Origin of the sequence: Streptomyces niveiscabiei, assembly GCF_033794345.1 — a bacterium.
In the GTDB taxonomy this organism is placed as follows: Bacteria; Actinomycetota; Actinomycetes; order Streptomycetales; family Streptomycetaceae; genus Streptomyces; species Streptomyces niveiscabiei.
In genome coordinates, this window is sequence record NZ_JARAYJ010000042.1 from 1 (window position 1) to 55,611 (window position 55,611).

Sequence of the window (55,611 nt, forward strand, 5' to 3'; positions counted from 1 at the left end):
GACCAACAACCAGATCCTCCGCGTCATGCTGAACACCATCGGCGCCCCCGTCGACGGCGCCAAGTGGAACAACGCCATCGGCTACGGCATCGTCCGCCCTCGCATCGCCCTCCAGAACCCCGGCGACCCCGGCCCGGCGGACGTCTACCCCCTCCCCGACCTCGCGGCGGCCGAGAAGTCCGCGTCCCCCACCCCGACCCCGTCGGCGAAGGCGAGCGAACCGGCGAAAACCGTGGCCGCCGCGAAGAAGGACGACGACGGAACCCCCTGGCTGGGCATCGGCCTCGGCATCGCCGCCCTCGCGGCAGCCGGCGCGGCGGCAACCGTCGTTGCCCGCAAACGCCGCACCACCCCACCCACCCCTCAACACCCCCAGAACCAACCGCACCCGGCACCCCAACAAGGCTTCGGCCCACCCCCGCCCATGCCGGGCAACGTCCCCCCGAACCAAGGCCCCGGCCCTTCCTGAACGCGTGAAGGCCGCCGCGTCCTGTCGCGCCCACTGAGCACGGCACCTCAGCCGACGCCCACCAGGACACGACGGCCTCTTGCGAACCCGTCACCCTCCCCGAACCGATCCTTACCTTCTACGGTTCTTGCCGGTGGAGACCGGACACCTGAGCCCTTCCCGAACCCCACCCGGCACCTCCGCGTATCCGGAATCGGAAACACCTCCGCGAATACTTCACACCCGCAAGCCGATCAGCTCGAAACACCCATCCTGATTCTCTTACCGAGTTGCTAACTTGTACCGGAGCCCGGGGACGCGTGGCCACGGGAGTGGTGCCGTACGGAGGACAGCCGCGGCGGCGAGCCGCACACGGGGAAGGTGGCGGGCCGATGGCCTGGGACGAGTGGGAGCAGCTGAAGGCGGGTGCGCTGGAGCGACAGCAGGGCTCCGGCATGCAGCTGAACGGCGTGGACAACGGCACGGGCCGCCAGGGAGACGCGCCGGCGATGCCGGATTCGTACGGCGTTCTCAAGGTCTCCCAGAAAGACCTCGCCGCGATCGGCAAGTCGGCGCACACCCTCTTCGACGACCTCTGGAACAAGGCCCGCGTCCCGGTGCCGTCCAGCGACTCCGCGGCGACCGACCTCACCCAGCAGGGCTTCGCCCTCGGCGGCGCGCTCCAGCACGTGTCGAACCGCTGGGAGGCCCAGCTCAAGTCCCTGATGGACGCGTGTTCGCACATCTCGAACCACATGCACGTGACGAAGAAGCTGCACGCGGGGGACGACGACTACATCGCGCGGATGGCCAGCAGCATCAGCGTCCTGGACGCCGGCTTCGACGAACGGGTGGGCGCCCCGGGTGCCCCCAACCCCGTCTACGGCGAGCCGAAGAAGAAGGAGTGAGGAGCGGCGTACTCCCGGACGGCCCGGCCGTCCCGCTCCGCCGCCGACCGACCTTCTCACCCAGGAATGGCCCCTCGTGAAATTCGACGCCCTCTACCACGCCAACTTCGCTCTCCTCTCCGACGCCGTCACCGACTGGGGAACCCTCGTCCACAGCCTCGAACAGCTCCAGAAGGACGCGGAGGACGGCCTGCACAAGGCCGCCAACAAGGCCAACTGGGCCGGCGTGAACTCCCAGGTCAGCAGGGAGTTCATCGGCAAGACGGCCGGCGAGTTCGCCGACGCCCACACCCAGGCGAACAGCATCTACCGGATCCTGAACGACACCCTCGGCGAACTCAAGGGCTTCCACCAGCAGTTGACGACGGCCGTGCAGACCGCCCGCACCAAGGGCTTCACCGTCCTCCCTTCCGGCGACGGCTTCATGGTCACCCTGACGACCCGCCCCCAGGACCCCTCCGGCAAGGAACCCGACCGCACGGCGGAGATGACGGGCGTCCGCGACGACATCCAGAAGATCCTCAACCAGGCGTCCACGAGCGACAGTTCAGCCGCCACCGTCCTCAAGGCCCTCGTGGACCAGAGCGAGTTGGGCTTCTCGGGAGCCGACTACAAGGACCGGGACTCCGCGGCGGCGGCCGTCAAAGAGGCCGACGACCTCGCCAGGCTGGCGAAGAAGGACCCCCACGACCTCACGGTCAAGGAGTTCGACCAGCTCAACGCGGGCTTCAAGAAGTACGCCGACGACCCGCTGTTCGCCGAACGGTTCGCCACGGCCCTCGGCCCGCAGAAGACCCTGGAGTTCTGGTCCGGCCTCACCGACGGCCGCAACTACGACGTCGTCGGCGAACGCCGCGACCAACTCGACGACCTCCAGCGCGGCTTGAGCCTCACCCTGGCCGGTGCCTCGCAGAGCGACTCCACGGCGATGAACGCCTGGAAGAACGACATGACCGGCCTCGGAGCGAAGAGGATCGGCAGCGACAGCGGCCCCATGGGCTTCCAGGTCATGAGCAACCTGATGCGCGTGGGCGACTACGACGACAAGTTCCTCACCTCATACGGCAACCGCATGATGGCCACCGAGAAGGAACTCACCGGATACGGCCAACAGCCCAACCGCTTCTGGCAGTTCGGCGGCGCCGGCGGCACCGTCCAACGCCTCAACTTCCTCGGCGACGACACCGGCGCCGACCCGCTGACCGGCTACATGCGGGCTCTCTCCAACAGCCCCGACGCAGCCACCGCCTTCTTCAACGAGGACTACGTCACCAAGGACGACCCCGACAACCCCTTCGAGCGAGACTCGGACGACGAGAACGACTACAAGGGCAAGGTCGGCCTCTCCAACTTTCAGTACCTCTTCGAAGAACGGGACTGGCCCCAGGAAACCAGCCTCGAAGGCGACGACCTCCACACCGGCCAGAACTACATGGCGATGGCGCTGGAGGCGGCCACGACCGGGCATCCGGCGGGGGAGATGCCGACCGTCGACACACCGGCACACAACAGCGAACAGACACGGCTTTTCGAATCCATCGTCTCGTCGATCGCGGACAGTCCGGAAAGGCTCACGGACAACGGATATATGTCGGACAGTGTCGGACAGATCACTTCCGAATATCTCCCCGATATCAATCGCGCGATGACGGACGACGATGACGGAGACACGAACAGGCTGTTCCCGGTGGCCGGAGCATCCGCCACGCTCAATCATCGGGACGTGACGGCATTGCTGATCTCTGTCGGCCAGAATCCCGAGGGGTACGCGGCGGTCGAAGTGGGAAACAAGGCCTACATGGCGAACCTGATGGACTATCACATGAATCCGGATCTGTCTCCCGGAAGTCGGTATTCCCAGGACACGCAGTTCGCCATCGAGCAGATCGCTCACGGATCGGGTGAGGTTTCGGGGACCCTCGCCATCGGGCGGCAAGAAGCGATCGCCGGTCCGGCCGACGAGGACGACAAGGCTTACGAGCATTCCGTCGCCCAATGGAAGAACACCGCTTCGGGGGCGATCGGCACAGGCATCGGTGTCGGCGTCTCATTCATCGCGACTCCGGTGGGCGGCGCGGTCGCCGGTGGTGTCGCGGGATCCGTCAGCAGCCTGGTTCTCGAAGAACTGTTCCAGGATGCGGAGGGGCACGCGAAGGACGACGCCGGGGCTGCCATGGGGGAGCAGTGGGAGACGGGCGTGGACCAGAACTCGGCCTACACGGAGCGAGCGGCCGAAATCGCGGCCAAGGCCCACAACCGGACCGACTTGCAGGACGACAGTATCGACGAGAAGGCGCGTGCCGCCGCGCAGCAGGGCTTCAGGGCTGCGGGGGCCAATTCTCAGTTCATGACACCCCACCTCAAGACCGATATCTGACCCTGAGAGGGATTTCTCGTGCTCCGGCGACTCGCTCGACGTAAGTGGCGTACTCGTTTCCTTGCCCTCACTGCCGCGGCTTCGGCTGGAGTACTGGCTGTCTCGGCGTGTTCAAAGGGAAACGGAGAGGACAAGAAGAACTACACCGTTCCCAGCGCCCTGTGCGGAATCAAGACGGACCCCGAACTCGTGGACCCGTTCCTGCCCGGCGGCGACTCCATCGCGGTGAAGTCGGCGACTCTCAGTGGTGGGGCAAGTCGATGTGATGTGACCGTCGATGGCAAGGTCGCCGTTCGGGAGATTTTTACGTGGTGGGGGGATCGGGAAAGTGTCGTCACCGTTGCTGCGGCATATGCGAAGACCGACGGCGGGAAAGTGACCGATGACGAACGCTATCTCTATTCAGGCGTCGGAGCTGTCGGTAAGACCTCGGAATCCTGCAAGTCGACGGAACATCCTGATCAGGACCTGTACGGCGTGGTCCAGGTGTTCGCTGACGGGCGGTCGGATCCGGAGGCCATGAAGGCGCTGGTCGCGTCGTACGTCAAGGGCCTTGAGGCGTCCGCTGAATGTGGTTGACCAGTGTGTTCGGTCACTGCCTGCTGGAGACGGCGAAGCCGTCGATCGCCATGTAGATCATCAGGCCGGCCAGGAGGACGAACAGGATGCGGACCGTGATGAAGGCCGAGTCGGGGAGCTCCTCGCCCCGGGGGTTGAACCGGGCCCGCCAGGCGCGTACGCGGTCCGTCTTGACGCAGGCCATCAGCAGAAGCACCGCGGCCAGGACCAGTCCGATGACGCTGAGCTGGTCGAGTGCGTTCATGCCGTTCTCTCCTGAGGTCTGACGTCGTCGGGGGAACTCCGCTCAAGAGTCTGCCGTGGGGGAGGGATCGGGCGCCAGGGCCGGCGTCCTGGCCGGATCTGATGGATTTACTGGGGCTTGGTGGTTGTGGGGGACTGGAAGGGGCGGTGTGGTGTGTTTACGTGGTGACAGGTCGTTCCGGGAGTGTTGTCACGGAGGTGGGTGGCCATGGGTGGTGCCGCTGTGCGGCTGGTGGCGGCGTTGGAGTCGGTGATGGGGGAGGAGGTACCGGTCAGGATCCGGGCTTGGGACGGGTCCGTGGCCGGGAAGGAGGGGGCGCCCACGCTGGTGGTGCGGAATCGGCGGGCCCTGCGGAGGCTGCTGTTCAAGCCGGGGGAGCTGGGGCTGGCGCGGGCCTGGGTGGCGGGGGACATCGGGATCGAGGGGGATCTGTACCGGGCGCTCGAACTGCTGGCGGGCGTCATCTGGGAGCGGGGGGAGGAGGCGCCGGGGCTGGCGCAGCTCGTACGGCGGGCCGATTTCCGGCGGGGAGTCGCCGGGCTCGTCCGGCTCGGCGGGGTGCCTCTGCCGCCCGCGCCGCCGAAGGAGGAGGCCCGGCGCGTACGGCATCTGCACACGCGGAACACGGACCGGCGGGCCATCAGCCACCACTACGACGTCGGGAACGAGTTCTACGCCCTCGTCCTCGGGCCCTCCCTGGTCTACTCCTGCGCCTACTGGGACGAGGGCGCCTCCCTTGAGGACGCCCAGCGGGACAAGCTCGACCTCGTCTGCCGGAAGCTGGGCGTCCGGGAGGGGCAGCGGGTGCTCGACGTCGGCTGCGGGTGGGGGTCGTTCGCCATCCACGCCGCGCGGGAGTACGGGGCCCGGGTCGTCGGCGTGACGCTCTCGCAGGAGCAGGCCGCACTCGCGCGCAAGCGCGTCGCCGACGCCGGGCTGACCGAGCTCGTCGAGATCCGCGTGCAGGACTACCGGGACGTGGACGACGGTCCCTACGACGCGATCTCGTCCATCGGCATGGCCGAACACGTGGGCGCCGAGAAGTACCTGGAGTACGCCCGTCAGCTCCACCACCTCCTCGCGCCCGGCGGCAGGCTGCTCAACCACCAGATCGCGCGGCGGCCCCAGGGGGACGAAGCCTCGTACCACGTCGACTCGTTCATCGACGCGTACGTCTTTCCCGACGGCGAACTCGCGCCGATCGGCACCACCGTCACACAGCTGGAGCGCGCCGGGTTCGAGGTGCGGGACGTCGAGTCGCTCCGGGAGCACTACGCGCTGACCCTGCGGCGCTGGGTGCGGAACCTGGAGGCCGGGTGGGACCGGGCGGCGGAACTCGCCGGGCCGGGACGCGCGAGAGTCTGGCAGCTCTACATGGCCGCCTCCGCCCTCGCCTTCGAACGCAACCGCATAGGGGTCAACCAGGTGCTGGCGGTACGGACTTCGGACGACGGCGACTCGGGGCTGCCGCTACGGTCCCGGGTCTGGGCGGGCTAGCCGAGCCGAACCTCCGAGACACCGGCCCGCACAAGCCCGCCCCCTCACCCCCGGCCCTCATAAATAGGAAGCGGGGCGGTCTCCACCCCCGTCAGGGAGACCGCCCCGCTCCATCCCGCCCCGCTACTCCGACTTGATCGCCCCCAGCATGTTCAGCCGCGCAGCGCGCCGCGCCGGCCACAGGGCCGCGAGGACGCCCACGGCGCCGGCGAGCGCGAGGAAGACGGCGATCCGCGCCCAGGGGAGGACGAGTTCGTACGTCGGCAGGCTCGTCCCCATCAGTTCGCCCGCGGCCCAGCCGAAGAAGACCCCGAGGCCGATGCCGAGGACCCCGCCGAAGAGGGAGATGACGAGGGACTCCAGGCGGACCATCCGCTTGATGCCCCGCCGGTCGAGCCCGATCGCGCGGAGCATCCCGATCTCCTGGGATCGCTCGAAGACGGACATCGCGAGGGTGTTGACGACCCCGAGGACGGCGACGATGACGGCCATCGCGAGCAGCCCGTACAGCATGTTCAGCAGCAGCGTGAAGAACTGGGCGATCTGGTTGGAGATGTCCTTCTTGCTCTGGACCTGGATCCCGGGGTTGTCCCCGAGCGCCTTCACCAGGGCGGACTTCGCCTCGGCCGACGTGCCCCCGGCGGTCTTGACCATGACCTTCATGTCGGTGACGTCGGTCTGGTGCGGCGCGAGCGTCGCCGCGTCCAGGAGGATGCCGCGCAGGAATTCGTTGCTCTCGTAGATCCCGCCGACCGTGAGCCGCTGGCTCTTGCCGTCCTCGTAGTGGACGGTGAACGCCGAACCCGGCTTCCAGTCGTGCATGCCGGCCGTGTGCTTGTCGACGACGACCTTCGTGCCGCCGATCTCGAAGCGGCCCTCCTCGACCTTCGGGCTGATCAGCTCGCCGACCGTCGAGCTGTCCACCCCGGTCAGGTACTCCTGGTCGCCGTCGATCCGGGACGGCGAGTTGCGCATCGGGCTGGTCGCCCGGACGCCGGACGCGGTCTTGAGCTTCTTCTCCACGTCCGGTGTGAGGCTGTTGCCGTTGACCATGGAGACGACGTAGTCCGCGCGGATCGCGTCGGACGCCATCTTCTCGATCGCCTTCTGGAGGCTTCCGGCGATCACCGTCATGCCCGTGATCAGCGTCAGGCCGATCATCAGCGCGGACGCGGTGGCGGCCGTACGGCGCGGGTTGCGCACCGAGTTCTGGCGGGCCAGCTTCCCGGAGATCCCGAAGCCGCGCATCAGGGGCCCGGCGGCGGCGATCAGCGGGCGCGACAGCAGCGGGGTGAGGATGAAGACGCCGATGATCAGCAGGACCGCGCCGATCCCCATGGCGGTCTGCGCCTCGGTGCCGCTCATCGTCGTGGCCGCCAGGACCGTCCCTGCGCCCGCCGCCGAGACCAGCGAGCCGAGGGTGTTGCGGACGACGAGGGAGCGCGTCGTCGCCTGCGCGTGCAGGCTGCTCATCGCGGCGACCGGCGGGATCTTCGCGGCGCGGCGGCCCGGCAGCCAGGCGGCGAGCATCGTGATGACGACGCCGACGACCAGCGCGGAGACGATCGTGCCGGACGAGATGATCAGCGGGCCGTCCGGGATGATCGCGCCGGTCTGCTCCAGCAGTGCGCGCAGGCCCGCGCCGATGCCGATGCCCGCGACCAGGCCGGTGACCCCGGCGACCGTGCCGACCACGAACGCCTCGATCAGCACCGACCGCGTCACCTGACGCCGGGAGGCGCCGACCGCGCGCAGCAGGGCCAGCTCCTTCGTGCGCTGCGCGACCAGCATCGTGAAGGTGTTCGCGATGATGAACGTGCCGACGAACAGGGAGATCCCGGCGAAGACCAGCAGGCCCTGCTTGAGGCCGCTCATCGACGCGGAGATCATCTGCGCCTGGTCGGCGGCGAGCTGGTCGCTCGTCGTCGTCTCGATCTTGTCCGCCGGGAGCGCCTTGTCGAGGGCCGACTTGAGGGCCGTCTGCGAGACGCCGGGGGCGGCCTTGACGTCGATCTCGTCGTACGTGCCCGTCTTGCCGAAGAGCTTCTGGGCCGTCGCCGTGTCGAAGAGGGTGAGGCTGCCGCCCGCCGCGACGTTCCCGTCCTTCGTCGTGAAGATGCCGGAGATCACCGGCGTGAGGACGGGGCCGTCGACCGAGATGCGGACGGTGTCGCCGACCTGGTAGCCGGCGCGCCTGGCGGTGTCGGCGTCCATCGCGATCTCGTCGGCGCCCTCGGGGGCCTTCCCGCTGGTCAGCGGGTAGCGGGCGTCCGCGTCGCCCCAGTAGTTGGCGCCCTGGGAGGAGAAGCCGTCGCCGATCAGGTCGCCGTCCTTGCCGGCGATCGCGGTGAAGCCGGTCACCACGCCGGTCGCGGACGCGGCGCCCGGCACGGAGGCGGCCCGCTTCAGCAGGGCGTCCGTCAGCTCGGGGTCCTTGGCCACCTTGGTGTCGGTGGCCTTCTGGGCCCGGGGCTGTACGGCGACGTCGACCTGGTCGAAGCCCTTCGCGGAGCTGTTCTCCAGGGCGTTGGACAGGGTGTTGGTGAAGACCAGGGTCCCCGAGACGAAGGCGACGCCGAGCATGACCGCGAGGACGGTCATCAGGAGGCGGGCCTTGTGCGCGAGGACGTTGCGCAGGGCGGTGCGGAACATCAGCTCGTACGGCCCTTCGCGTCGAACTGCTTCATGAGGTCGAGGACCGAGTCGGCCGTCGGGCCGTACATCTCGTCGACCACCCGGCCGTCCGCCAGGAAGATCACGCGGTCCGCGTACGACGCGGCGACCGGGTCGTGGGTCACCATCACGACCGTCTGGCCCAGTTCCCGCACGGAGTTGCGCAGGAAGCCGAGGACCTCGGCGCCCGAGCGGGAGTCGAGGTTTCCGGTCGGCTCGTCGCCGAAGACGATGTCCGGGCGGGAGGCCAACGCCCTGGCCACGGCGACGCGCTGCTGCTGGCCGCCGGAGAGCTGGGACGGGCGGTGGCTGAGACGGCCCGACAGGCCGACCATCGAGATGACCGTTTCCAGCCACTGCTTGTCGGGCTTTCGGCCCGCGATGTCCATCGGCAGCGTGATGTTCTCCAGCGCCGTCAGCGTCGGCAGCAGGTTGAACGCCTGGAAGATGAAGCCGATCTTGTCCCGGCGGAGTTTCGTGAGCTGCTTGTCCTTCAGCGAGCCGAGCTCCGTGTCCCCGATGCGGACCGAGCCGGAGGAGAAGGTGTCGAGCCCGGCGACGCAGTGCATGAGCGTCGACTTGCCGGAGCCCGAGGGGCCCATGATCGCGGTGAACTGGGCCTGGTGGAAGTCGACGGAGACCCGATCCAGGGCGACCACCCGGGTTTCGCCCTGTCCGTAGATCTTCGAGAGATCCGTGGCTCGGGCGGCCACGGCGGCGGTCGGCCGCGCTGCGAGGGGAGTGGTGGTCACGGAAGTCGCTCCTGAGGACGGGGTCGGGACTCGTCCATCGTCGGCGGCGCGCACCGTGGTTGTAGTCACTCTTCGGTTCCGTATCTCGCACCCGACTCCGGAGTGACAAGGGGCGGTCTTGTCATACCTGGGTATGACCCCCGACCCTGACACCGGAGGTGACGGTGAGAACACGGTGTGCGGCGGGGAGTGTTTGTCGAGAACCGGTGGAGCGCCCTCGTTCAGACGGTGAAATTCCGTCATTCCGCGTACACGCGCGGTGATCGCCGGTCAGGCTACTGGCAAGTGCGTATGGCCTGTTCCATGGTCTGATGCTCCCTCAGACATCAATAAAATAAGACAACATCGGTTCCCCCGGCCGCTGTTGGGGAGGGGCGTCCCGATAGGCTCGGGGCGCGACGACGCGGAGCCCTTGGCCAGCCCAGATGGTGGAATGCAGACACGGCGAGCTTAAACCTCGCTGCCCCGAAGCGGGCGTGCCGGTTCAAGTCCGGCTCTGGGCACCTCCGCTCCCGCCGTCGGCCGCGCGGTCCCCCTTGGTTGACTGCGCCGTCCATCAAGGCGTTGGCCCCACCCTCGCGAACCGTTGACACTCCCTGAACGCGGGCGCAGACTCATGGGCGGAGATCAGTGAAGGAAACTTCACTGCGCGAACAGCCTTGAGGGAAGGGAACGTTCGATGCGCACCACCGTCGGCATCATCGGAGCCGGACCCGCCGGACTCCTCCTCGCCCGGCTGCTGCGCGTCGCCGGCATCGACTCCGTAGTACTGGAGAGCCACGACCGGGAGTACGTCGAGCACCGGCAGCGCGCCGGAATCCTGGAACAGGGAACCGTCGACGTCCTGCGCGCGGCCGGCGCGGCGGAGCGCCTCGACCGGGAAGGGCTGCGGCACGACGGCATCGAGCTGCGCTACGACCGCCGCCGGCACCGCGTCGACTTCCCCGCGCTCACCGGCGGGAAGTCCGTCACCGTCTACGCCCAGACCGAGGTCTGCAAGGACCTCATCGCCCTCCAGCTCGACGGCGGCGGACCGCTGCTGTTCGAGGCGGAGGCGATCACCGTGGAGGACCTGGAGGGAACGCGGCCCCGCGTCCGGTTCCGGCGCGCGGGCGCCGAGGAGACCCTGGAGTGCGAGTACGTCGTCGGCTGCGACGGGTTCTGGGGTATCACCCGGCGCCTCATACCCGAGAGCCACGCCCGGGTCTTCGAGCGGACGTACCCGTACGCCTGGCTCGGCATCCTCGCCGACGTACCCCCCTCGCACGACGAACTCGTCTACGCCCGCCACGAGCGCGGCTTCGCCCTCCTGTCCATGCGGTCGCCCTCCGTCTCCCGCCTCTACCTCCAGGTGCCCGCGGGCACGGACGCGGAGAGCTGGGCCGACGACGCGATCTGGGACGAACTCGACCGCCGCCTCGAAACGGACGACGACTGGACCCTGAGGCGTGGCCCCATCACCCAGAAGTCCGTCACCCCCATGCGGTCCTACGTCCACGAACCCCTGCGGTACGGCCGCCTCCTCCTGGCCGGCGACGCCGCCCACATCGTCCCCCCGACCGGCGCGAAGGGCCTCAACCTCGCCGTCGGCGACGTCGTCACCCTCGCCCGCGCGCTGGCCCACCAGCAGTCGACCGGCTCACCCGCACTCCTCGACACCTACTCCGCCGACTGCCTCCACCGCGTCTGGCAGGCCGAACGGTTCTCGTACGACATGACGACGATGCTCCACCGCGCGCCGGACACCGACCCCTTCGAGGAACGCCTCCAGCGGGCCCGCCTGGACCGGATCGCCGAGTCACGGGCGGCGAGTGCGGAGCTGGCGGAGGGGTACACGGGTTTCCTGTACTGACGAGATAAGCGGACGGTCTCCCCCCGGTTCCGGACGTGTCGCGACTTGGTCATGAATGAGGGCCGGGAGAGCCGGGAATCAAGGAACCGCGTAGCGTGTTGGCGCAACCACGGCGGAGAAAGATCCTCCTCAAGCACTAGGGTCAATCCTTTGCCGTTCCATTACTCTTGATGCCAAGGCCGCGCGAGGCGGCCATGGAGGAGTGAAATGAGGAGCAGAAACCCGGTCTTCTCGCGACGGGGCTTCAGCCGCGACAACGGCTACGCGGGCTTCAACGCCACGCCGCAGGCCGGGGGACCCGCTGTCGCCACGCAGGCGAACCCGTATGCCCAGCAGGCGGGTAACCCCTACGCGACGAACCCGTACGCCCAGCAGACCCAGCAAGGCGCCCCGCCGCAGACCGCGTCCGGCGCGATGACGATGGACGACGTCGTCTCCCGCACCGCGATGACGCTCGGCACGGTCATCGTGACCGCGGTCCTCGCCTGGCTCCTGCTGCCGGTCGACGAGGCCAACCTCAACAAGTCGTACGGCATCGCCATCGGCGCCGGTCTGATCGCGATGGTGCTGGCGCTCGTCCAGTCCTTCAAGCAGCGTCCGGCCCCCGCGCTGATCCTGGCGTACGCCGCCTTCGAGGGCGTCTTCCTCGGCGTCATCTCGGCGACCGTGTCGACGTACATCTCGGCGGGCGTCGTCACCCAGGCCGTGCTCGGCACGATGGCCGTCTCGGCCGGTGTGCTCGTCGCCTACAAGGCCGGCTGGATCCGCGTCAACCGGCGCTTCTACGGCTTCGTGATGGCCGCCGCGCTCGGCTTCGTCCTGCTGATGGCGATCAACATGCTGTTCGCCGTCTTCGGCGGCGGTGACGGCCTCGGCTTCCGCAGCGGCGGCCTCGGCATCGTCTTCGGCATCATCGGCATCCTGCTCGGCGCGTGCTTCCTCGCGCTGGACTTCAAGCAGGTCGAGGACGGGATCGCGTACGGCGCGCCCCGCGAGGAGGCGTGGCTCGCGGCGTTCGGGCTCACGATGACCCTCGTCTGGATCTACATGGAGTTCCTGCGGCTGCTCGCGATCCTTCAGGGCGGCGACGACTAGTCCTGAGGCAGTCGTAGTCCTGAGGTAGTCGGCAGGTAGTACCTGAGAGGGACCCCCCGGTTCGCGCCGCGGGGTCCCTTTCGTGTGCGGGCGCGTGTGCGCGGCTACCGGAGTTTGCGCGCGGCCCTCCTCAGGTCGTACTCATGGATGAGGGCTTTCGCGTGGCCGTACGCCAGGTTGTGTTCGTGGCGCAGCCAGCTGACCTTCTCCTCGAAGCGGAGAGCGGGGCCTTCGTCTACGGTGCGCAGCCAGTCGGCTACTTCACGACCGGTGCAGTGGGGGATGCGGGCGAGCAGGTTGCGATGGGTCTCCTCGGAGAAGACTTGGGACATCGGCGCCTCCGGGGCGTTCGGGTGTAAGCCGGTCCTTCACGTCACCGTGCCTGAGGGTTCGCCCGTTGGCAACAGTCCCGTCCCGGGCGGGTGGCCGGAGGTCGTGGCGTAGGCTCGCCGCGTGGTGGATACGACGCCGTTGTTGCGCGCGGTTGATTTGTTCGCGGATCGATTGAGGGCGGCGCCTCAGAGCCGCCTCCAGCGGGGCGCTGCCGCTGAGGCTCTGCGGTTGGCCCAGGAGCTGGCGGCGTGGGCGCAGGCCGTGGAGGAGCCGGGGGTCCAGGCTCGGGTGATGCCCGATGCGGGGATGTTCGCGGTCGCCGATCAGATCACGGTGGCCGCGCATGATCTGGCGGTGGTGCTGAGGAGTGCGGGGGAGGTCGAGGAGGCGGTGCGGGTGGTGGAGGAGGCGCGGAAGAGGGCGGGGGTCTGATTCGTACGCGGCGGAGCCGCATAGCGATACAGCCCCGCGCCCCTGAAAACCGACAGCGACCGTCGTCTTTCAGGGGCGCGGGGAACTGCGCGACCAGCCACAACGGACCCGCAGCTGCTCACAAGCTCGCTATCACCCTGTCCGCCAGGATGTACACCGTCTCCTCGCCGCACTCGAACGTCAGCGTGTACGCCCCCGAGATCCCCGAGCCGCCCAGCAGGACCGGTGCGTGCCCGGCGGTCAGGGCGGAGGCCAGGCGTTCCGCCGTCTCCCGGTGGCCCGGCGTCATGCAGAGGGTCGTGCCGTCGGCGAAGACGTAGACGTCGAGGGTGCCCAGCGGGCCGGGGCGGACGTCGGTCAGTTCCACTCGCGCCGCCGCCAGCTCCTCCAGTGTGCTCACCGTCCGCTCGTGGTCGCCCATGACGGGGGACTGGACGGGGACGAAGTCGGGGTGGGAGGGGTGCCGGCGGCGGGCCGCGGCGAGTTCGGGGGAGTCGCCCGCCGTCAACTCGTCCGCGTCGGAGGGGAGTTCACCGACCGGCTCCAGACCCACCGGCTCCAGCCCCACCGCCTCCAGGCCCACGAAGTCGCTCTGCCGGGGCAGGAAGAGCTCGCTGTCGGGGAGCCCGAGGAGAGAGGGCGCGTCGGTGACGTCACGCGCCTCCTGCGCGGCCCAGAACGCGCGCGCCTCGGCCAGCTCACGCTCCCGCTCCTCCGCGAGCGCCTCCGCGACGGCCGCGCGTATCCCGTCGGTGTCGGAGCTGCGCGCGGCGGGTACGAGACCGTGCGCGAGGGCGGCGTGGTCGTCCGCGAGCTGGAGGCTCAGCGCCTTGACCTGGCGGCGCAGCGCCAGCAGGGTGCGCAGGACGGCGACACCCACGGCGCCGGTAGCGGCCGTGGTGACCAGCAGGGCGATCGGCAAGGCGCTCACTGACGTACTCCCGGTTCAAAGTCGACCCCCGACTTCCTACCTCAGCTTGGCGGGCGGACTCTCCCACTGTCAGTGCGTAACGTCACGAAACGGACAGGACTTTGGGCCCGGGGAGGGTGGGTGGAACGGCCCTGAGCTGGGGAATTGTGGCGGCCAGGGAGATAGGTCACATCCTGGGTGAGATTGGATCACAAATCGGCCCGGAGTTCGGGGGAATCCCATACTCCGGGCCGACTACTACGTCAAGTGTCAATTCGACTACGTACGGCTGTCATTCGGACCGCCGAAGAGCCGCCGAAGCGCCGCCAGGCACTCGCCGGGCGCCCCGCCTAGCTGAGCCGCTCGATGACCATCGCCATGCCCTGCCCGCCGCCCACGCACATCGTCTCCAGGCCGAACTGCTTGTCGTGGAACTGGAGGGAGTTGATCAGCGTGCCGGTGATCCGCGCGCCGGTCATCCCGAAGGGGTGGCCCACGGCGATGGCGCCGCCGTTCACGTTCAGCCGGTCCAGGTCGATGCCGAGGTCGCGGTAGGAGGGGATCACCTGCGCCGCGAACGCCTCGTTGATCTCGACGAGGTCGATGTCGCCGATGCCGAGGCCCGCGCGCTTCAGCGCCTGCTTGCTCGCCTCGACCGGGCCGAGGCCCATGATCTCGGGGGAGAGGCCGGAGACGCCGGTGGAGACGATCCGGGCGAGCGGGGTGAGGCCCAGCTCGCGCGCCTTCGTGTCGGACATGATGACGACGGCCGCCGCGCCGTCGTTCAGGGGGCAGCAGTTACCGGCGGTCACCAGGCCGTCGGGGCGGAACACCGGCTTCAGGCCCTCCACGCCCTCCAGCGTCACGCCGGCGCGCGGGCCGTCGTCCTTCGACACGACCGTGCCGTCCGGCAGCGTCACCGGGGTGATCTCGCGCTCCCAGAAGCCGTTCTTGATGGCTTCCTCGGCGAGGTTCTGCGAGCGGACGCCGAACTCGTCCATGTCCCGGCGGGTCACGCCCTTCACCCGCGCCAGGTTCTCCGCGGTCTGGCCCATCGCGATGTACGGGTCCGGGACGAGGCCGTCCTCGCGCGGGTCGTGCCACGTCGAGCCCGTCGACTGCGCGACCTCGGCCGTACGCGCCTGCGCCTCGGCGAACAGGGGGTTCGTCGTGTCCGGGAGGCCGTCCGAGCTGCCCTTCGCGTACCGGGAGACCATCTCGACGCCGGCCGAGATGAAGACGTCGCCCTCGCCCGCCTTGATCGCGTGCAGCGCCATGCGGCTCGTCTGGAGCGACGACGAACAGTAACGGGTGATCGTGCAGCCCGGGAGGTGGTCCATGCCCATCTGTACGGCGACGATGCGGCCCAGGTTGTAGCCCTGCTCGCCGCCCGGCAGGCCGCAGCCCAGCATCAGGTCGTCGATGTCGCGCGGGTCCAGCTCGGGGATCTTCGCGAGCGCGGCCTGGATGATCGTCGCGGTGAGGTCGTCCGGGCGGAGGTCCTTGAGGGAGCCCTTGTTGGCGCGGCCGATGGGGGAGCGGGCGGTCGAGACGATCACGGCTTCGGGCATCACGGCTCCATTGACGTTCACGGATCAGCTGATGATGGGAAGTTACCCGTACGTATGGGGTTGGTCACGGGGGCGGTGGTGTGACCCTGGCCGCAATTGTCCAAGCGCTTGCTTGGACGGCCGGGGTGGAGGGGCGTACTGCTATGGTTACGCCACCGACAAGCCTCCCGGCGTGAACTCCCCGCCGCGGAGGCTTTTTTCATGCCCACACCCACACAGCTCCAGATCCGTACGGCCACGCCCGCCGACCGCCCCCTGATCGACCGCCTCTGGCTCATGTTCCGCCACGACCTCTCCGAGTTCCACGACGTCCTCCCCTTCCCCGACGGCACGTTCCGCGCCGAGCGCGTCGACTCCGCCCTCACGGACCCCGGCTGGGCCCCGTACCTCTTCCTCACCCCCGACGACCGCCCCCTCGGCCTCTCCTTCGTCCGCGCCCTCGACACCCCCACGGCCGTCATGAACACCTTCTTCGTCGTCCGCGCCGCCCGCCGCCGGGGCCTCGGCCTCACCGCCGCCCTCGACGTCGTCTCCCGCCACCCGGGCCCCTGGCAGATCCCCTTCCAGGACACGAACACCAACGCGGCCCGCTTCTGGCGCCGAGTCGCCACGACCGCCGCGGACACCTGGACGGAGGAACACCGCGCCAACCCCGACCGCCCCGACCTGCCGCCGGACACGTGGATCTCGTTCGACACGCAGGCCGCCAGGCGGGAGCCACAGGCCTGACGACAGGGCCGACGCCCACGGCGGTGCGGGCGGCCCCCCACGGACAGGGCACGAGCCGACGGCCCGCCCCCACCGCGCCCCGGGCCGGGAGCCGCACGCCGACGCCGGCCCCCCGAGGGAGGGCGCGCGGGGAAGCCGGCCCGAGGGGAGGACGTACGGGCCCGGAGCCGCGCGGCTTTCTGCCCGCGCCGGCTGCCCGCGTCGGACCTCTGCGCCGGACCCCGAGCCGACCGGCGGGACCTGTACGGCGACCCCGGCAGGCCGGTTCCCTGATCGTGTACGCGCCAGCCCGCCAGCCCGCCAGCCCGCCAGCCCGCCAGGCCGGCGGAGCCCCTCGCCGGACCCTCCGATCCCGTCGCGGCCCGCTCGGGCGACGCCGTGACGGCGGGTCCCGCACAACCGCGTTCGCCGCCGGACGCGGCAACCGGCCCCGCCGATGGCCTGTGCGGGGGCGAGCCGGAGACGCCCTGAGCACGGCACCGGGACCGTCTCCCCCTCCGGGGGCAGGGCTTGCGGTGTCACCCCGGACAGCCAGAACCCCCGCCGGCGCCCCCGACACCACCCCCCCACGCGGCGACCGTCCCCGGCGATGCCCCGGGAGGCCCGCGCCGCGGCATCGCCCTGGCCGGCCGACCCCTGGATGCCCCCCGGCACCGCCCGGCTTAGTCCTCCGGCTCCCACTCCTCCAGCTGTCCGAAGACCGTGAGGTCCCCGGTGGTCTTCAGGGAGGTCACGGGGGTGCGGCCGTGGAGGTAGAGGACGATTTCCTCGGCGGTGCCTTCGACGGAGGCGGTGGGTGGGGTGGATGGGGGTGGGGTGGTGGGGTGGGCGCCGGTGGGGGAGAGGGTCAGGCGCCAGGCGGGGGCGTCGGTGGTGCGGAAGTCCAGGGTCGCGGGGGTGTGCGGCCAGGGGGACGTCGTCGCGCAGCAGGTCGTGAGGAATTCGGCCACGCCGTCCTGGGCTATTTCCGCGGGCAGGGCGTGCGGGGCGCCCACCGTGAGCTGGGCGTCGTACGTGTGGACGAGGAGCTGCTGGAGCTGGTGCCGGGCCACCGCGCCCGTCGTCGCCGGGGACTGGGACGCGCCCCACCAGGTCCAGCAGCCCTGGTCCGGGCCCGCCTCCGCGAGGGCGTCGAGGAGCTGCCGGGTCGACTCCGCGAGCCACTCCGAGACGGCCTCCCGGTCCTCGGGGAGCTCGGCCGTGACCGGCGGCGGCGGAGCGTCCGCGGGCCCCGCCTGCACGATCGCCGCCCAGCGCCGCCGGCCCTCCCCGATGTGGTGGGCCAGGTCGGCCAGCGTCCACTCGGGGCACGTGGGGACCTGGACGTCGAGCCGGGGCGCGGCGGCGACGGCCGTACGGAACGCGGTGGAGCGGTCGTCGAGGAGGCGCAGCAGATCGGGGAAGGCGAGTGTCGTATGCACGCCGCTGTCTAGCACCGGGTACGCCGACGAGGACAGCGATTTATTCGGGTGAGCCTATGAACGCCTCCCGCATAGGGTCCCCGCGTGGACCCAGCTGACTTCTACACCGGCATCGTCGCGGACCTGTACGCCCCCCTGAAGGCGCACTCCCAGGACCCCGACCTCTACGACGCCTTCGTACGGCAGGCCGGCGTCCCGGCGCTGGAGCTGGGCTGCGGGGACGGCGACCCCCTCCTCGAACTGCGCCGGCGCGGCCTCGACGTGGACGGCGTGGACTCCTCCGCCGACATGCTGGCCCGGCTGCGGCACAGGGCGGACGTACAGAACACGGCCGTCACCACGTACCACCAGCGCATGGAAGCCCTCGACCTGCCCCGGCGCTACCGCTCGGTCTTCCTCGCGGGCCCGACCTTCAACCTGCTCCCCGACGACGCCACCGCCCTCGCGGCGCTGCGCGGCATCGGGCGGCACCTCGCCGAGGACGGCACCGCCCTGATCCCCCTGTTCACGCCGGCCCCCTCGGAGGAGATCGGCACGGTCCGCACGGTCACCGCCCCCGACGGCGCCGAACTCCGCGTCTCCGTCGTCTCCGAGCGGCGCGACGAGCGGGCGCGCACGCAGACGACCGTCCTGCGCTACGAGCGCCACCTCGGCGGGGACAGCGTCGTCGAGGACCGCCCCTGGGTACTGCACTGGTACCCCCGGGACCACTTCGAGCGGCTGGCCACGGCGGCGGGCCTGGCGGTGGCAACCGTCACCGAGCACTCCGGCCTGCTGCACTTCCGGCTGCGCGCCGCCTAGGCGGTCTGCGGCAGCCTCCTGCGCCGCCGCTTCAGCAGCGCCCACGGCCCACGGGGCCCGGTCGGCATGGCCGCCGTGACCTCGGTGCCCGGCTCCGCGGCGGCCTCCGCGGCGGCGCGTGCCACCGGCAGGAAACCCTCCCGCCGCGAGACGTCCGGCCGCTCCTCCTCCGCGGGCCACAGCCCGAGGGCCGCGCAGAGCGTCGGCAGGACGGCCATCGCGGCCGTCGCGTACCCCTCCGCCGACGGGTGGTAGTGGTCCGGGCCGAACAGTTCACGCGGATTCGCCTCGAACTCGGGCCCCAGGAGATCGCCCAGCGAGACCGTACGGCCGCCCTGCTCCACCGCCCCGATCGTCTGCGCCGCCGCCAGCTGGCGGGACGCCCTGCGGGCCAGCCATCTCAGCGGCTGGCCCACGGGCTCGATCGTGCCGAGGTCGGGACACGTGCCGACGACCACCTCCGCACCGGCCGTGCGCAGGCGCCGTACCGCCGAGGACAGGTGGCGTACGGAACGGGTCGGCGGCATCCGGTGGGTGACGTCGTTCGCGCCGACGATGATCACGCAGATGTCCGGCACCTGTTCGGCCGAGCCGACGACCAGCGCGACCTGCCGGTCCAGGTCGTCGGACTGGGCGCCCGGCAGGGACACGTTGCGCAGGAGCACGGGGCGCTCGGCGACCGCGGCGAGACCGGACGCCAGCAGCGCGCCCGGCGTCTGGGAGGCCCGGTGCACCCCCTGCCCGGCGGCCGTGGAATCGCCGAGGAGGACCAGGCGCAGGGGTTCCTCGCCGGTGCTCGCGTAGACACTGCCGTACAGGCCGTCCGCCTGCGGCACCCGCGCCGACGTGCCGTTCTCCACATGGCGGCGCGCCCACTGCGCCTCCGCGAGCAGCAGCCCCATCGCCGCGGCCCCGGCCAGCCCGATGCCCCCGCCGCCATAGGCCGCGCCCGCCGCGATCCGCCGGGCCACCCTGGCCCTCGACATGCTGGTCATACCTGCCCGCCACCTCCCTCGTCGCCGTACAACCTCTCCTTGCCCCGTACGACCCGTCGGTCAATCTCACCTGGGAGTGAACACGGAGGTCTGTCGCCTTAGGCTGGCGACCATCACGACCACGTTTTTTGCAAGCAACCGGAGACAACGGTGCAATTCCACGACTCGATGATCAGCCTCGTCGGCAACACCCCGCTGGTGAGGCTCAACAGCGTGACCAAGGGCATCCAGGCCACCGTTCTGGCGAAGGTCGAGTACTTCAACCCCGGCGGTTCGGTGAAGGACCGCATCGCCCTGCGGATGATCGAGGCGGCGGAGGAGAGCGGCGCGCTCAAGCCGGGCGGCACGATCGTCGAGCCGACCAGCGGGAACACCGGCGTGGGGCTCGCGATCGTGGCGCAGCAGAAGGGGTACCACTGCATCTTCGTGTGCCCCGACAAGGTGAGCACGGACAAGATCAACGTGCTGCGGGCGTACGGCGCCGAGGTCGTCGTCTGCCCCACCGCCGTCGACCCGGAGCACCCGGACTCGTACTACAACGTCTCCGACCGGCTGGTGCGCGAGACGCCCGGCGCGTGGAAGCCGGACCAGTACTCCAACCCGAACAACCCCCTCTCCCACTACCACTCCACCGGCCCGGAGCTGTGGGAGCAGACCGAGGGGCGGATCACGCACTTCGTCGCCGGCGTCGGCACGGGCGGCACGATCTCCGGCACCGGCCGGTACCTGAAGGAGGCGAGCGACGGCAAGGTCCAGGTCGTCGGCGCGGACCCCGAGGGCTCCGTGTACTCCGGCGGCTCCGGGCGGCCGTACCTCGTCGAGGGCGTCGGTGAGGACTTCTGGCCGACCGCGTACGACCGGACCGTCGTCGACGAGATCGTCGCCGTCTCCGACAAGGACTCCTTCCAGATGACCCGCCGCCTCGCGAAGGAGGAGGGGCTGCTGGTCGGCGGGTCCTGCGGGATGGCCGTCGTGGGCGCGCTGCGGGTGGCCGAGCGGCTCGGCCCCGACGACGTGGTCGTCGTCCTGCTGCCGGACAGCGGGCGCGGGTACCTGTCGAAGATCTTCAACGACGAGTGGATGGCCGACTACGGCTTCCTGGAGGACGAGGGCCCCAGCGCCCGCGTCAGCGACGTCCTCGACGACAAGGAGCACGGCGCGATCCCGTCCCTCGTGCACATGCACCCCGAGGAGACCGTCGGCCAGGCGATCGAGGTGCTGCGCGAGTACGGGGTCTCGCAGATGCCCGTCGTGAAGCCCGGCGCCGGGCACCCGGACGTCATGGCCGCCGAGGTCGTCGGGTCCGTCGTCGAGCGGGAGTTGCTCGACGCGCTGTTCAGCAACCGGGCGTCGCTCGTGGACCCGCTGGAGAAGCACATGTCCGCGCCGCTGCCGCAGGTCGGGTCCGGGGAGCCGGTCGCGGACCTGATGTCCGTGCTCGGGGAGGCGGACGCGGCGATCGTCCTCGTCGAGGGCAAGCCGAAGGGCGTCGTCAGCCGGCAGGACCTGCTGGCGTTCCTCGCCAAGGGCGGCAGGTAAGCCGTACGGCGCCGGGGGTGCACGGCGGGGAAACCTGCGGTGAACTCCCGGCTCCGCCGCGGAACTTCCCTCGGGCCGCCCCGGCGGTGGACTTCGCGGAAGTGGTACGAGCGCGTCACGTCCACGCAGCACTCGCTTAACACGAGTCCGGCAGATTAGTGGGTGTCGGCAGGCGGGAGCGGCTCCCCGCCGAACCGGCAACCAAAACGGCGTCACGGACCTCCGGAGCGGCTCCCGGACCTCCACAGACGCCAGGACGCAGGGCACAGCTCGCGTCCCCGCGGGGACCGCCGTCGTCCCGCCCCCCTTACCGGGGGTGCGGCGGTCCCCGCGCATATTTCCTTCACGCCGGTGACGGTGGCTGCGAGGATCGGTGGATGCCGCTTCCCCGGCCCAACGGCCTGACCTCGCTCGTCCTGCGTACGGACTTCACCGACGACTCCGCGTGGGAGGCGCTGTGTTCGGCGCTGGGGGCGGACGCCACGTGCGTGGACGATCCCCGGTACGACGGGGTCGAGGTCGGTGAGCTGCTCGGGGAGGAACCGCACCACGTCTTCCTCGCGGACGCCCTCGCCCAGCGCGAACACCTGCTGCTCGCCCTCGACCTGGAGGATCTGGTGGGAGCGGTGCTCCGGGTGCCGGTCGGGCTGTTCGCGCAGGTGTCGGCGCATCTGTCGTCCGGCGCCGCCGATCTGGAGGACTACCTGTGCGAGGCGGTCACTCCTCCCAGCGGTCCCCCTCGGGCTTCTTCCGGCGTCCCCTCAGTGCCGTCAGGAGTTCGGGGGTGGAGCGGAAGGCGTGGACCGCGTTGACGCCGACGATGCCGGTCCAGGTGATCAGGAGGCCCGGGAGGTCCGCGTTGACCGCGCCGATCGCCGAGAGGGGGATCGCGAGGACCAGGGAGACGATGCCGAAGCCGAAGCGCTCGCCCCAGGAGTCCGTGGCGTGCGGGGCGCGGGCGTCCCGTGCCGCCGACATCTGCTGTTCCGCGAACTGGCGGCGCACCCGGCGCTCCACCGCGCCGTCGATCCGCTGGTCCACCTTCTCCAGGAACGACTCGACCAGCGCAGAGTCGTACTCCTCGCCCAGCTCCCTGCGGGCGTGCAGGGTCGCGTCGAGTTCCTTCTTCAGTTCGGTGTCCCGGCCCGGTGTCATCGTCGTCTCCTCAATCCCCTGGAACCTCCTCCAGGCTAGGGAGCGGGCGCCTCGGCCGCACGGGGGATAGCCCCCCTCTTGGGAGTGGGGGCCGCCGGGAGGAGGCCCACGGACTCCAGCGCGCGGCGGTGCGCGGCGCCGATGCCACTGAGGTGGACGTCGACGCCCCTGCCGCGCAGCTCACCCACCGCGTCCTTCAGGGCCAGCGCGCCGGTCGCGTCCACCGCCGTCAGCCCCGACAGCCTCAGCTCCACCTCGTGCACGCCGTGTACGTCCGTGAGGGCCCGGCGGAGGCTGTGGGCGCCGGCGAAGAGGAGGGGGCCGTCGTAGCGCAGGCTGATGGATCCGGTGCCGGGGAGTTCGTCGGTGGCGGCGGGGGTCAGGCGGGTGGTGGTCGCGGCGGCCCTGAGGGCGAGGACCGTGGAGACGGCGAGGCCGATGAGGACGGCTCGGACGAGGTCCAGGGCGAGGGTGGAGGCCGCGGTGAGGGCGAGGACCAGGGCGTCGCCCTTCGTCGCCCTCGCCATTGCCCGTACGGGGCCGGTCTCCACCATGCGGACGGCTGTCGCCAGCAGGACTCCGGCGAGGGCGGCCAGCGGGATGCGGGCGACCAGCTGCGCGGCTGACGCGACGACTCCGGCGAGGATCACCGCGTGGGTGAGGGCCGCCAGGCGGGAGGTGGCACCGGTTCGTACGTTCACCGCCGTGCGGGCGATCGCGCCCGTTGCCGGGACTCCGCCGAAGAGGGGGGCCGCGAGGTTGGCGATGCCCTGGCCGAAGAGTTCTTTCGAGGGGTTGTGGGCGGGCGCGGCGCCGTTGTGGCTGTTCGCGCCCCTGGGTGCGCCGACTGGACGGCGCTTCGAAGACATCGCGTCCGCTACCGATGCCGACATCAGTGACTCCAGTGCCGCCAGCGCGGCTACGGCCAGGGCCGGGGTCAGGAGGGCCGGGACGCGTGAGAGGTCCAGGAAGCCGAGGGACGGTGCGGGGAGGGAGGCCGGGAGGGTGCTGATGCGGGGCACGTTCAGGTGCAGGGTTTCCGCCACGACCGTCGCCGCCCCCACCGCCGCCAACGAGAACGGCACCGTCGGCCGCCACCTCGCCCCCGCCAGCACCAGCGCCGCCGAGCCCGCCGACAGCAGCAGCGCGGGCCAGTGCGGAGCCGCCCCGAACTCCTCCAGCGCCCTCGCCGCCACCACCGCGACCTGTTCGCCGTGCGGCAGCGGGACGCCCAGGGCGTTCGGGATCTGCTGGAGGGCGATCACCGCCGCGATCCCCACCGTGAAACCGGCGATCACCGGCGCGGGGACGTACGCCATCGCCGCGCCCGCTCCCGCGAACGACAGGGCGATGAGGATGAGGCCCGCGAGGAGACCGACCGTGAGGACGCCGTCGGGGCCGTAGCGGTGGACGATCGGGACGAGGACGACGGTCATGGCGCCCGTCGGGCCGGAGACCTGGCGGGCGCTGCCGCCGAAGAGGGCGGCGAGGGCGCCGGCGACGATCGCGGTGACCAGGCCGGACGCGGCGCCGAGCCCGGAGCTGACGCCGAAGCCTAGGGCGAGGGGGAGGGCGACGACGGCGACGGTGAGGCCGCAGAGGAGGTTGCGGCGGGGGTCGTGGGTGAGGGTGCGGAGGTCGGTGCGGGTGGGGAGGGGGAGGTTCATGGGGGTGCTTCTTCGCGGGTGCGGAGCGGTGGGTGGGGCGTACGGGTGGCCGGTGGACGGCGGTTCGCGTGGCGGACCGCCGTACGCCGTACCGTCGTTCTGCCGGTCACGGCAGGAGCGACACCAGCCCCGTGTCCAGGTCGAAGCGGGCCGCCGTCACCTGGGCCGCCGCGAACGCGGGGTCCGCGCGGATCGCGTCGCGGACCCAGGTCGTGTGGGCGGTCATGGTGTGTTCGGCCCAGTCGCCGGGGATCGCGCGGGTGCGGTGGGCGGCCGGGGTGATCTCCTCGACGAGGAGTTCGAGGTGGCCGGGGACCTCGTCGCCGGTGCGGAGGTGGTCGAGGGTGGCGGCGATCGCGCCGCAGCGTTCGTGGCCGAGGACCAGGACGAGCCGGATGCCGAGTTCCGCCACGCCGTACTGGATCGAGCCCAGCACCGCCTCGTCCAGGACCTGGCCCGCCGTCCTTATGCACAGGACGTCGCCGAGGCCCTGGTCGAAGATCAGCTCCGGCGGGACGCGGGAGTCGACGCAGCCCAGGACGATGGCGTACGGGTGCTGGGCGCCCGCGAGGGTGCGGCGCAGGCGGCGGTCCTCGTGGGGGTGGCTGGAGCGGCCCGCGGCGTACCGCTTGTTGCCGGCGAGGAGTTCGTCCAGGGCGGCGGGTGCGGTCGTCGGGGGGCCGGTGCGGAGGGGGCGGCGCGGGGTGCGGGTCGCTGCCGCCGCGGGGGCGGTGGCCAGGGCGCCGACGGCGGTGGCCGTCAGGAAGGCCCGGCGGTTGGAGGGCATGACGCATCCTCAGGGTCGTACCAAGGGCCCTCGGCGGAGGGCCTGTTCACGGTACGCACCTGATCCGTCACAATGTGTGCCTGTTTAACGACACTTGGTGTTTTCGTGTTCAGATCATCGCCGGTCCGATACGGGGCCTTGACGGGGTCGGCGCCCTCCGCCCCGGGTGTATAACAACATGCAGGAACCATGCAGCCTGAATAGGCAGGGGGAGCACAAGAATGAGCGTGTCCGAGGGCCCCGCCGCCCGGCTCCAGACGCTCTTCGAGGGGCACCGGCTCACGCCGACACAGCGCAGGATCGCGCACAGCATGGTCCGGCGGGCCGCTGACGTGCCGTTCCTGTCGAGCGTCGAGCTGGCGGAGCTGGCGGGGGTGAGCCAGCCGTCGGTGACGCGGTTCGCCGTGGCCCTCGGGTTCGACGGGTACCCCGCCCTGCGGCGCCACCTCCGCGAGGTCGCGCCGGGCGACCGGGCCGCCTCCTCGCGGGAGTACAACGCCTACCAGCAGGCCGTCGAGGCCGAGATCGAGAACCTCCGGCACCTCGCGGAGCTCCTCGCCGACCCCGCGCCCGTCCAGCGCGCCGGGCAACTCCTCGCGGCCTCCCGCCCCTTGCCGGTCCTCGGCCTGCGCGCGGCGGCCTCCCAGGCGTACGGGTTCTCCTACTTCGCCGCCAAGGTCCACCCCGACGTCCGGCTCCTCGACGAGGGCGGCTCCATGCTCCAGGACCGCATCGACGCGGCGGTCCGCGCGGGGGCGAGCGCGCTGCTGTGCTTCGCGCTGCCGCGTCACCCGAAGGAGGTCCTCGACACCCTGACGTACGCGAAGAGCGCGGGCCTCACGGTCGTCACCGTCGCCGACTCCGCGTTCGCGCCGGTCGCCAAGGCGTCGGACCTCCTGCTTCCGGCGGCCGTGGGCACCGGGCTGGCCTTCGACACGGCCTGCGCGCCGATGCTGCTGGGGCGGGTGCTGCTGGAGGCGATGTGCGACGACCTGCCGGACGCGCAGGCGAGGCTGGAGGAGTTCGACGCGGGGGCGGTGGCGCGGGGGTTGTTCGTGGAGTGAGGCGGGGCGGGTGCACCCGTCTCCCGGGGCGGCGGGCGTAACCCCGCCCGCTCTCAGACTCGTCTCACGTTCGCTCGGTAGCTTCCGCCGGGCAAGGGCGTCGGTGACGAGGAGGCGAGTGGCATGGTGCGTGGGGGACAAGGGCTGGCGCGGGTCGCCGTCGTCGTGCGGGCGGGGGCCGGGCCGTGGTGGTGGTGCGGGGTGTTCGCCGCGGGGGTCGGAGTGCTGGTGCCCGGGATCACCGGGCGGCGGATCGGGGTGCTCGCCGGCGCCGCGCTGTTCATCGTCGCCGCCGCCGTCACGGCGTACGCCCGGCGCAAGCGGTACGTCACCCTCGCCCGGGGCGCCGCGCGCGCGGGCAGGCACGACGTGCTCCAGGACCGCGCGGTCACCGTACGCAACTGGCGCCACGGCAACCGCTGGTGGCTCCTCCTCGCCCTCGCCCTCGCGATCACCGCTTCCTTCGCCGTACCGGCGGCCCCCGGCCTGCTCGTCGCCGGCTACGGCACCGGCCTGCGCCTCAAGTCCGCCTGGCTGGGCCGCCGGGAACGGACCGAGGGGGAGCTCCTGTGGGTACGGGTCGACTGGCTCGGCCGATACGGCGGCGCCCCGGCCGGCAAGGCCGTGAAGGCGTACCGCACGACAGGCGTCGCGGCGGGCGACGCGGCCCCCGGAGGAGCGCGCCGCCGCACCACGGCCGGAGCCTGAGGCGTACGCCTCTCAGACCTCCAGCTCCTCCTCGATCCGCTTCAACTGGTGCCGCGCCATCGCCAGGTTGGACCGCTTCGAGTCCAGCACGAGGTACAGGAACAGCCCGTTGCCGCCGCGCCCGCTGAGGAGGCGCAGGAGGTGGTACTGGTCGGAGAGGGTGATGAGGATGTCCTCGATCTGCCCCTTCAGGCCGAGGTGCTCCATCGTCCGCATCTTCGCGCGGACGACGTCCGTGTTGCCGGCGGCGGCGACGTTGAGGTCGAAGCTCTTGCTGCCGCCGAGCGTGCCGAGGGCCATGCCGCTCGTGTAGTCGACGAGGGCGACGGCGGTGGCCCCCTCGATGGACGCGAGGGCTTCCTTGAGGGCGGTCTCGGTGTTGGCCATGGTCGTTGGGTTCCTTTCAACTCTCGGTGGTGGCACGCGTGTCGTCGGTGGGGGTGCGCGCCGGTCGGGCGGGCAGTGGGGGGAGTGGGGGGAGCTCGGGGAGGGGCGTGCTCTCGGCCGCCCCTGGCGTACTGGTCCTCTTCGCGCTGGTCTTCTTCGCGGCCCGCGTCCTCGCCGCCGCGTTCTCCTTGGCCGCCGCGTCCGTCAACTCCCCGATCCGGGCGCCGGTCCGCCGTCCTTCGAGGTGCAGCCGGCCCACGTTCACCCGGTCCTGGGCCAGCAGCGTCAGCACGGCGGACTCGCCGGCGGCGTACGTGGCGACGTACCCGTACACCCCGCGCACGAGCAGCTCGCGCAGCTCCCCCTGCCCGGTCTCGTCGGTGAGGCGTACGGCGACGCCGAGCGCGGCGGCGGTGAGCGCGGCGACCCCCTCCGGCTCGACCCCGGGCGTGTCCGCGGCGAGCACCAGCCCGTCGACGCTGGCCGCGAGCGCGCCGGTGAGCTGGGGCACGGAGGCCCTCAGCCGCCTCAACTCGTCGAGTATCCCGGCCTCGTGAGCATCCATCAGGTCCGTCCTCTCGGGCTGCGGTCGCTGCCGCTCAAAGGGCCTCCAGCGCATCTCTCAGCCTTTTCAGCAGGGCGAGTTGGGGGTCGTCGTCCGGAACCGCCGTGCCGGGTACGGGAGTTGGCGGGGCGAGCGGTGCCGCCGTCACCAGCCCCGCCGCCGCGAGCCGCCGTACGTCCAGCAGCGTGGGAAACGCCCGCCGTCCGAGCCGGTGCGCGATCCCGGTGGCCGTGCGTTCCCCGTCGACCTCGGCGAGGACGGCACGCCTGCGCGCGGGGAGCCGGCGTGGCGGGGGGTGGGGGTCGACGAGGCGCAGGGGCGCGTCGTCCGTACGGCCGTCCGGCCAGAGCCGGTCCAGCAGGGCCCGGCGCCGGCGTGTCTCGCGGTCCAGGAGCCCGGCGTCGACGGGCTGTACGGGGCCGGGGTCGTACCCGGTGTGGTCGTACCGGAAGCGGGCGGGGGCGTCGCCCGGGGTGAGGGTGAAGTACGCGGCGTCGAAGAGCGCCCCCAGCAGGGAGAGTTCCGCGGCGCCGCGCGGCAACCGCCCGTCCCGGACGAGGAGTTGGAGGTTCTCGCGGGTGCCGAGGAGGGCTTCGGGGCCCGGCGCCGCCGAGCTCTCGGCGTACACCACCCGCCCCCGGACCAGGTGCAGCGCGCCGCTGTCCCGGGTCAGCACCCCGCTCGCCTCCTCGGCCGCGAGCCGGGCGAGGAGCGGGGCCACCGCGCCGGTCACGTGCTCGCGGACGGGGAGCGGCGCCACGACGGCCATCACCCCAGCACCAGCTTCCCGGCCATCTCTTCGAGCCGGATGCGCGCGAGCGCGAGGTTGCCGTCGCGGCGGCCGAGCCACACGTGCAGGAAGACGCTGCTGTCGAAGTCGGTGCGGACGAAGCGCAGGAGGTGGTAGCTGTCGCGGTTGCTGATGATGAGGTCCTCGACCGAGGGGTCGTCGTCGCCCTCGCCGGACTCCGGCGCGAACACCCGCTGCTCGGCGGCGAGTCGGGCCAGCTCCGCGGCCTCCGTGGCCGCCGCCTCCGCGTCCCCGCCGGGGAACTCCCCGACACAGCCCAGCGCGAGACCGCTGGTCCAGTCGACCAGGGCGGCGCCCCGGGCTCCGGGCAGGCGCATGGCCTCCAGCAGACACTCGTCGATTCCGGGCACCGCGGACCCCTCCCGCCTCGGTTACGGCTGAGTGAGGGAGACGCTACAGACCGTGTGTGCGACGGGTGAGGTGTTTGGAATTTTCCCGGTGAAAATGCCAACGGCAAGCTAGGGTGGGTGAGTTTGCCTGCTTTTCGGGTTTATCGAACGCCCAGGGTGGTGAGCGCGTCGCCGTACGCCCCGCCGGCCTCGGCGAGGATCTCCGCCGTCGTCTGGGCGGCGCGGACGAGCGCGAACCCGGTACGGCCGTCCGCGCCGGGCGCGTACCCGTAGATCGCGGGCCGGGGAAGGGAGTTGTACGCGTAGTGGTGGGCGAAGTAGTACGCGCCCGTGTCCAGCGCCGCCGCGTAGTCGCCCTGTTCGAGCAGCGGCAGCGAACGCCCGCGCGCCAGCAGGTCGCCCGAGAAGCAGGCGGGCCCCGCGACGTCCTGCACGGTCTCGGGGCCGCCCTTGGCGCGGCCCTTCGCGTCGTACGCGGCGATCCTGAGCGGCCACGAGCCCGGCATGTACACGGTCCGGGTCGCGACCTGGACGCCCGCGTGCGTCACCGCGATGCGCCGGCCGCCCGCGCTCTTCGCGTACTCCACGCGCGCCACCACCGTGCCCTGCTTGGCCAGCAGCGAGCGGCCGAACTCGGTGACCAGCCCGTACCGGCCGGCGAACAGGCCCGGCACGGCCTCCTTCAGCAGGCGGGCGTACTGCGCGTACGTCGGCGCGGTCTCCTCCGAGCCGTAGTTCACCGGCAGGCCGCCGCCGATGTCCACGGTGTCGATCTGGCGGCGGCCGACGCGCCGGTTGATCTCCTCGACCAGCGCGTACGCCTCCGCCACGCCGCGCGCCATCAGGGTCAGCGGTACGCCCTGCGAGCCGGTGTGCGCGTGCAGGCGGGTCAGCCACGGGCGCTCCGCGTACGCGCCGATCACCCACTCGCGCGCGCCCTCGTCCCGCAGGGCGACACCGAACTTCGAGGTGGGGGTGGCCGTCGAGGTCGACTCGATCGTGCCGCCGCCGACCTGCGGGTTCACGCGCAGGCCGATCGGGGAGGCGCCCGGCGTCTCGCGCCGCAGTGCGTCGATACGGGCCAGCTCCTGCGGGTTGTCCGCGTTCACCGCGACGCCCAGGGCGAGAGCCTCGCGCAGTTCCGCCGGGGTCTTCGCGGGGGAGTCCAGTACGGTCGTCTCCGGGGTGAACCCCGCCGCGCGCGCGAGGGCGAGTTCGCCGGGGCTCGCGACCTCGGCGCCGAGGCCGGCCTCGCGCAGCAGGCGCAGGACCGGCACCAGAGGGGTGGCCTTGACGGCGAAAGCGTGCAGGACCGGGGTGCCGGGGGCCACGACGGCGTCGAACGCGGCCGTCAGCTCCGCCGCCGACTCCCTGATGCCGGTGACGTCCAGGAGGCCCACGAGCGGGGCGTCCGGGCCCAGCAGGCCCTGCTCCACCGCCGCGCGGACCGCGTCGTCCCGGCGCGCCGCCCGTGCGTCGTCCACCGCTTGCCTGTCTGCCGCCTGCCGCACATCAGCCCCCGTCGAGGTGGTCCGGTACCGGTGTCTTCGTCGGCCGGAGCATGCCCCGGCTCGCGCCCGGGTGTGCCCCTCCTTCCAGCCAAACACCCGTACGGCGTGCGTGTCGGTTCCCCGCCCTATTGACTAGTTCTATTCAGCTAGCCAGGATGTGAATAGAACCGGAATATCGATGACGTGTCCCAGGAGGCAGCCCATGTCAGGACCCCGGCCCGTTCGAGCCCCCCGCGGAACCGGACTGAACACCCTGGGCTGGCAGCAGGAAGCCGCCCTGCGGATGCTCCAGAACAACCTGGACCCCGAGGTCGCCGAACACCCCGACAAGCTCGTCGTCTACGGCGGCACCGGCAAGGCCGCGCGCGACTGGCGCTCCTTCGACGCGATGGTCCGCACGCTCACGACCCTCAAGCAGGACGAGACCATGCTCGTCCAGTCCGGGCGGCCCGTCGGCGTCATGCAGACCCACGAATGGGCGCCGCGCGTCCTCATCGCCAACTCCAACCTCGTCGGCGACTGGGCGAACTGGGAGGAGTTCCGCCGCCTGGAGGCCCTCGGGCTGACCATGTACGGCCAGATGACCGCCGGGTCCTGGATCTACATCGGCACGCAGGGCATCCTCCAGGGGACGTACGAGACGTTCGCCGCCGTCGCCGCGAAGAAGTTCGGCGGCACCCTCGCCGGGACGATCACCCTCACCGCCGGGCTCGGCGGGATGGGCGGCGCCCAGCCGCTCGCCGTCACCATGAACGACGGCGTCGCGATCTGCATCGACTGCGACCCGCGTGCCATCGAGCGCCGGATCGAGCACCGGTACCTGGACGTGAAGGCGGACAACCTCGCCCACGCGCTCCGGCTCGCCACCGAGGCCCGCGACCAGCGCAAGCCGCTGTCCATCGGCCTCCTCGGCAACGCCGCCGAGCTGCTCCCGCAGATGCTCGCCGAGGGCGCCCCCATCGACATCGTCACCGACCAGACCTCCGCCCACGACCCGCTCGCCTACCTCCCGGTCGGCGTCGACTTCGACGACATGGCCTCCTACGCCGCGAAGGACCCGGCCGGGTTCACCACCCGCTCCCGCGAGTCCATGGCCCGGCACGTCGAGGCCATGGTCGGCTTCATGGACGCCGGCGCCGAGGTCTTCGACTACGGCAACTCCATCCGCGGCGAGGCCAGGCTCGCCGGGTACGACCGCGCGTTCGCGTTCCCCGGGTTCGTCCCCGCGTACATCCGGCCCCTCTTCTGCGAGGGCAAGGGCCCCTTCCGCTGGGCCGCGCTCTCCGGCGAGGCGTCCGACATCGCGAAGACCGACAAGGCGATCCTCGACCTCTTCCCCGAGAACGAGTCCCTGGCCCGCTGGATCAAGATGGCCGGCGAACGCGTCCACTTCCAGGGACTCCCCGCCCGCATCTGCTGGCTCGGCTACGGCGAGCGCGACAAGGCCGGCGAGCGCTTCAACGACATGGTCGCGAGCGGCGAGCTGGCAGCGCCCCTCGCCATCGGCCGCGACCACCTGGACACCGGCTCGGTGGCCTCCCCCTACCGCGAGACCGAGGCCATGCTCGACGGCTCCGACGCCATCGCCGACTGGCCGATCCTCAACGCCATGGTCAACGTCGCCTCCGGCGCCTCCTGGGTCTCCCTCCACCACGGCGGCGGCGTCGGCATGGGCCGCTCGATCCACGCGGGCCAGGTCACGGTCGCCGACGGCACGAAACTGGGAGGCGAGAAGATCCGCCGCGTCCTCACGAACGACCCCGGCATGGGCGTCATCCGCCACGTCGACGCGGGCTACGACATCGCGGAGTCGGTGGCGGACGAGCGGGGCGTACGCATCCCGATGCGCGAAGGCGGGGACGCGTGAGGGACGGAGGTTCGTCCGTGTTGCCGAGGTCCGCGACGCCCCCCTCCTTCCAGGAGATGTGGCGCCAGCTCCACCCCATCGGGCGCCACCCCGACTCCCACGGCTACCGGCGTTTCGCCTGGACCCCCGCCGACGCCGACTGCCGGGTCTGGTTCAGGGAGCAGGCGGAACTGCGGGGGCTGGTGTACGAGGTTGATCGGAACGGGAATCAGTGGGCCTGGCTCGGAGATCCGGCCATCGGGGACGCTGTCGTCACCGGGTCGCATCTTGACTCCGTTCCCGATGGAGGGGCCTTCGATGGGCCGCTCGGGGTCGTGTCCTCCTTCGCCGCGCTCGATGAACTGCGGGCGCGGGGTGTCGAGTTGGGCAAGCCCCTCGGCATCGTCAACTTCGGGGACGAGGAGGGCGCCCGGTTCGGGCTGGCCTGTGTCGGGTCCCGGCTCACCTCGGGGAAGCTGACCCTCGCGCAGGCCCATCAGCTGGTCGACGGCGACGGGATCAGCCTCCCGAAGGCGATGGAAGCCGCCGGGTACGACCCCGACGGCATCGGTGCCGACAGCGAGCGCCTCGACCGCATCGGCGCCTTCGTCGAACTGCACGTCGAGCAGGGCAGGGCACTGGACCTCTCCGGGGACCAGGTCGGCATCGCGAGCGCCATCTGGCCGCACGGGCGCTGGCGGTTCGACTTCCGGGGCGAGGCCAACCACGCGGGCACGACCCGCCTCGTGGACCGGCGCGACCCGATGCTGCCGTACGCGGAGACCGTGCTCGCCGCACGCCGGGAAGCGCGGCTCGCCGGCGCTGTCGCCACGTTCGGAAAGATCTCCGTCGAGCCGAACGGCGTCAACGCGATCCCGTCGCTCGTACGCGGCTGGCTGGACTCCCGCGCGGCCGGACAGGAGACCCTCGACACGGTGGTCACCGGCATCGAGAGGGCCGCGCAGGCGTACGCGCGGGAACACGGCGTCGAACTGGACGTCGTCCGCGAGTCGTTCACGCCGGTCGTGGAGTTCGACCACGCCCTGCGCGACGAGCTGGCCCGCATCCTCGGCAAGGACACCGGCCTCACCGTCCCCGTCCTCGGCACCGGCGCGGGACACGACGCCGGGATCCTGTCGGGACGCGTCCCGACCGCCATGCTGTTCGTGCGCAACCCCACCGGCGTCTCGCACTCCCCGGCGGAGTCCGCGACGGAGGACGACTGCGTGGCCGGGGTGCAGGCGCTCGCCGACGTACTGGAAGGGCTGGCCCGCGCATGACGACGTACTGGCTGGAGCACGCCTGGCTGGACCCGGCGGTGGAACCGGGCGTGGCCCTGGAGGTCGCCGACGGCAGGATCACGGCCGTGCACAAGGGCGTCGAGGCGCCGCCCCCGGGCGCCGAGGTGCTGCGGGGCCTGACCCTCCCCGGCCTGGCGAACGCGCACAGCCACGCCTTCCACCGGGCCCTGCGCGGCACGGTCCAGGTCGGGTCCGGGACGTTCTGGACCTGGCGCGAGGTGATGTACGGCGTCGCGGACCGGCTCACCCCGGAGAAGTACCACGCGCTGGCGCGGGCGGTGTACGCGGAGATGGCGCTCGCCGGGATCACGACGGTCGGCGAGTTCCACTACGTGCACCACACCCCGGACGGCACCCCGTACGCCGACCGCAACGCGATGGGCGAGGCCCTGATCCAGGCGGCGGCGGACGCCGGGATCAGGATCACGCTGCTGGACGCCTGCTACCTGTCGGCGGGCTTCGGCGAGCCCCCGAACCGGCACCAGCGCCGCTTCTCCGACGGCGACGCGGAGAGCTGGGCGGCACGCTGTGCAGAACTCAAGGAACAGGATCACGCCCGGATCGGCGCGGCGATCCACTCGGTCCGGGCGGTCCCGGCGGACCAGCTCGCGACCGTCGCGGCCTGGGCCCAGGATCGCCGGGCCCCCCTCCACGTCCACCTCTCCGAGCAGACCGCCGAGAACGACGCCTGCGAGGCCGCCCACGGCCGCACGCCCACGCAGCTCCTCGCCGACCACGACGTCCTCGGCGCCCGCACCACCGGCGTCCACAACACCCACCTCACGGCGGACGACATCGCCCTGATCGGCGGCTCGGGCACCGGCACCTGCATGTGCCCGACGACGGAACGCGACCTGGCCGACGGCATCGGACCCGCCGCAGCCCTCCAGCGAGCCGGTTCCCCGCTCTCGCTCGGCTCCGACAGCCACGCCGTCATCGACCTCTTCGAGGAGGCGCGGGCGATGGAGCTGGACGAGCGCCTGCGCACCCGCACCCGGGGCCACTGGACGGCCGCCGCCCTCCTGCGGGCGGCCTCGGCCGACGGCCACGCCGCGCTCGGCTGGGACACCTGCGGCACCCTCGCCCCCGGCTCCCTCGCGGACTTCACGACGATCGCCCTCGACTCCGTCAGAACCGCGGGCCCGCTGCCGCGGCTGGGCGCGGAGACGGCCGTATTCGCCGCGTCGGCGGCAGATGTCCGCCATACGGTCGTGGGCGGCCGGCACGTCGTACGGGACGGGGCCCACCAGGCCGTACCGGACGTCCCGCGAGCTCTCGCGGCGGCCGTCGCCGACCTGCGCTCCTGACCTTCGCAACCCACGAGGACGCCATGAACGCCCCCACCACGCCGAGCAGCCCCATCGGGCCGAACCAGGCGAACAGCACGACCGGTACGACGACCGTCATCACGAACATCGGCACTCTTGTCACCAACGACCCCTCCCTGGGCGACCACTCCCCACTCGGACTGATCCAGGACGCGGCCGTCGTCATTGACGGCGACCGCATCGTGTGGACCGGTGAGACCAGCAAAGCACCCGCCACTGACAATCGGGTCGACGCGGGCGGCCGGGCCGTCCTCCCCGGCTTCGTCGACTCCCACTCGCACCTCGTCTTCGCGGGCGACCGCACCGCCGAGTTCAACGCGCGCATGTCAGGACGGCCGTACACCGCCGGGGGCATCCGCACGACGGTCGCCGCGACCCGCGCGGCCACCGACGAGGCGCTGGAGGCCAACCTCACGCGCTACCTCGCCGAGGCCCTGCGCCAGGGCACGACCACGATGGAGACCAAGTCCGGCTACGGCCTGACCGTCGAGGACGAGTCCCGCGCCCTGCGCCTCGCCGCGCGCCACACCGACGAGGTCACCTACCTGGGCGCGCACATCGTCTCCCCGGACCACGCCGACGACCCCGCCGCGTACGTGGCTCTGGTTACCGGCGAGATGCTCGACGCCTGCGTCCCGTACGCCCGTTGGGTGGACGTCTTCTGCGAGAAGGGCGCCTTCGACGGCGACCAGGCGCGGGCGATCCTCACGGCGGGCAAGGAAAAGGGCCTCCACCCCCGCGTCCACGCGAACCAGCTCACGTACGGGCCGGGCGTCCAGCTCGCCGTGGAGCTCGACGCGGCGAGCGCGGACCACTGCACGCACCTCACGGACGAGGACGTCGACGCGCTGGCCAACAGCGACACGGTGGCCACCCTGCTGCCGGGCGCGGAGTTCTCGACGCGGGCCGAATGGCCGGACGCGCGGCGCCTGTTGGGCGCGGGGGCGACGGTCGCGCTCTCCACGGACTGCAACCCGGGGTCGTCCTTCACGTCCTCGGTCCCGTTCTGCATCGCGCTGGCCGTACGGGACATGGGGATGACGCCGGACGAGGCGGTGTGGTCGGCGACGGCGGGCGGGGCGGCGGCGCTGCGGCGTACGGACGTGGGCCGGGTGACCCCGGGCGCCCAGGCGGACCTGATCCTCCTGGACGCCCCGAGCCACGTGCACTTGGCGTACCGGCCGGGGGTGCCGTTGGTGAAGGGGGTGTGGCGGAAAGGGACACAAGAGGTATGACCGGAGTCACTCCTCTACGGTCAGTCCCTTCCTGAGCCGCACCAGCGTCCGTGCCAGCAGCCGCGACACATGCATCTGCGAGATCCCCAGCTCCTCCCCGATCTCCGACTGCGTGAGCCCGGCGACGAAGCGCAGCGACAGGATCCGCCGTTCCCTGGGCGGGAGTTCGGCGATCAGGGGCTTCAGCGACTCGATGTACTCGATGCCTTCGAGCCCGTGGTCCTCGTACCCGATCCGGTCCGCGAGCGCGCCCTCGGTCTCCTCCTCGTCGGGCTGGGCGTCGAGGGAGGAGGCGGTGTACGCGTTGGACGCGGCCATTCCCTCGACGACCTCGTCGGCGGAGATGCCGAGCCGCTCGGCCAGCTCCGCGACGGTGGGGGAGCGGTCGAGCCGCTGGGAGAGTTCGTCGCCCGCCTTGGCGAGTTCGAGCCGCAGTTCCTGGAGCCGGCGCGGCACGCGCACGGACCAGGAGGTGTCCCGGAAGAACCGCTTGATCTCGCCGACGATCGTCGGCATGGCGAAGGTGGGGAACTCGACGCCCCTGCTCAGCTCGAACCGGTCGATGGCCTTGATCAGCCCGATCGTGCCGACCTGGACGATGTCCTCCATCGGCTCGCTGCGGGAGCGGAAGCGCGAGGCGGCGAACTTGACGAGCGCGAGGTTCAGCTCGACGAGGGTGTTGCGGACGTACGCGTACTCGTGGGTGCCCTCTTCGAGGGCTTCGAGGCGGGTGAAGAGCGTCTTGGACAGCGCGCGGGCGTCGACCGCGCCGATCTCGTCGTACGGGGGGATGTCGGGCAGATCCGCGAGGGGATCGAGGTCGTGGGGATCAAGCTGTTCCGGTGGGGGTGTCGACGCCGCCGTCGGGGGCCGGGATGCGTCGAGCCGGGGTGACATGTCGTCCTCCATCGTTCTCGGCAGGTGTGGCGAATGGCTGCCGGAGCCAGTACATGTGGACTGCGGTGTGCGGCGCCTCCGAGGCCGTCCGGATCGTTTCCCCGGGAAACGGGGCTTCCTACTAGCCCTACCTGCTTCCCCGACCCCACCGCAACTATCATATGTCCTTTTTGTCAAGCTTGGTGCGGTTGTTCGGGTGTCCGGGGCCGGTGTACAAGGCGTAGTGTTCGAGAGCATCGGTACGCGGCGACGACCTCGGGAGAGATGACGGCATGGACCACGGGACGGTCGGCAGCGCACAGTCGGGCCGGCTGCTGGTGGAGGTGCGGGAAGAGGGCTCCAGCGCGGTCGTCACCCCCTCGGGTGAGCTCGATCACCACACCGCGGAGCTGCTGCGCGAACCTCTGGACGCGTGTCTGGCGAAGGGTTTCAGCCGTCTCGTCATCGACTGCTCACGGCTGGAGTTCTGCGACTCCACCGGGCTGAACGTGCTGCTCGGCGCCCGCCTCAAGGCGGAGGCCACCGGCGGTGGCGTCCACCTCGCCGGGATGCAGCCGGTCGTCGCCCGGGTCTTCGAGATCACCGGCGCCGAGGCCGTCTTCACCGTTCACGCCACGGTCGCCGACGCGCTGCCCGGCCCCGCCGCCGACGGCTGAGACTGCCCGCCCGCCGGAGTGTGTTCCGTACGCCGCGCCGGGCAGGAGACTTCGTGAACATGTCGGCGGCACGTGTGTACGAACCCGCGCGGGAGCGGGTGCCGTCGGCCCTGAGAACGACCTGGTGCCTCTGGAACCGGTCAAACTGGTGAGGTGAAGCGCTGATGAGCACCACCCGGCCCCCTGTGCCTGTGCCGTCCGGCGACGAGCCGTCCGGCGAGGGTGTCCGGCGGTTGCGTCTCGACGGCGCGAGCGGCGTCGTACCGCTCGCCCGGGACTTCGCCCGGCAGGCGCTGTACGCGTGGGGCTGGCTCCCGGCGTCCGGCGCGGACCGCCGCGCGGCGGCCGAGGACGTGCTCCTCGTCGTCTCCGAGCTGGTCACCAACGCGTGCCTGCACGCCGGGGGCCCCGATGAGATCCGCCTCTCCTGCGACAACAAGGTCATCCGGGTCGAGGTCGCGGACCGGGGCACCGGCCAGCCCGCCCCCCGCACCCCGCACCGCGCGGGGCGGCCCGGAGGACACGGCATGTTCATCGTGCAGCGCCTGTGCCTCGACTGGGGGGTCGTACGGGCGCAGGGGGTTTCCGGCAAGACGGTGTGGGCCGAGGTGGGGGCACCCGCGTAACGCGAAGCACGCCCGGCCCACCGGGGGACCGGGCGCGCTCCGACTCGCCTACGACCGCTTGGCACCGCCCGTGAAGGCGGCCCACTGGCCGGCCGTGAAGACCAGGGCGGGACCCTGACCGTCGTGCTTGGTGTCGCGCGCGGCGACTTGTCCGTTGCCGAGGAAGGCGACCTCGACGCAGTTCGCATTGCCGTTGCTACGGGTGCTCTTGCGCCAGACCGCGCCTGTCAGGTCGGCACTGTTCACTTTCCTTGCTCCTTCGCTGCCCTCTTGAAGAGGCTCGTGCTGCCCGCTTGGTCCAGCGCCGAGCCCCAGATGTCCTTGAACGCCGTGTCGTAGCGCTCGATCTCATGGGGTTTGTCGAGGTACAGGGACCCCGTGAACCCCTCCACGTAGATTGTGGGCGGTTCGGTGTCCCGGCCATCACTGGTGGTCGGGAAGCGCATGAGGACGAACGGGCCGGACGTCATCCCCTTGTGCAGGCCCACGGAGTGGGGCACGACGCGGATGCTCACGTTGTCCAGGTCGTTCAGGTCCGCCAGCCTGTTCAACTGGTCGGCCATGATCTTCGGGCTGCCCACAGGACAGTGCAGCACGCCTTCGTTGAGCACGACATCGACCTTGGGCGCATCCGTCACCCGGGTCAGCAGTACCTGCCTGGTGATGGACACCTGCGTTCGCCGTTCGACCTCCTCCTCGTCCCGCTCGGGGTCGTAGGCCCGGATCAACGTGCGAGCGTAGTCCGGTGTCTGGAGCAGCCCGGGGACGAGTTGCGACTCGTACCACTGGAGGGAGGAAGCCGCCTCCTCCAACCCCACGTAGAGGTCGAAGAACTCCGGGATCACATCCCCGTACGAGTGCCACCACCCCTTGCTCTTCGTCTCTTTCGCGAGGCCCATCAGCGCCTGCGTCAACTCGGCGGGCGCCCCGTACACCTTGCACATGGCCTCCACGTCGAGGCTGCGCAGGGACGTCTGGCCGGTCTCGATGCGCCACAGCTTCGGCTCCGACCACTCCAGCTTGGTCGAGGCGGCCCGAGCCGTCAGGCGTGCGCGATTGCGCAGCTCACGCAGGTGACGGCCGAGCTGCCTGCGCGGAACCGTCGAGCCGGTAACCCCTGTCACGTGTCCCCACCTTCCAACAGTCCGAATACCCCGTGCACTTGATATGTAAGCGCGGGCAGTTTCATTACGCAATGGCGTACAAGAATTCGAGAATCGAGAAGCGATTCTTTCTAAATGAAACATTGCATCCAGAGTTATCACGGTGCTTCACTCGTCACGAAAGGGGACGGAACAAGCACCGTCCGTGAGCGTGACGGCAAGGAGGCAGGGCCATGAAGCCGCTGATCTTCGGCTACATGCGGGTTCCCGACGACATGAGCGACGAGGAGGTGAAGCGGAAGCAGGACGTCATGACGGTCTACGCGGAGGCCAACGGCTTCGCCCTGGCGACCGTCTACTTCGAGTTCGCCGACGGCCGCGTGGACGCCTTCGCCGAGACGGTCGAGGCCATCCTGCGCGCCGAGTCCCACCACCTGCTCGTGCCGTCCTACCGCGACCTGGCCTTCAGCCGGGCGCTCCAGGACGCGATGATCCTGACCGCCGAGCACGCCCGCGTGGAGGTCGTGAGTCTGGAAGAGCGCGCGTGATCCAGGGCCAGGGCGACACCGTCCCCTTCTACTTCTCCCAGCGGCCCCGCTTCGCCGACCGCCTCTCCCTCCCCGCCGCCCCCTCCTCGGTGGGCCTGGCCCGCGACTTCACCCGCCTCGCCCTCGCCAAGTGGCCCGCCCGGCCCGTCGAGGACGACGCCCTTCTCGTCGTCTCCGAACTCGTCACCAACGCCGTCCTGGCCACCCCGGACGACCTCGCCCTCGTGACGGTGCGTCTGCTCGGCCTGCGCACCGGCCTGGTCGTCGAGGTGGGGGACGGCTCGCCGAAGAAGCCCGTGCCGGCCGTGCCGGACGCGGATTCCGAGGGCGGGCGGGGGCTGCTGCTGGTCCGGGGGGTGGCGGCCCGCTGGGGGTCCTGCGCGCTGCCGGACGGCAAAGTCGTCTGGGCGGAGATCGCCGTCACACTCCGCACCGCCGTTTCCCTTCCCTCCTCAAGCCGCCCGGCGTACCTTGACGCACCGAATCTGATGAGGCGTCAGGGGTGAGGGATCGTGGCCGAGCGGAAACGGAGTGGCGTGCTCGCGGCGGGCGCGGTTCTCGCCGGGGTGGGGGTGATGGTGCTCGCGCCGGGCGCCTCCGCCGCCGTCGTCGACGTCAACTACGCCTGTCGGACGCCGATCGGACCGAAGAGTGCCGTCTCTCCGATCGACATCAAGGGCGTGAAGAGCGGGAGCGGTTACCGCATCACCATGTCGTGGCAGAAGGGCGTCTCGTCCAGCCCGGTGGAGTTGGGCGCGGGGGCCATGAAGCCGAAGGCCACCGTCAAGCTGGGCGGCGCGGACAACGGCACCCTCACCGTCACCGGGGAGGCCAATCAGGCGGCGATTCCGGCCGACACCCCGATAAAGATCAGCGACTTGAGCGGGACGTACACGCCGAAGGCGTCCGGGAAGGTCACGTTCACCCCCGGTGTGCTGACCATCGTCGCGCTCGGTACGACGACGACGTGTACGCCGACCAACTCACCCGGCGCGTCCCTGACGCTGGACGTGACGGCGGGCTCGGGCCCCGCGCCGGACACCCCCGCGCCCCAGCTCCCGCAGACCGGCCCCGAGGACTCCTTCGTCGCGCTCGGCACGCTCGGCGGGACGATCCTGCTGACCGGCGCCGCCGGCGCCCTGTGGCTGACGCGCCGTGCTCGTTAGGGCCGTGCCCGTCAGAAGGGCCGCCGCGCTGCTCGCCGCCCTCGCGCTGTGCCTGACGGTGCCGGGGACGGCGCGGGCGGCGTCGGGGCCGACGGTCCAGCTCGGCAAGCCGGAGGCGGGCAAGGGGAGTCCGGTCACCGTCAGCGGGGCGGGCTGGCCGGCGAACACGCTGCTGACGCTGCTGCTGTGCGGGCAGTCGAGCCCGGCGAGGGGGGTGCTCGGCGGCACCAACTCCTGTGCCAACGCGGACGGCCGGGCCGTGACGACGGACGCGCGGGGCAGGTTCAGCCGCGAACTCCCGGTCGTGGGACCGCCGGTGCCCTGCCCGTGCGTCGTCCACGTCGCGACGGCCACCGGCCGCAAGGCGCAGGCCGACGCCGCCCTGAAGGTCGCCGGGCACGAGGAGAAGCCGCTGCCCCAGGAGTCGCCGACCGGCACGCTGAAAGTCCTGACGGACCCTCAGCTCAAGGGCTCCAGCGGCCTGTTGACCTGGTTCGGCGCACCCCCCGCCCGCAAGCTCGTCGTCACGGTCGGCAACGCCGGGACGACGCCCGTCCACAACCCCGTCTTCCAAGTCGGCACCGCACACGGCGTGTTCGCGCCCCAGTGGGACGACCACCAGTGGGACGGCACCCTCGCGCCCGGCGGACGCGCCCGCCTGGAGCTGCCGTTCGAGCTGGCCAGTGGGGCGCACGGCGACTACACGGTCTCCCTGCGGTACGGCGGCAAGGTCCTCGCCGACCGGCCCTGGGACGTGGGCCGGCCCTGGGGCGTCGTCCTCTTCTGGGCGCTCGCCGCGATCGTCGTCCCCTCGGCGCTGTTCCGCATCGGGATGGCGATCGTCGACAAGGTCCGCCCGCGCCCGCACCGCAGGCGGAGCGCCGTACGGCGCCTGCGCCGGCGTATCCGCAGGCCGGAGCCGCCGCCGAGCGCCACCGCCACGAGCCCGACCCTGCCGTGGTTCTCCCCCGACACCCAGGGCCGCCTCTCCGCACCGCACGACGACCGAACGACCCCGAGCAGGAAGGGCATGATGTGAGAGCCACCAGGAGAGCGGCCGTCGCAGTGGTCGCGGTCGGGACGGGCGCGCTGTTCGGGCTCGCGGCCGTGCCCGCCATGGCCGCCGAGGTGTCGTACACCACCCACTGCGTCCCCCCGGCCGGGATACCGCCCGTCGACGGGACCACCAAGGTGCAGATCACCGCGCCGGCCACCGCACAGGCCGGGGACACCGTGGACGTCGTCTGGAAGTTCACGCAGGCCGCGTCCAAGAACCCGGACATCATCGACCTGCCCGCCAACTCCGTACAGCCGTCGGGGACGTTGAAGGTGTCCGGCGCGCAGAGCGGGGACGTGGCGATGACCGGGCCGCGCGAGAACCCGGCGATCCCCAAGGGCGGGGCGATGGTCCTCGCCGACATGAAGGGGACGCTGAAGCTGACGGCACCGGGGGAGGTGAAGCTGACGCCGGACGCGTACGTCGTCAACGCGATGGGGACGAACACGAACTGCGCGCCGACCCAGGCGGTGTCGCCGGCCGCGACGATCACGGTGACCGGGGGCGGCAGCAACTCCCCCAGCCCCAGCGGCAGTTCGAGCAACTCGCCGAGCCCCAGCGGCAGTTCGAGCAACTCGCCGAGCCCCAGCGGCAGTTCGAGCAACTCGCCGAGCCCCACCGGGACTTCGTCGACCTCGCCGTCCCCTTCGCCCTCCGTCTCCGCCCCCTCCTCGGACGAGCCGACCGACTTCACCGGCAAGGTCGTCGACGTCCCCTACACCTGCCAGTCACCGCTCGGCGAGAAGAAGGCGACCTCGCCCGTCCAGATCAACGCCAAGAAGAACGGCGGGAGTTACGACCTCACCGTCCAGTTCAAGAAGTCGGTCATGAACTCGCCCGCCGACATCCCGGCCGGCTCGGTGAAGCCGTCCATGGAGGTGAAGCTCGGCGGCGCCGACTCGGGGACGGTCCACGTCGAAGGGCCCCTGAACTCCGCCCCGATCAAGACCGGCGCCCCCATCGAGATCCCCGACCTGAAGGGCACCTACAAACCCGGCGCGACCGGTGAATCGACGCTCGCACCAGGGGAGTTGCTCATCGAGGCGCTCGGCACGAAGACGACCTGCGAGCCGGACCAGAGCCTGGTCTCCCTCACCCTGACGACCGAGAAGCAGGAGGGCGGCGCCGCCGGCGGCTCCTCCACGAGCGGCGGCTCCACCACGGGCGGTTCCACCACCGGCGGCCTCGCGAACACCGGCTCCGGGGACCACGGCGCCCTGAAGGCGCTGGGCCTGGTCGCCGGGACGGCGGTTCTGCTGGGCGGGGCGGTGTTCACGTTCCTGCCGAAGCGGAAGACGCGGTAGACACGGAGAGGGCCGCCCCCCTCAGGGGACGGCCCTCCCGCGACGTACGGCAGCCTCAGCGGACGTCGCCCATGAGGGAGTTGACGCGCTTGCGGTACATCCACACCGAGCCACCCGCGATCACCGCGAGGACGGCTTCGAGGGCGACGAAGCCCATCTTGTCGAGGTTGACCCCACCGGCTCCGGGATAGGTCAGCAGGCCCGTGACGGAGTCGCCCGCCGAGACGGCGAGGAACCAGATGCCCATCATCTGGGAGGCGTACTTCTCGGAAGCCATCTTGGTTGTGACGGAGAGACCCACGGGGGAGAGAGTCAGCTCGCCGACTGTCTGGACGAAGTAGATCCCTGCGATCCACAGGGCCGCCGCCTTGTGCCCGTCCTCGGCGATCGACAGCGGCGCGAGGAAGAGGAAGAACGAGGCACCGATCAGGAAGAGCCCCGCGGAGAACTTCACGATCGTGCTCGGCTCCTGGCCGCGCCGGTTGAGCCACAGCCACAGCCACGCGAAGACCGGCGCCAGCGCCATGACCATCACCGGGTTGACCGACTGGTACCAGGAGACCGGGAAGCCCCAGCCGAAGACGGAGTTGTCGACCTTGCTCTTGGCGAACAGCGAGAGGGTCGAACCCCCCTGGTCGTAGATCATCCAGAAGACGGCGGCGGCGACGAAGAACCAGATGTACGCGGACATCTTCGACTGCTCGACCGCCGACAGGTCCTTGTCCCGCTTGATCCGGCCGATGACGATGACCGGCACGATCAGACCGAGGGCCATGAGCGGGTTCATCGCCCAGCTCTCGGTGAAGTGCCCGGAGAAGCCGACGGCGCCGTAGAAGACGGCGGCGACCGCCAGCCAGATCAGAGCCTTGCGCAGGATGGCCGACTTCTCGGCGGCGGACAGCGGGGTCGGCACGACGTTGCTGCGCTCATCGAGGTGACGGGTGCCGAGCAGGAACTGGGCCAGGCCGAACGCCATGCCGGCCGCCGCCAGCGCGAAGCCGAAGTGCCAGTCGACCTTCTCGCCGACGGTGCCGATGGTCAGTGGCGCGGCGAACGCGCCGATGTTGATGCCGATGTAGAAGAGCGTGAAGCCGCCGTCGCGGCGCGGGTCGTCCGGGCCGTCGTACAGGTGGCCGACCATGGTCGAGATGTTGGCCTTCAGCAGACCCGAGCCGATGGCCACGAGACCGAGACCGCCGTAGAAGCTCGCGGCTGCCGGAAGGGCCAGGCACAGATGGCCCAGCATGATGATCACGCCGGCCAGGGCGACGGTCCTGCGCGGGCCGAGGACACGGTCCGCGAACCAGCCGCCGGGGAGCGTCAGCAGGTACACCAGCGAGAGGTAGACGGAGTAGATCGCCGTCGCCGTCGCCGCGCTCAGGTGCATACCGCCCGGCGCCACCAGGTAGAGCGGCAGCAGTGCCCTCATGCCGTAGTAGGAGAACCTCTCCCACATCTCCGTCAGGAAGAGCGTGGCCAGACCGCGCGGGTGGCCGAAGAAGGTGCGCTCGGCGCCGGGGGTCACCGGCCGTGCCGAGTCCTTCGTCAGGCTGGACGCCATGGTGGATCCTTGCTGCTGTTTACAGGTCGCTTGCACCGGTACGCACGAAAAAGGACCCCCGGCTTCTTCACCGAAGGTCCCCGCAGTGCAACAGGCGTTTGGCCACCTTACGGCAGAGTAGGGGGCGAAATGGAAGCGTTTGAGGCGCGGATCACAAGGTACGGACCAATCCTGTGAGCCCCCCGGGGCGCCCGGGATGCCCCTGCTTGCCCCTTGGTAAGAAACAGTCAGGCTGATCACACCCCTGGCCACGCCCCGCGCGGTCTACCATCAGCTTCATGACCCGTGTACTGCTAGCCGAGGACGACGCGTCCATCTCGGAACCGCTGGCCCGAGCCCTGCGCCGGGAAGGGTACGAGGTCGAGGTGCGCGAGGACGGACCCACCGCGCTCGACGCCGGGATGCAGGGCGGCATCGACCTGGTCGTGCTCGACCTCGGACTGCCCGGCATGGACGGCCTCGAAGTCGCCCGCCGGCTGCGCTCCGAGGGCCACGCCGTGCCGATCCTCATCCTCACCGCCCGCGCGGACGAGGTCGACACGGTCGTGGGGCTCGACGCGGGTGCCGATGACTACGTCACCAAGCCGTTCCGCCTCGCCGAGCTGCTGGCCCGGGTCCGGGCGCTGCTGCGGCGCGGCGCCGCCGAGCCCGCGCAGCCGCCGGCCACGCACGGCGTGCGCATCGACGTCGAGTCGCACCGGGCGTGGATGGGGGACGAGGAACTCCAGCTCACCGCGAAGGAGTTCGACCTGCTGCGGGTCCTCGTGCGGGACGCCGGGCGCGTGGTGACCCGCGACCAGCTGATGCGCGAGGTGTGGGACACGACGTGGTGGTCGTCCACGAAGACGCTGGACATGCACATCTCGTGGCTGCGCAAGAAGCTCGGTGACGACGCCGCCAACCCCCGGTACATCGCCACCGTGCGCGGGGTCGGCTTCCGGTTCGAGAAGAGCTGAGCGCTACGCGCGTAACGCCGTAGTCGTACGGAGAGATCTTGTGCGTCGTCGTCTGATCCAGTCCACCCTCGCTGTCGTCCTCGTCGTCATCGCCGTCTTCGGGGTCTCCCTCGTCATCGTCGAGAGCCGGACCATCAGCAACAGCGCCCAGGAACGCGTCGACTCCGAGGCCGTGCGGCTCGTGGGGATCGTGGACAGCCGGCTGCTCGAATCGGAGGACGTGACCTCCGAGATACTGCGGGACCAGGTCACACAGGACCGGTACGCCGTGATCCGGATCCCGGGGCGGGCGCCGATCGAGATCGGGGAGAAGCCCGAGGGCGAGGTCATCCACGCCGAGGAGCGCGGGGAGGGCCGGGAGACCGTACGGGTCGAGGAGCCCAAGTCGGCGGTGACCCGCGAGGTCGGCCGTACGCTGCTGATCATCGGCCTCGTCGCGCTGCTGGCGGTCATCGCCGCCGTCCTGCTCGCCGTACGCCAGGCCAACAAGCTGGCCTCCCCCCTGACCGACCTCGCGGAGACCGCCGAACGCCTGGGCTCCGGCGACCCCCGCCCCCGGCACAAGCGGTACGGCGTCCCCGAGCTGGACCGGGTCGCGGACGTCCTGGACTCCTCCGCCGAACGCATCGGCCGCATGCTCACCGCCGAACGCCGGCTCGCCGCCGACGCCTCCCACCAGCTCCGTACACCGCTCACGGCCCTGTCGATGCGGCTGGAGGAGATCACCCTCACCGACGATCTGGAGACCGTGAAGGAGGAGGCGAACGTGGCGTTGGCGCAGGTGGAGCGGTTGACGGACGTCGTGGAACGCCTCCTGACGAACTCCCGCGACCCCCGCACGGGCAACGCGGTCTCCTTCGACCTCGACGAGGTCATCCAGCAGCAGCTGGCGGAGTGGCGCCCGGCGTACCGCTCGGTCGGACGGGCGATCGTCAGCTCCGGCAAGCGCCACCTCCAGGCGGTGGGGACGCCGGGAGCCGTGGCCCAGGTGCTGGCCGCGCTGATCGAGAACTCCCTGATGCACGGCGGCGGCACCGTGGCCCTCCGCACCCGGGTGACCGGCAACCAGTCGGTGATCGAGGTGACGGACGAGGGCCCGGGCGTCCCCGCGGACCTGGGGGCCCGGATCTTCGAGCGGGCCATCAGCGGCCGCAACTCGACGGGCATCGGCCTGGCCGTGGCCCGCGATCTCGCGGAGGCGGACGGCGGCCGGCTGGAGATGCTCCAGGCCCAGCCCCCCGTCTTCGGCCTGTTCCTCTCCCGCACGGCCCCGCTGAAGAAGGAGTCGGAGGCGGAGGAGCCGACGGTGCGGTAGGGAGCGACGGCGCGCTGAGAGGCGAGGTGCGCTGGGAGGCGAGGTGCGCTGGGAGGCGACCCCCTCTACGCCCGCTCGCTCACCCGTGCCGCCGTCGCGGAGCGCTGCTCCAGGAACGCCTCCGCGCCGGCCACGGCCTCCTTCGCGGGGAGTGCCTTGAACACCCACGTGCGGTAGGACCAGAAGCGGAACAGCGTGGCGATCCCGATGCCGACGAACTTGAAGATGTTGCTCTGCAACGGGCTGTCCCAGTGGAACGAGTACGTGGCGACGTAGAGCACCCCGTTCTCGATGACCATCCCGATGACCGAGAAGAGGAGGAAGAGGGTCAGCTCCTTCGTACGCCCGCCCTTGTCGCGGTCGCGGTAGGTGAAGTACCGGAACCCGACGTAGTTGAAGACGATGGAGACGACCGTGGCGATGACGCTGGCCCGGACGACCTGGAGGTCGGTGACATGCCGTACCAGGTTGAAGACGGCGAGGTTGACCAGCAGCCCGGCCCCTCCCACCGCACCGAACTTCGCGACTTCGCGGCCGATGCGGCGCAAACCGGAAGCATGCCCCGTGGAACCGTGTTCCATGCTCGTACAAGCCCCCGTCCGGGTTGGGTTTCGTCAACCCAGCCATGCTAACCACCCCCGATGGAGGTTTCCTGTGGTCGACCTCACGGGTTGGGAACAGCTCGGGAAGCAGTGGGGAAACACGGGGTATGAGCCAGGAAAACCGGCAGTAAGAGGTGCGAACGACCGCCCGCCCGGCCCGGCCGATACCCTAGGGGCGTGACGTTCCCGGTAGTCGGCATGATCGGCGGCGGCCAGCTCGCGCGTATGACGCACGAGGCGGGCATCCCGCTGGGCATCAGGTTCAAGCTCCTCAGTGACACCCCCCAGGACTCGGCGGCGCAGGTCGTGAGCGAAGTCGTCATCGGCGACTACCGCGACCTGGAGACGCTGCGCGCCTTCGCGCGGGGCTGCGACGTGATCACCTTCGACCACGAGCATGTCCCCACGGACCACCTGCGCGCCCTGGAGGCGGACGGCATCCCGGTCCGCCCCGGCCCGGACGCGCTGGTGCACGCCCAGGACAAGGGCGTGATGCGCGCGAAGCTGACCGAGATCGGCGTGCCCTGCCCGAGGCACCGCATCGTGACGGACCCGGCGGACGTCGCGGCGTTCGCGGCGGAGGGCGACGGCTTCCCGGTCGTCCTCAAGACCGTGCGCGGCGGCTACGACGGCAAGGGCGTCTGGGTCGTGGACGGCCCCGAGGACGCGGCGGACCCCTTCCGCGCGGGCGTCCCGGTCCTCGCCGAGGAGAAGGTCGACTACGTCCGCGAGCTCGCCGCCAACGTCGTCCGCTCCCCGCACGGCCAGGCCGTCGCCTACCCGGTGGTCGAGTCGCAGCAGGTGAACGGCGTCTGCGACACGGTGATCGCCCCCGCACCCGACCTCGACGAGAGCCTCGCCCTCAAGGCCGAGGAGATGGCCCTGACGATCGCGAAGGAACTCGGCGTCGTCGGCCACCTCGCCGTGGAACTCTTCCAGACCCGCGAGGACGACGGGTCTTCGAGGATTCTCGTCAACGAACTCGCGATGCGCCCCCACAACTCCGGCCACTGGACCCAGGACGGCGCGATCACCTCCCAGTTCGCCAACCACGTCCGCGCGGTCCTCGACCTCCCCCTCGGCGACCCCCGCCCCCGCGCCCGGTGGACGGCGATGGTCAACGTCCTCGGCGGCGACTACCCCGACATGTACTCCGCGTACCTGCACTGCATGGCCCGCGACCCTCAGCTCAAGATCCACATGTACGGCAAGGACGTGAAGCCCGGCCGCAAGGTCGGCCACGTCAACACCTACGGCGACGACCTGGACGACGTGCTGGAGCGCGCCCGTCACGCAGCCGGATACCTGAGAGGCACGATCACCGAATGAGCCCCGTCGCAGGCCCCGTCGTAGGCATCGTCATGGGGTCGGACTCCGACTGGCCCGTCATGGAGGCCGCAGCCCAGGCGCTCGACGAGTTCGAGGTCGCCTACGAGGTGGACGTCGTCTCCGCGCACCGCATGCCGCACGAGATGATCGCGTACGGCGAGCGGGCGGCCGAGCGCGGGCTGAAGGTGATCATCGCGGGGGCCGGGGGAGCGGCGCACCTGCCGGGCATGCTGGCGTCGGTGACACCGCTGCCGGTCGTGGGGGTACCCGTCCCTCTCAAGTATCTGGACGGCATGGACTCGCTGCTGTCGATCGTGCAGATGCCGGCCGGCGTGCCGGTGGCGACCGTGTCCGTGGGCGGCGCCCGCAACGCCGGTCTGCTCGCCGCGCGCATCCTCGCCGCGCACGACGAGGAACTCCTCGGCCGGATGCGGGAGTTCCAGCAGGAGCTGAACGACCAGGCGACGGAGAAGGGCAAGCGGCTGCGGGCCAAGGTCGAGGGGGCCAAGGGGTCCTTCGGGTTCGGCAAGTGAGCGGGGAGGGGAGCGGCGCGGTGAGCGGTTCCGAGGCTCAAGTCCGGGAACTCCTCGCCGAGTTCCCCATCGTCGACGGGCACAACGACCTCCCCTGGGCGCTGCGCGAACAGGTCCACTACGACCTCGCCGCGCGTGACATCGCCGTACGGCAGGACGCCCACCTGCACACCGACCTGCCGCGGCTGCGCGAGGGCGGGGTGGGGGCGCAGTACTGGTCCGTGTACGTGCGGTCCGACCTGCCGGACGCGGTGCCCTCGACGCTCGAACAGATCGACTGCGTACGGCAGTTGATCGACCGTCACCCGGACGTCCTGCGCGCCGCGTTCACCGCCGCGGACATGGAGGCGGCGCGCGGGGAGGGCCGTATCGCGTCGCTGATGGGCGCGGAGGGCGGGCACTCCATCGCCAACTCCCTCGGCACGCTGCGGGGGTTGTACGCGCTGGGCGTCCGCTACATGACGCTCACCCACAACGACAACATCGCGTGGGCGGACTCCGCGACGGACGTACCGAACGTCGGCGGGCTCACGGCGTTCGGCCGCGAGGTCGTGCGCGAGATGAACCGGCTCGGCATGCTCGTCGACCTGTCGCACGTCGCGGCGACGACGATGCGCGCGGCGCTGGACACGACCTCGGCGCCGGTGATCTTCTCGCACTCCTCCTCCCGCGCGGTCTGCGACCACCCCCGCAACATCCCCGACGACGTCCTCGAACGCCTCCCCGCGAACGGCGGCATGGCGATGGTGACGTTCGTCCCCAAGTTCGTCCTCCAGGCGGCGGTCGACTGGACGGCCGCCGCCGACGAGAACATGCGCGCGCACGGCTTCCACCACCTCGCCACCACGCCCGAGGCGATGGCCGTCCACCGCGCCTTCGAGGAGGCGCACCCGCGCCCCGTCGCGACGGTCTCCACGGTCGCCGACCACCTCGACCACATGCGCGAGGTCGCCGGCGTCGACCACCTCGGCATCGGCGGCGACTACGACGGCACGGCCTTCACCCCCGAGGGCCTGCGCGACGTCTCCGGCTACCCCAACCTCCTCACGGAACTCCTCGACCGGGGCTGGTCCCGCACCGACCTCGCGAAGCTGACCTGGCAGAACGCGGTACGGGTACTGGGGGCGGCGGAGGACGTGGCACGGGGTACCCAGGGGGTACGGGGTCCGTCGTACGCGCGGATCGAGGACCTGGACGGGGGCGCGTAGTACCGGGGAGGTAGCGGGGGACGACCCCGGGGGTACGACCCGGGGTTACGACCCCGGGGACCCGAAAACAGGTCGCGTACCCCCGAACGCCCCATCCACCGGGTGACCTCCCCCACCCCGTGCGACGGTGGGCCGTACTGCTGATCACGACGCCGATCCAGACGTACGGAGCCCCCTCATGGCAGACCTCCAGGACGAACTGCACCCCACCACCGAGGTCGGCGGACTGCCGCTGGAGGAACCCTTCGACGAGGGCCCGGCGCAGGAGGTCCCCTACACCCGCGACCCCCTCGCACGCGCCCGCGAGATCCTCGCCGAACACCCCGTCGCCGACGGGTACGGCACCCTGCCCCGGGCCCTGCGCGACCTGCCCTGGTACGACCTCGAACTCGGCGAGAGCGCCGTCGACACGGACATCCCCCGGCTCCGGGAAGGCCGGGTCGGCGCGGTCCTGTGGGCCCTGCACCTCCCCGAGGACGCCAGGAGCGCGGTGACCGCCACGCTGGAACAGCTCGACCTCGTCCGTACGGTCGTCGCCGCCCACCCCGAGGGACTGCGCGCCGCGCGCACCGCCGGGCAGGTCATCGACGCGCGCAACTGCGGACGCGTCGCCGTCCTCCTCGGCCCCGCCGGCGCCCCCGCCCTCGACGACTCCCTCGCCGTGCTGCGCGTCCTGCACACCCTCGGACTGCGCGTCCTCACCCTCGCCGGGACCGGCTGGGCCAGCGAGGCAGGGCTCAGCCGGTTCGGGGAGGAGGTCGTGCGCGAGATGAACCGGCTCGGTGTCATCGCCGACCTCTCCGGCGCCTCCGACGCGACGATCGCCCGCACGCTCGCGCTGTCCAAGGCGCCGGTCCTGTGCACCCGCTCCGCCGCCCGCGCGCTGCGCCCCCACCCCGACAACCTCTCCGACGAGCTGCTCGCGGCGCTGGGCCGCGCGAAGGGCGTCTGCATGGTTCCCCTCACGGCGGACCAGACCGGCCCCGCCCTCACCGACGTGGCCGACCACCTCGACCACATCCGCGCCATCGCCGGCCCCGCCTCGGTCGCCCTCTCCGGCGCCTACGACTCCCCCTCCGCCCACCCCGATTCCCTCCCCGACCCCTCCGCCTACCCCCACCTCATCACCGAACTCCTCCACCGAGGCTGGCCCGACCCCGACATCGCCCTCCTCACCTGGGACAACTTCCAACGCGTCCTGCGCAGCGCCGACTTCCTCTCCCGAACAGCCCAACACCGCCGCGAACAGCCTCCGGCGAGGACGACGGAGCTGGACGGGTAAGGCGACCGGGACTGGAGGGGCGGAACTGCCGGAGCGGGACGGGCGGGAGCACCGGAGCTGGACGGGTAGGCCAGGCCGGACCGGAGGGGGTGGAGCTGCCGGAACCGGATGGGCGGGGCGCCGGACTGAACAGCCCGAGGGCCGCGGAGCTGGACGGGGAAGGAGGCCGGGACGGGACGACCGAGGGCGCCGGAACCGAACGGGCGGGGGCTGCGGGGGCGGCGGAACTGAATGGTCTGAGGGCTGCGGAACTGGACGGGCAGGGAGGCCGGGACCGGAGGGGGTGGAGCTGCCGGAACCGGATGGGCGAGGGCTACGGGACTGGGACTGTGGGGGTGGGACTGCGGGGGTGGCGGAACTGATCAGCCCGAGGGCCGCGGAGCCGGACGGTTGAAGGCGAGGCAGCGGGACAGCCGAGGGCTGGACTGCGGGGACGCCGGAGATGGGCAGCCGAGGACGCCGGAGATGGGCAGCCGAGGGCGCCGGAGCTGGGCGGCTGAGGGCGTCGGCGCCCGACAGCCACCGCACCCCCCGCCGTAGCCCCACCACCACCCCCGCCCTCACCCTTTGGACCGGCGTTTCCCCACACCGGCCCCCCGCCGCCCCGCAGTTGGCTAGCGTGTCCCCATGACCGAGATGGACCATGACGCCCTCGTAGAGGACCTGCGCGCACGCACGAAGGAAGCGCTCATCCGCATCGCCAGCCTCGTCAGCCAGACCGGCATCCCCTACACCTTCGGCGAGGTCGTCTCCCTGGTGGAGGAGGGCCTGCCCCCCGACTACCCCCACCCCACCCGAGGCATCCTCAACCGCGAGAACATGATCACGGACATGGCCTACACGATGTTCAAGGGCCACGAACCGAAGCAGTACTGACCAACGCCCCCCGGCCCCTGAACCCCCGTACCCCTCAAGCCGTAGGCCGCCCCATAGCCCGGTAGACCCACCCCGCCTTGCGCCACACCTCCGGGTCCAGCGCGTTGCGGCCGTCGAGGATCAGCCGTTCCCGGGCGACCTCGCCCAGCGCGGTGGGGTCCAGGTCCCGGAACTCGCGCCACTCCGTGAGGTGGAGGACGACGTCGGCGCCCCGGACGGCGTCGAGCGCGGACTCCGCGTACCCCAGCGTCGGGAAGAGCCGGCGGGCGTTGGCCATCGCCTTGGGGTCGTAGACGGTGACCTGACCGCCCTGGAGGTGGATCTGCCCGGCGACGTTCAGGGCGGGGGAGTCGCGGACGTCGTCGGAGTCGGGCTTGAAGGCCGCGCCGAGGACGGCGACCCGCTTGCCGAGGAAAGCGCCGCCGCCCAGGGCCTCGCGGGCCATCTCCACCATCTGCCCCCGCCGCCGCATGTTGATGGAGTCGATCTCGCGGAGGAAGGTCAGCGCCTGGTCGGCCCCCAGCTCCCCGGCACGGGCCATGAACGCGCGGATGTCCTTGGGCAGGCACCCCCCGCCGAACCCGATCCCGGCGCGCAGGAACTTGTGCCCGATCCGGTCGTCGTACCCGATGGCCTCGGCGAGCTTCGCGACGTCCCCGCCCGCGGCCTCGCACACCTCGGCCATGGCGTTGATGAAGGAGATCTTGGTGGCCAGGAAGGAGTTCGCGGAGGTCTTGACCAACTCGGCGGTGGGGAAGTCGGTGACGACGAACGGCGTCCCGGCGGCGACCGGCGCCGCGTACACCTCGCGCAGCAGCCGCTCGGCCCGCTCACTGCGCACCCCGACGACGAGCCGGTCGGGCCGCAGCGTGTCCTGGACGGCGAACCCCTCCCGGAGGAACTCGGGGTTCCAGGCGAGCTCGGCGCCGGCCCCGGCGGGCGCGTGCTCGGCGAGGTACGCGGCGAGCCGCTCCGCGGACCCGACGGGCACCGTCGACTTCCCGACGACCAGCGTCGGCCGGTCGAGGTGCGGCGCGAGAGAGGCGATGGCGGACTCGACGTACGACATGTCCGCGGCGTACTCGCCGTGCCGCTGAGGCGTGTTGACGCAGACGAAGTGGACGTCCCCGAACGCCGCGGCCTCCGCGAAGTCGAGCGTGAACCGCAGCCGCCCGGAGGACCCCTCGATCCCGGCGACGTGCGCCCGCAGCAGCTCTTCGAGGCCGGGCTCGTACATCGGGACCTCACCCCGCTGGAGCATCTCGACCTTCTCGGGGACCACGTCGAGCCCGAGGACCTCGAACCCCAGCTCGGCCATGGCCGCCGCGTGCGTCGCGCCGAGGTAGCCGGTGCCGATCACCGTGATCTTGAGGCTCATGAGGGCTCCACAGGGTTACGTCCGGACATGCGCTGCCTGAGCATAGTCGGGGCGTATTCAGCGCCCTCACCGGGCACATTCCCCCCTGTCGCGTAGCTCACGTATCCGTCCCGGGGGCAGCCCCCTAAACTTTGAGTTACTTAACGGTAATTAGCGTCGTCTGGAGTGAATGACCTTGGCCGGATCGGCTGATTTCGACCTGTACCGCCCGTTCGAGGAGCACGACATGCTCCGCGACGCGGTCCGCGCGCTCTCCGAGGCCAAGATCGCGCCGTACGCCGCCGCGGTCGACGAGGAGGCCCGCTTCCCCCAGGAGGCGCTGGACGCCCTCGTCGCGAACGACCTGCACGCCGTGCACGTCCCGGAGGAGTACGGCGGTGCCGGCGCCGACGCCCTGGCCACCGTCATCGTCATCGAGGAGGTCGCCCGCGCCTGCGTCTCCTCCTCCCTGATCCCGGCCGTCAACAAGCTCGGCTCGCTCCCGGTCGTCCTCTCCGGCTCCGAGGACCTCAAGAAGAAGTACCTCGCCCCCCTGGCCAAGGGCGACGCGATGTTCTCGTACTGCCTCTCCGAGCCCGAGGCCGGCTCCGACGCGGCCGGCATGAAGACCCGCGCGGTCCGCGACGGCGACCACTGGATCCTCAACGGCGTCAAGCGCTGGATCACCAACGCGGGCGTCTCCGACTACTACACGGTCATGGCGGTCACCGACCCCACGCAGCGCTCCAAGGGCATCTCCGCCTTCGTCGTCGAGAAGTCCGACGAGGGCGTCTCCTTCGGCGCCCCCGAGAAGAAGCTCGGCATCAAGGGCTCCCCGACCCGCGAGGTCTACTTCGACAACGTCCGCATCCCCGCCGACCGCATGATCGGCGAGGAGGGCACCGGTTTCGCCACGGCGATGAAGACCCTCGACCACACCCGCATCACCATCGCCGCCCAGGCCCTCGGCGTCGCCCAGGGGGCCTTCGACTACGCCAAGAACTACGTCAAGGAACGCAAGCAGTTCGGCAAGGCCATCGCCGACTTCCAGGGCATCCAGTTCATGCTCGCGGACATGTCCATGAAGATCTCCGCCGCCCGCGCCCTCACCTACCAGGCCGCAGCCGCCTCGGAACGCCTCGACGCCGACCTCACCTACCTCGGCGCCGCCGCCAAGTGCTTCGCCTCGGACATCGCGATGGAGGTCACCACCGACGCCGTCCAGCTCCTCGGGGGGTACGGCTACACCCGGGACTACCCGGTCGAGCGGATGATGCGGGACGCGAAGATCACGCAGATTTATGAGGGCACGAACCAGGTCCAGCGGATCGTCATGGCCCGCAACCTGCCGTAACCCGTAATCC

General features: G+C 71.1%; 55 protein-coding genes and 1 tRNA gene. 34 read left to right on the plus strand and 22 right to left on the minus strand.

Annotation, left to right across the window (positions count from 1 at the left end; genetic code table 11):
* The 4 genes from PV682_RS37145 to PV682_RS37160 form a co-directional block, all read left to right on the plus strand.
* Positions 1-469 (plus strand): peptidase S8 and S53 subtilisin kexin sedolisin (locus PV682_RS37145; RefSeq protein ID WP_319736151.1); only part of this gene is annotated, 469 nt, incomplete at its 5' end.
* 371 nt (positions 470-840) lie between these two features.
* A complete protein-coding gene (locus PV682_RS37150) occupies positions 841-1,356 on the plus strand; it encodes a hypothetical protein (protein ID WP_319736152.1) in 516 nt (171 codons plus the stop codon).
* 76 nt (positions 1,357-1,432) lie between these two features.
* Positions 1,433-3,733 carry a hypothetical protein gene (locus PV682_RS37155; protein WP_319736153.1) on the plus strand — a complete coding sequence of 767 codons (2,301 nt, stop codon included), beginning with the start codon at positions 1,433-1,435 and terminating at the stop codon, positions 3,731-3,733.
* Between the two features lie 18 nt (positions 3,734-3,751).
* The gene (locus PV682_RS37160) at positions 3,752-4,312 is read left to right on the plus strand and encodes a hypothetical protein (RefSeq protein ID WP_319736154.1); all 561 of its coding nucleotides are present in this window, start codon (positions 3,752-3,754) and stop codon (positions 4,310-4,312) included.
* A gap of 13 nt (positions 4,313-4,325) precedes the next feature.
* On the opposite strand, the gene PV682_RS37165 is transcribed toward PV682_RS37160, so the two are convergent.
* Positions 4,326-4,556, minus strand: a complete 231-nt coding sequence (locus tag PV682_RS37165) for a hypothetical protein (protein ID WP_319736155.1) — start codon at positions 4,554-4,556, stop codon at positions 4,326-4,328.
* 207 nt (positions 4,557-4,763) lie between these two features.
* Between PV682_RS37165 and PV682_RS37170 the strand changes: the two genes are divergently transcribed.
* Positions 4,764-6,053, plus strand: coding sequence for a cyclopropane-fatty-acyl-phospholipid synthase family protein (locus PV682_RS37170; protein ID WP_319736156.1), 1,290 nt, complete (start codon positions 4,764-4,766; stop codon positions 6,051-6,053).
* A gap of 123 nt (positions 6,054-6,176) precedes the next feature.
* Here the strand turns inward: PV682_RS37170 and PV682_RS37175 are convergent, their stop codons facing one another.
* Entirely contained in the window at positions 6,177-8,705 is a 2,529-nt protein-coding gene (locus PV682_RS37175) for an ABC transporter permease (RefSeq protein ID WP_319736157.1), read from the minus strand.
* Positions 8,705-9,478, minus strand: coding sequence for an ABC transporter ATP-binding protein (locus PV682_RS37180; protein WP_055722702.1), 774 nt, complete (start codon positions 9,476-9,478; stop codon positions 8,705-8,707). Before PV682_RS37180 ends, PV682_RS37175 begins: the two co-directional genes overlap by 1 nt.
* Positions 9,479-9,897: 419 nt before the next feature.
* On the opposite strand from PV682_RS37180, the gene PV682_RS37185 reads away from it, so the two are divergent.
* The 3 genes from PV682_RS37185 to PV682_RS37195 all read left to right on the plus strand — a co-directional run bounded on the left by PV682_RS37185 (position 9,898) and on the right by PV682_RS37195 (position 12,425).
* A tRNA-Leu gene (locus tag PV682_RS37185) sits at positions 9,898-9,981 on the plus strand.
* A gap of 176 nt (positions 9,982-10,157) precedes the next feature.
* Positions 10,158-11,330: a 4-hydroxybenzoate 3-monooxygenase gene (locus tag PV682_RS37190; RefSeq protein WP_319736158.1), complete on the plus strand. Its 1,173-nt coding sequence runs from the start codon at positions 10,158-10,160 to the stop codon at positions 11,328-11,330.
* Positions 11,331-11,537: 207 nt separating this feature from the next.
* Complete coding sequence (locus PV682_RS37195) at positions 11,538-12,425, plus strand: Bax inhibitor-1/YccA family protein (RefSeq protein ID WP_319736159.1); 888 nt, start codon at positions 11,538-11,540, stop codon at positions 12,423-12,425.
* Positions 12,426-12,529: 104 nt separating this feature from the next.
* Here the strand turns inward: PV682_RS37195 and PV682_RS37200 are convergent, their stop codons facing one another.
* The gene (locus tag PV682_RS37200; protein ID WP_055722699.1) at positions 12,530-12,757 is read right to left on the minus strand and encodes a DUF4287 domain-containing protein; all 228 of its coding nucleotides are present in this window, start codon (positions 12,755-12,757) and stop codon (positions 12,530-12,532) included.
* Positions 12,758-12,878: 121 nt separating this feature from the next.
* Between PV682_RS37200 and PV682_RS37205 the strand changes: the two genes are divergently transcribed.
* Entirely contained in the window at positions 12,879-13,190 is a 312-nt protein-coding gene (locus tag PV682_RS37205) for a hypothetical protein (RefSeq protein ID WP_319736160.1), read from the plus strand.
* 118 nt (positions 13,191-13,308) lie between these two features.
* Here PV682_RS37205 and PV682_RS37210 read toward each other — a convergent pair whose 3' ends face one another.
* Together PV682_RS37210 and PV682_RS37215 are read right to left on the minus strand one after the other, a co-directional pair.
* A complete protein-coding gene (locus PV682_RS37210) occupies positions 13,309-14,121 on the minus strand; it encodes a hypothetical protein (protein WP_319736161.1) in 813 nt (270 codons plus the stop codon).
* Between the two features lie 329 nt (positions 14,122-14,450).
* Entirely contained in the window at positions 14,451-15,671 is a 1,221-nt protein-coding gene (locus PV682_RS37215; RefSeq protein WP_319736162.1) for an acetyl-CoA C-acetyltransferase, read from the minus strand.
* Positions 15,672-15,872: 201 nt separating this feature from the next.
* Here PV682_RS37215 and PV682_RS37220 point away from each other — a divergent pair, with 201 nt between their 5' ends.
* Positions 15,873-16,400 (plus strand): GNAT family N-acetyltransferase, encoded by a 528-nt coding sequence (locus PV682_RS37220; RefSeq protein ID WP_319736163.1) that lies wholly within the window; start codon positions 15,873-15,875, stop codon positions 16,398-16,400.
* A gap of 662 nt (positions 16,401-17,062) precedes the next feature.
* Here PV682_RS37220 and PV682_RS37225 read toward each other — a convergent pair.
* Entirely contained in the window at positions 17,063-17,821 is a 759-nt protein-coding gene (locus PV682_RS37225; protein ID WP_319736164.1) for a maleylpyruvate isomerase family mycothiol-dependent enzyme, read from the minus strand.
* An 84-nt stretch (positions 17,822-17,905) separates the two neighbouring features.
* Between PV682_RS37225 and PV682_RS37230 the strand changes: the two genes are divergently transcribed.
* Positions 17,906-18,622, plus strand: a complete 717-nt coding sequence (locus PV682_RS37230) for a class I SAM-dependent methyltransferase (RefSeq protein WP_319736165.1) — start codon at positions 17,906-17,908, stop codon at positions 18,620-18,622.
* On the opposite strand, the gene PV682_RS37235 is transcribed toward PV682_RS37230, so the two are convergent.
* On the minus strand, positions 18,619-19,617 hold the full coding sequence (locus PV682_RS37235; protein WP_079057035.1) for an SGNH/GDSL hydrolase family protein: 999 nt from the start codon (positions 19,615-19,617) through the stop codon (positions 18,619-18,621). The genes PV682_RS37230 and PV682_RS37235 overlap by 4 nt on opposite strands.
* 150 nt (positions 19,618-19,767) lie before the next feature.
* Here PV682_RS37235 and PV682_RS37240 point away from each other — a divergent pair, with 150 nt between their 5' ends.
* Both PV682_RS37240 and PV682_RS37245 read left to right on the plus strand, forming a co-directional pair.
* The gene (locus PV682_RS37240) at positions 19,768-21,156 is read left to right on the plus strand and encodes a cystathionine beta-synthase (protein ID WP_055722904.1); all 1,389 of its coding nucleotides are present in this window, start codon (positions 19,768-19,770) and stop codon (positions 21,154-21,156) included.
* Positions 21,157-21,533: 377 nt separating this feature from the next.
* Entirely contained in the window at positions 21,534-21,968 is a 435-nt protein-coding gene (locus PV682_RS37245; protein WP_319736166.1) for a DUF6924 domain-containing protein, read from the plus strand.
* On the opposite strand, the gene PV682_RS37250 is transcribed toward PV682_RS37245, so the two are convergent.
* The 3 genes from PV682_RS37250 to PV682_RS37260 form a co-directional block, all read right to left on the minus strand.
* A complete protein-coding gene (locus tag PV682_RS37250; RefSeq protein ID WP_319736167.1) occupies positions 21,874-22,311 on the minus strand; it encodes a hypothetical protein in 438 nt (145 codons plus the stop codon). The genes PV682_RS37245 and PV682_RS37250 overlap by 95 nt on opposite strands.
* 35 nt (positions 22,312-22,346) lie before the next feature.
* Complete coding sequence (locus PV682_RS37255; RefSeq protein WP_319736168.1) at positions 22,347-23,978, minus strand: SulP family inorganic anion transporter; 1,632 nt, start codon at positions 23,976-23,978, stop codon at positions 22,347-22,349.
* Positions 23,979-24,084: 106 nt separating this feature from the next.
* The gene (locus PV682_RS37260; protein WP_319736169.1) at positions 24,085-24,765 is read right to left on the minus strand and encodes a carbonic anhydrase; all 681 of its coding nucleotides are present in this window, start codon (positions 24,763-24,765) and stop codon (positions 24,085-24,087) included.
* Positions 24,766-24,986: 221 nt separating this feature from the next.
* Between PV682_RS37260 and PV682_RS37265 the strand changes: the two genes are divergently transcribed.
* Positions 24,987-25,829: a MurR/RpiR family transcriptional regulator gene (locus PV682_RS37265; RefSeq protein WP_319736170.1), complete on the plus strand. Its 843-nt coding sequence runs from the start codon at positions 24,987-24,989 to the stop codon at positions 25,827-25,829.
* 123 nt (positions 25,830-25,952) lie between these two features.
* Entirely contained in the window at positions 25,953-26,537 is a 585-nt protein-coding gene (locus PV682_RS37270) for a hypothetical protein (RefSeq protein WP_319736171.1), read from the plus strand.
* A 12-nt stretch (positions 26,538-26,549) separates the two neighbouring features.
* Here the strand turns inward: PV682_RS37270 and PV682_RS37275 are convergent, their stop codons facing one another.
* The 5 genes from PV682_RS37275 to PV682_RS37295 all read right to left on the minus strand — a co-directional run bounded on the left by PV682_RS37275 (position 26,550) and on the right by PV682_RS37295 (position 30,134).
* On the minus strand, positions 26,550-26,924 hold the full coding sequence (locus PV682_RS37275; RefSeq protein ID WP_109363654.1) for a roadblock/LC7 domain-containing protein: 375 nt from the start codon (positions 26,922-26,924) through the stop codon (positions 26,550-26,552).
* A gap of 16 nt (positions 26,925-26,940) precedes the next feature.
* On the minus strand, positions 26,941-27,489 hold the full coding sequence (locus PV682_RS37280) for a roadblock/LC7 domain-containing protein (protein ID WP_319736172.1): 549 nt from the start codon (positions 27,487-27,489) through the stop codon (positions 26,941-26,943).
* Positions 27,490-27,523: 34 nt separating this feature from the next.
* Positions 27,524-28,258 (minus strand): transcriptional regulator, encoded by a 735-nt coding sequence (locus tag PV682_RS37285; protein WP_319736173.1) that lies wholly within the window; start codon positions 28,256-28,258, stop codon positions 27,524-27,526.
* Positions 28,258-28,650: a hypothetical protein gene (locus PV682_RS37290; RefSeq protein ID WP_319736174.1), complete on the minus strand. Its 393-nt coding sequence runs from the start codon at positions 28,648-28,650 to the stop codon at positions 28,258-28,260. Before PV682_RS37290 ends, PV682_RS37285 begins: the two co-directional genes overlap by 1 nt.
* Before the next feature lie 140 nt (positions 28,651-28,790).
* Entirely contained in the window at positions 28,791-30,134 is a 1,344-nt protein-coding gene (locus PV682_RS37295) for a type III PLP-dependent enzyme domain-containing protein (protein WP_319736175.1), read from the minus strand.
* Between the two features lie 229 nt (positions 30,135-30,363).
* Here PV682_RS37295 and hutU point away from each other — a divergent pair, with 229 nt between their 5' ends.
* The 4 genes from hutU to hutI are packed head-to-tail and all read left to right on the plus strand — an operon-like array spanning position 30,364 to position 35,871.
* The gene (gene hutU / locus PV682_RS37300) at positions 30,364-32,028 is read left to right on the plus strand and encodes a urocanate hydratase (RefSeq protein WP_319736176.1); all 1,665 of its coding nucleotides are present in this window, start codon (positions 30,364-30,366) and stop codon (positions 32,026-32,028) included.
* Positions 32,029-32,084: 56 nt separating this feature from the next.
* A complete protein-coding gene (locus PV682_RS37305) occupies positions 32,085-33,287 on the plus strand; it encodes an allantoate amidohydrolase (protein ID WP_319736205.1) in 1,203 nt (400 codons plus the stop codon).
* Positions 33,284-34,615: a formimidoylglutamate deiminase gene (locus PV682_RS37310; protein ID WP_319736177.1), complete on the plus strand. Its 1,332-nt coding sequence runs from the start codon at positions 33,284-33,286 to the stop codon at positions 34,613-34,615. Before PV682_RS37305 ends, PV682_RS37310 begins: the two co-directional genes overlap by 4 nt.
* Positions 34,616-34,638: 23 nt before the next feature.
* The gene (gene hutI / locus PV682_RS37315) at positions 34,639-35,871 is read left to right on the plus strand and encodes an imidazolonepropionase (protein WP_319736178.1); all 1,233 of its coding nucleotides are present in this window, start codon (positions 34,639-34,641) and stop codon (positions 35,869-35,871) included.
* 6 nt (positions 35,872-35,877) lie between these two features.
* Here the strand turns inward: hutI and PV682_RS37320 are convergent, their stop codons facing one another.
* The gene (locus tag PV682_RS37320; RefSeq protein ID WP_319736179.1) at positions 35,878-36,768 is read right to left on the minus strand and encodes an RNA polymerase sigma factor SigF; all 891 of its coding nucleotides are present in this window, start codon (positions 36,766-36,768) and stop codon (positions 35,878-35,880) included.
* 272 nt (positions 36,769-37,040) lie between these two features.
* Here PV682_RS37320 and PV682_RS37325 point away from each other — a divergent pair, with 272 nt between their 5' ends.
* Together PV682_RS37325 and PV682_RS37330 are read left to right on the plus strand one after the other, a co-directional pair.
* Positions 37,041-37,424 carry an STAS domain-containing protein gene (locus PV682_RS37325; protein WP_319736180.1) on the plus strand — a complete coding sequence of 128 codons (384 nt, stop codon included), beginning with the start codon at positions 37,041-37,043 and terminating at the stop codon, positions 37,422-37,424.
* Positions 37,425-37,588: 164 nt separating this feature from the next.
* Positions 37,589-38,050: an ATP-binding protein gene (locus tag PV682_RS37330; RefSeq protein ID WP_319736181.1), complete on the plus strand. Its 462-nt coding sequence runs from the start codon at positions 37,589-37,591 to the stop codon at positions 38,048-38,050.
* Positions 38,051-38,098: 48 nt separating this feature from the next.
* Here the strand turns inward: PV682_RS37330 and PV682_RS37335 are convergent, their stop codons facing one another.
* Positions 38,099-38,296 carry a DUF397 domain-containing protein gene (locus tag PV682_RS37335; RefSeq protein WP_319736182.1) on the minus strand — a complete coding sequence of 66 codons (198 nt, stop codon included), beginning with the start codon at positions 38,294-38,296 and terminating at the stop codon, positions 38,099-38,101.
* A complete protein-coding gene (locus tag PV682_RS37340) occupies positions 38,293-39,174 on the minus strand; it encodes a helix-turn-helix domain-containing protein (RefSeq protein ID WP_319736183.1) in 882 nt (293 codons plus the stop codon). Before PV682_RS37340 ends, PV682_RS37335 begins: the two co-directional genes overlap by 4 nt.
* A gap of 212 nt (positions 39,175-39,386) precedes the next feature.
* Between PV682_RS37340 and PV682_RS37345 the strand changes: the two genes are divergently transcribed.
* The 5 genes from PV682_RS37345 to PV682_RS37365 all read left to right on the plus strand — a co-directional run bounded on the left by PV682_RS37345 (position 39,387) and on the right by PV682_RS37365 (position 43,228).
* Complete coding sequence (locus tag PV682_RS37345; RefSeq protein WP_319736184.1) at positions 39,387-39,701, plus strand: recombinase family protein; 315 nt, start codon at positions 39,387-39,389, stop codon at positions 39,699-39,701.
* Positions 39,698-40,207 (plus strand): ATP-binding protein, encoded by a 510-nt coding sequence (locus PV682_RS37350; protein WP_319736185.1) that lies wholly within the window; start codon positions 39,698-39,700, stop codon positions 40,205-40,207. Before PV682_RS37345 ends, PV682_RS37350 begins: the two co-directional genes overlap by 4 nt.
* A gap of 6 nt (positions 40,208-40,213) precedes the next feature.
* Positions 40,214-40,867, plus strand: coding sequence for an LPXTG cell wall anchor domain-containing protein (locus PV682_RS37355; protein ID WP_319736186.1), 654 nt, complete (start codon positions 40,214-40,216; stop codon positions 40,865-40,867).
* A 4-nt stretch (positions 40,868-40,871) separates the two neighbouring features.
* Positions 40,872-41,906 carry a hypothetical protein gene (locus PV682_RS37360; RefSeq protein WP_319736187.1) on the plus strand — a complete coding sequence of 345 codons (1,035 nt, stop codon included), beginning with the start codon at positions 40,872-40,874 and terminating at the stop codon, positions 41,904-41,906.
* A 77-nt stretch (positions 41,907-41,983) separates the two neighbouring features.
* The gene (locus PV682_RS37365) at positions 41,984-43,228 is read left to right on the plus strand and encodes a hypothetical protein (protein ID WP_319736206.1); all 1,245 of its coding nucleotides are present in this window, start codon (positions 41,984-41,986) and stop codon (positions 43,226-43,228) included.
* Positions 43,229-43,283: 55 nt separating this feature from the next.
* Here the strand turns inward: PV682_RS37365 and PV682_RS37370 are convergent, their stop codons facing one another.
* Positions 43,284-44,789, minus strand: a complete 1,506-nt coding sequence (locus PV682_RS37370; protein ID WP_319736188.1) for an oligopeptide:H+ symporter — start codon at positions 44,787-44,789, stop codon at positions 43,284-43,286.
* Between the two features lie 278 nt (positions 44,790-45,067).
* Between PV682_RS37370 and PV682_RS37375 the strand changes: the two genes are divergently transcribed.
* Positions 45,068-45,745: a response regulator transcription factor gene (locus PV682_RS37375; RefSeq protein ID WP_055720913.1), complete on the plus strand. Its 678-nt coding sequence runs from the start codon at positions 45,068-45,070 to the stop codon at positions 45,743-45,745.
* A gap of 40 nt (positions 45,746-45,785) precedes the next feature.
* Complete coding sequence (locus PV682_RS37380; RefSeq protein WP_319736189.1) at positions 45,786-47,060, plus strand: ATP-binding protein; 1,275 nt, start codon at positions 45,786-45,788, stop codon at positions 47,058-47,060.
* 65 nt (positions 47,061-47,125) lie between these two features.
* On the opposite strand, the gene PV682_RS37385 is transcribed toward PV682_RS37380, so the two are convergent.
* The gene (locus PV682_RS37385; RefSeq protein ID WP_319736190.1) at positions 47,126-47,641 is read right to left on the minus strand and encodes a GtrA family protein; all 516 of its coding nucleotides are present in this window, start codon (positions 47,639-47,641) and stop codon (positions 47,126-47,128) included.
* 198 nt (positions 47,642-47,839) lie between these two features.
* Here PV682_RS37385 and PV682_RS37390 point away from each other — a divergent pair, with 198 nt between their 5' ends.
* The 5 genes from PV682_RS37390 to PV682_RS37410 all read left to right on the plus strand — a co-directional run bounded on the left by PV682_RS37390 (position 47,840) and on the right by PV682_RS37410 (position 52,890).
* Positions 47,840-48,991, plus strand: coding sequence for a 5-(carboxyamino)imidazole ribonucleotide synthase (locus PV682_RS37390; RefSeq protein ID WP_319736191.1), 1,152 nt, complete (start codon positions 47,840-47,842; stop codon positions 48,989-48,991).
* Positions 48,988-49,524 carry a 5-(carboxyamino)imidazole ribonucleotide mutase gene (purE, locus tag PV682_RS37395; RefSeq protein WP_010352356.1) on the plus strand — a complete coding sequence of 179 codons (537 nt, stop codon included), beginning with the start codon at positions 48,988-48,990 and terminating at the stop codon, positions 49,522-49,524. The genes PV682_RS37390 and purE overlap by 4 nt, the downstream gene beginning before the upstream one ends.
* A gap of 20 nt (positions 49,525-49,544) precedes the next feature.
* Complete coding sequence (locus tag PV682_RS37400) at positions 49,545-50,732, plus strand: dipeptidase (RefSeq protein WP_319736192.1); 1,188 nt, start codon at positions 49,545-49,547, stop codon at positions 50,730-50,732.
* Positions 50,733-50,910: 178 nt separating this feature from the next.
* On the plus strand, positions 50,911-52,014 hold the full coding sequence (locus PV682_RS37405; protein ID WP_319736193.1) for a dipeptidase: 1,104 nt from the start codon (positions 50,911-50,913) through the stop codon (positions 52,012-52,014).
* A 627-nt stretch (positions 52,015-52,641) separates the two neighbouring features.
* On the plus strand, positions 52,642-52,890 hold the full coding sequence (locus tag PV682_RS37410; protein ID WP_109365187.1) for a hypothetical protein: 249 nt from the start codon (positions 52,642-52,644) through the stop codon (positions 52,888-52,890).
* A gap of 34 nt (positions 52,891-52,924) precedes the next feature.
* On the opposite strand, the gene PV682_RS37415 is transcribed toward PV682_RS37410, so the two are convergent.
* Positions 52,925-54,268 (minus strand): UDP-glucose dehydrogenase family protein, encoded by a 1,344-nt coding sequence (locus PV682_RS37415; RefSeq protein ID WP_319736194.1) that lies wholly within the window; start codon positions 54,266-54,268, stop codon positions 52,925-52,927.
* 169 nt (positions 54,269-54,437) lie between these two features.
* On the opposite strand from PV682_RS37415, the gene PV682_RS37420 reads away from it, so the two are divergent.
* Positions 54,438-55,601, plus strand: coding sequence for an acyl-CoA dehydrogenase family protein (locus tag PV682_RS37420; RefSeq protein ID WP_319736195.1), 1,164 nt, complete (start codon positions 54,438-54,440; stop codon positions 55,599-55,601).
* Positions 55,602-55,611 lie beyond the last annotated feature (10 nt).

What these genes read in the sequence shown, in the direction of transcription:
- PV682_RS37310 (WP_319736177.1), top strand. Translation starts at nt 33,284, where the DNA reads ATGACGACGTACTGGCTGGAGCACGCCTGGCTGGACCCGGCGGTGGAA.
- PV682_RS37215 (WP_319736162.1), bottom strand. Translation starts at nt 15,671, where the DNA reads ATGCCCGAAGCCGTGATCGTCTCGACCGCCCGCTCCCCCATCGGCCGC.
- PV682_RS37330 (WP_319736181.1), top strand. Translation starts at nt 37,589, where the DNA reads ATGAGCACCACCCGGCCCCCTGTGCCTGTGCCGTCCGGCGACGAGCCG.
- PV682_RS37170 (WP_319736156.1), top strand. Translation starts at nt 4,764, where the DNA reads ATGGGTGGTGCCGCTGTGCGGCTGGTGGCGGCGTTGGAGTCGGTGATG.
- PV682_RS37270 (WP_319736171.1), top strand. Translation starts at nt 25,953, where the DNA reads ATGGTGCGTGGGGGACAAGGGCTGGCGCGGGTCGCCGTCGTCGTGCGG.
- PV682_RS37385 (WP_319736190.1), bottom strand. Translation starts at nt 47,641, where the DNA reads ATGGAACACGGTTCCACGGGGCATGCTTCCGGTTTGCGCCGCATCGGC.
- PV682_RS37235 (WP_079057035.1), bottom strand. Translation starts at nt 19,617, where the DNA reads ATGACCAGCATGTCGAGGGCCAGGGTGGCCCGGCGGATCGCGGCGGGC.
- PV682_RS37280 (WP_319736172.1), bottom strand. Translation starts at nt 27,489, where the DNA reads ATGGATGCTCACGAGGCCGGGATACTCGACGAGTTGAGGCGGCTGAGG.
- PV682_RS37375 (WP_055720913.1), top strand. Translation starts at nt 45,068, where the DNA reads ATGACCCGTGTACTGCTAGCCGAGGACGACGCGTCCATCTCGGAACCG.
- hutU (WP_319736176.1), top strand. Translation starts at nt 30,364, where the DNA reads ATGTCAGGACCCCGGCCCGTTCGAGCCCCCCGCGGAACCGGACTGAAC.
- PV682_RS37245 (WP_319736166.1), top strand. Translation starts at nt 21,534, where the DNA reads ATGCCGCTTCCCCGGCCCAACGGCCTGACCTCGCTCGTCCTGCGTACG.
- PV682_RS37305 (WP_319736205.1), top strand. Translation starts at nt 32,085, where the DNA reads ATGTGGCGCCAGCTCCACCCCATCGGGCGCCACCCCGACTCCCACGGC.
- PV682_RS37420 (WP_319736195.1), top strand. Translation starts at nt 54,438, where the DNA reads ATGACCTTGGCCGGATCGGCTGATTTCGACCTGTACCGCCCGTTCGAG.
- PV682_RS37325 (WP_319736180.1), top strand. Translation starts at nt 37,041, where the DNA reads ATGGACCACGGGACGGTCGGCAGCGCACAGTCGGGCCGGCTGCTGGTG.
- PV682_RS37285 (WP_319736173.1), bottom strand. Translation starts at nt 28,258, where the DNA reads ATGGCCGTCGTGGCGCCGCTCCCCGTCCGCGAGCACGTGACCGGCGCG.
- PV682_RS37415 (WP_319736194.1), bottom strand. Translation starts at nt 54,268, where the DNA reads ATGAGCCTCAAGATCACGGTGATCGGCACCGGCTACCTCGGCGCGACG.
- PV682_RS37320 (WP_319736179.1), bottom strand. Translation starts at nt 36,768, where the DNA reads ATGTCACCCCGGCTCGACGCATCCCGGCCCCCGACGGCGGCGTCGACA.
- PV682_RS37365 (WP_319736206.1), top strand. Translation starts at nt 41,984, where the DNA reads ATGGCCGCCGAGGTGTCGTACACCACCCACTGCGTCCCCCCGGCCGGG.
- purE (WP_010352356.1), top strand. Translation starts at nt 48,988, where the DNA reads ATGAGCCCCGTCGCAGGCCCCGTCGTAGGCATCGTCATGGGGTCGGAC.
- PV682_RS37260 (WP_319736169.1), bottom strand. Translation starts at nt 24,765, where the DNA reads ATGCCCTCCAACCGCCGGGCCTTCCTGACGGCCACCGCCGTCGGCGCC.
- PV682_RS37150 (WP_319736152.1), top strand. Translation starts at nt 841, where the DNA reads ATGGCCTGGGACGAGTGGGAGCAGCTGAAGGCGGGTGCGCTGGAGCGA.
- PV682_RS37250 (WP_319736167.1), bottom strand. Translation starts at nt 22,311, where the DNA reads ATGACACCGGGCCGGGACACCGAACTGAAGAAGGAACTCGACGCGACC.
- PV682_RS37220 (WP_319736163.1), top strand. Translation starts at nt 15,873, where the DNA reads ATGCCCACACCCACACAGCTCCAGATCCGTACGGCCACGCCCGCCGAC.
- PV682_RS37195 (WP_319736159.1), top strand. Translation starts at nt 11,538, where the DNA reads ATGAGGAGCAGAAACCCGGTCTTCTCGCGACGGGGCTTCAGCCGCGAC.
- PV682_RS37370 (WP_319736188.1), bottom strand. Translation starts at nt 44,789, where the DNA reads ATGGCGTCCAGCCTGACGAAGGACTCGGCACGGCCGGTGACCCCCGGC.
- PV682_RS37190 (WP_319736158.1), top strand. Translation starts at nt 10,158, where the DNA reads ATGCGCACCACCGTCGGCATCATCGGAGCCGGACCCGCCGGACTCCTC.
- PV682_RS37175 (WP_319736157.1), bottom strand. Translation starts at nt 8,705, where the DNA reads ATGTTCCGCACCGCCCTGCGCAACGTCCTCGCGCACAAGGCCCGCCTC.
- PV682_RS37265 (WP_319736170.1), top strand. Translation starts at nt 24,987, where the DNA reads ATGAGCGTGTCCGAGGGCCCCGCCGCCCGGCTCCAGACGCTCTTCGAG.
- PV682_RS37345 (WP_319736184.1), top strand. Translation starts at nt 39,387, where the DNA reads ATGAAGCCGCTGATCTTCGGCTACATGCGGGTTCCCGACGACATGAGC.
- hutI (WP_319736178.1), top strand. Translation starts at nt 34,639, where the DNA reads ATGAACGCCCCCACCACGCCGAGCAGCCCCATCGGGCCGAACCAGGCG.
- PV682_RS37405 (WP_319736193.1), top strand. Translation starts at nt 50,911, where the DNA reads ATGGCAGACCTCCAGGACGAACTGCACCCCACCACCGAGGTCGGCGGA.
- PV682_RS37410 (WP_109365187.1), top strand. Translation starts at nt 52,642, where the DNA reads ATGACCGAGATGGACCATGACGCCCTCGTAGAGGACCTGCGCGCACGC.
- PV682_RS37165 (WP_319736155.1), bottom strand. Translation starts at nt 4,556, where the DNA reads ATGAACGCACTCGACCAGCTCAGCGTCATCGGACTGGTCCTGGCCGCG.
- PV682_RS37255 (WP_319736168.1), bottom strand. Translation starts at nt 23,978, where the DNA reads ATGAACCTCCCCCTCCCCACCCGCACCGACCTCCGCACCCTCACCCAC.
- PV682_RS37200 (WP_055722699.1), bottom strand. Translation starts at nt 12,757, where the DNA reads ATGTCCCAAGTCTTCTCCGAGGAGACCCATCGCAACCTGCTCGCCCGC.
- PV682_RS37275 (WP_109363654.1), bottom strand. Translation starts at nt 26,924, where the DNA reads ATGGCCAACACCGAGACCGCCCTCAAGGAAGCCCTCGCGTCCATCGAG.